This is a genomic window from Streptomyces sp. 4N509B, assembly GCF_052245655.1.
In the GTDB taxonomy this organism is placed as follows: Bacteria; Actinomycetota; Actinomycetes; order Streptomycetales; family Streptomycetaceae; genus Streptomyces.
The window spans coordinates 1-53,818 of the sequence record NZ_JBQQBZ010000003.1 but is presented as its reverse complement, the minus strand read 5'-3'; the positions used below and the strand labels follow the sequence as shown (position 1 = coordinate 53,818).

Genomic DNA, 53,818 nt, shown 5'->3' with positions numbered 1-53,818 from the left:
ATTCCTATTTTCTCGACCGAATGACCTGTTGCCCTGGGCGTACGTCCAGATACATTCAGCGGCGGTCGAGCGTTCCGGCGCACACCCCCCACGCCCGGGGGTGAGGTCTGCGAAGTGTGACCCGGGTCCGCGAGGTGCGGTCTCGTGAAAGGGCCAGCAATAGGGGAGTTAGGAATGGCTCAGGGCACCGTCAAGTGGTTCAACGCGGAGAAGGGCTACGGCTTCATCGCGGTAGACGGTGGTGCGGACGTCTTCGTCCACTACAGCGCGATCCAGATGGACGGATACCGCACCCTTGAGGAGGGACAGCGGGTCGAGTTCGAGATCTCGCAGGGACAGAAGGGTCCACAGGCCGACATGGTCCGGGTCACGGCCTGACCGCCGACCGCACCACAGCCTTCGTTACACCGAAACACCAACCGTCTCACTCTGATCAAGGGCCCCGCCCCCGGCCACCGGGAGCGGGGCCCTCACACGTCCGCGCCCGCCGCGCCCCCGACCGCCACCCCTCAACGACTGCCCTCCGGGCAGGCAGGCTTGCGCCCGCCGCGCCCCCGACCGCCACCCCTCAACGTCTGCCCTCCGGGCAGGCAGGCTTGCACTCAGGGGGGTCGAGTGCTAATCATGGGCGTTAGCACTCGACAGGTGAGAGTGACAGCTACAACCCAACCCAGGACCGGTTCGGTGAGGTCTGCGGGCCAGGTGGTGCAGGAAGCCGCTTCGGCCGTGGGCCGTCCGTCGCGGGCGCCATCGCGGTCCGGAGCAATCCACCCCCGTATCTGGGAGGACCACTTCACATGGCCAAGATCATCGCGTTCGACGAGGAGGCGCGGCGGGGCCTTGAGCGCGGTATGAACCAGCTCGCCGACGCCGTCAAGGTCACGCTGGGTCCCAAGGGCCGGAACGTCGTGCTGGAGAAGAAGTGGGGCGCCCCCACCATCACCAACGACGGTGTCTCCATCGCCAAGGAGATCGAGCTCGAGGACTCCTACGAGAAGATCGGCGCGGAGCTCGTCAAGGAGGTCGCGAAGAAGACCGACGACGTCGCGGGTGACGGCACCACCACCGCGACCGTGCTGGCCCAGGCCCTGGTTCGCGAGGGCCTGCGCAACGTCGCGGCCGGCGCCAACCCGATGGCCCTCAAGCGTGGCATCGAGGCCGCCGTCGAGAAGGTCTCCGAGGCCCTGCTCGGCCAGGCCAAGGAGGTCGAGACCAAGGAGCAGATCGCCTCCACCGCCTCCATCTCCGCCGGCGACACCCAGATCGGCGAGCTGATCGCCGAGGCGATGGACAAGGTCGGCAAGGAAGGCGTCATCACCGTCGAGGAGTCGCAGACCTTCGGGCTGGAGCTGGAGCTCACCGAGGGCATGCGCTTCGACAAGGGCTACATCTCCGCCTACTTCGCCACCGACATGGAGCGGATGGAGGCCGAGCTCGAGGACCCGTACATCCTCATCGTCAACTCCAAGATCAGCGCGGTGAAGGACCTGCTGCCGCTGCTGGAGAAGGTCATGCAGTCGGGCAAGCCGCTGCTGATCATCGCCGAGGACGTCGAGGGCGAGGCCCTGTCCACCCTGGTGGTCAACAAGATCCGCGGCACCTTCCGCTCCGTCGCCGTCAAGGCCCCCGGCTTCGGTGACCGGCGCAAGGCCATGCTCGGTGACATCGCCATCCTCACCGGCGGCCAGGTCATCTCCGAGGAGGTCGGCCTGAAGCTGGAGAACGCCACGCTCGACCTGCTGGGCCGCGCCCGCAAGGTCGTCATCACCAAGGACGAGACCACCATCGTCGACGGTGCCGGCGACAGCGACGGCGTCCAGGGCCGGGTCAACCAGATCCGCGCCGAGATCGAGTCCTCCGACTCGGACTACGACCGCGAGAAGCTCCAGGAGCGCCTCGCGAAGCTGGCCGGCGGCGTGGCCGTCATCAAGGCCGGTGCCGCCACCGAGGTGGAGCTGAAGGAGCGCAAGCACCGCATCGAGGACGCGGTGCGCAACGCCAAGGCCGCCGTCGAGGAGGGCATCGTCGCCGGTGGTGGCGTGGCCCTGCTCCAGGCCTCCAGCGTCTTCGAGAAGCTGGAGCTGGAGGGCGACGAGGCCACCGGTGCCGCCGCCGTGAAGCTGGCGCTGGAGGCCCCGCTGAAGCAGATCGCGGTCAACGCCGGCCTCGAGGGCGGCGTCGTGGCGGAGAAGGTCCGGAACCTGCCGACCGGTCAGGGTCTGAACGCCGCCACCGGCGAGTACGTGGACATGCTGGCCGAGGGCATCATCGACCCGGCCAAGGTGACCCGTTCCGCGCTGCAGAACGCCGCCTCCATCGCGGGTCTGTTCCTCACCACGGAGGCCGTGGTGGCGGACAAGCCGGAGAAGGAGAAGGCGGGCGCCGACGCCGCCGGCGGCATGGGTGGGGGCATGGACTTCTGAGTCCAGCCTCGTCCGGCCGCCCACGGCGGCCAGCCGAACCCAACGAGGGGCGGCATCCCGGAAGGGGTGCCGCCCCTCGCGGCTGTTCCGCTCCGTTCCGGATCGGCTCCGGATCGGCGCCGGATCGGCCCGGGCGGGCCCGGATCCCGGGCGGGCACGAGGTCTCAGGCGGGCTCCGCGTCTCCGTCGACCGTCGCCAGCGCCTCCCGCAGGTGGCCGTCGGACTCCGCGAGCAGCCGGGCCGCGGTGGGCGCGTCCACCCCGCCGAGGATCGCGAGGATCGCGTTCTTCACCTCGCCGTCCGTCGCCGTCAACGCCTCCTCGACGACCTGCTCGGTGGCGCCGGTGGCCAGCGCCACGATCCGGCGCGAGCGGGCGCGCAGCTTCTCGTTGGACGCGCGCACGTCGACCATGAGGTTCCCGTAGGTCTTGCCGAGCCGCACCATGCTGATCGTCGAGATCATGTTCAGCACCAGCTTCTGCGCGGTGCCGGCCTTCAGCCGCGTCGAGCCCGCGATGAGTTCGGGGCCCACGACGACCTCGATGCCGTGCTCGGCCGCGGCGGCCAGCGGCGAGCCCGCGTTGCACGACAGCCCGATCGTGAGCGCGCCCAGCGTCCGGGCATGGCGAACGGCGCCGACCGCGTACGGGGTGCGGCCCGAGGCGGAGATCCCCACGACCACGTCGCTGGCGCCGACGCGGCAGCGGTCGAGGTCGTCCGCCGCCATCTCCTCGCTGTCCTCGGCGCCCTCCACCGCCGTCACCATGGCGTCGGGTCCGCCCGCGACGATGCCGACGACGTCCTCGGGGCGGGTGTTGAACGTCGGCGGGCACTCGCTGGCGTCGAGCACACCGAGCCGGCCGGCCGTGCCCGCGCCGAGGTAGAGCAGGCGTCCGCCGCGGGCCATGCGTGCCGCGGTGGCGTCGATGGCGGCGGCGATCCGGGGCAGCTCCCGGGCCACGGCGGCGGGTACGAGGGCGTCCCCCTCGTTCATGAGGCGGGCGATGTCGAGGGTGGGGCGCCGGTCGATCTCGGCGAGCTCGGGACGGTACGCCTCGGTGGTGAGGGTGTCGAGCTCGGAGCGCAGCGCGTCGTAGGGGCTAGTGGGCATCGTGGAGCGGCTCTCTCGATACGAAAGGACGGAACGACGTGAGGTGCGGGTGGAGCGGGGCGGAGCGGCGAGCGGGGTGGTGCCGGGGGGCGGGGCGGTGGAACGGGCGGTGCGGCGGTGGCCGGGGCGGCCGGGCGGTGCTCGGACGGTGTCGGGCGGTGTGTCGCTACCGCTCGCGCGGCGCGTGGCGGTGGGCCAGCGCCTCGTAGCTGGCGCGGAGCGCGGGCGCCGCGGTCTCGTAGGTGCGCTGCGCGACGCCGATGAACAGGCAGTCCACCACCAGCAGCTGGCTGGTGCGGCTGGACATCGCCGCCGGGCGCAGCTCGCTCTCGCGGGCCGTGGAGGTGGTCAGCACGTGGTCGGCGTACTGCGTGACCTCGCCGTCCGGGCGGCCGGTGATCGCGACCGTGGTGGCGCCCTGGTCGAAGGCGACCTGCAACGGCTCTATGACGTCCACCGTCCGCCCCGAGTGGGTGACGGCGACGGCGACGTCGCCGCTCCGCATCTGCACGGCGTTGGTGACCGCGAGGTGCGGATCGGTGTGGGCGTGGGCGACCAGACCTATCCGCAGCAGCTTCTGCGCGAAGTCCTGGGCGACGAGCGAGGAGGCGCCGACGCCGTAGACGTCGATCCGCCGGGCGGAGGCGAGGGCCAGGACGGCGGCCTCCAGCTGGGCGAGGTCGAGGGCCGCCGCGGTGTCGGCCAGCGTCTGCCGCTCGTCCTGCGCGAGCTTGGCGACGACGTCCCGCAGCGGGTCGTCCACGGAGATGTCGGCCGTCACGGCCGGGGCCGCGCCCGACGCCTGCTGGGCGGCGAGGCCGGCGAGCGCCAGCCGCAGGTCCCGGTATCCGGGGTAGCCGAGCAGGCGGGCCGTGCGGACGACGGTGGCCTCGCTGGTGCCGGTGCGCTCCGCGAGGCCGGTGACGGTGAGCGCGGCGCAGCCGGCCGGGTCGCCGGCGACGGTCTCCGCCACGCGTTGCATGGAACGGGTCATCGAGGGGGCCATGGTGCGCACCTTGGCGGCGAGCGCGCCGGGCTCGGGGGGAGAGGGCCGTGGCGGAAGGGGCGCGGGCCGGGGCCGCGCGGCGCGTCGGGAGAAATTTTCCTTCATGACCTTCCTCACGGGTGAAAGGTATTTTCGGGCCCCTTGCCCGTCAACCCCACCGGCCGGTCTCTGGTGCAATGGTGACCATGGAGCGGCACATGTCGGAAGAGGCCATACATCGCGGGCGCGCCCTCGTGCTGGCCGACCTCGCGGCGGAGGGGGTCGCGGGCCCCGGGGAGGTCTCGCTGCTGGAGGAGGCCGTCGCCCACCGCCGCTGGTGGGTCGAGCAGTGGCCGGAGGGGGCCGTGTTCGTGCCGGGCCTGCTGGCGCAGGACATGCAGGACGCGCTGCTGGCACGCCACGGGCGCTGGCCCGTCTGCCGGCAGTGCGCGCCGGAGGAGCCGGACCCCGAGACGCACCGCCTGGAGGTCGAGCCCGAGCTCGGCGAGGACCCGCACTGGGTGTGTGGCGTCACGGGGCGGGTGGTCGCGCCGCTGGGGCGGCTCGGCGGGGCGGGGCGGCGCTCCGAGCCCGGTGAGCGGGACGAGCCCGGTGAGCGGGGCGACCCCGGTGAGTGGGACGACCCCGGCGCATGACCGTCCTGATCGATCCGCCCACCTGGCCGGGGCACGGCCGGATGTGGTCCCACCTCGTCAGCGACGCCTCGCTCGCGGAACTCCACGCCTTCGCCGCGCGCCTCGGCGCACCGCCCCGCGCCTTCGACCGCGACCACTACGACATCCCGGCCGAGCGCTACGGCGAGGCCGTGCGCCTGGGGGCGGTGGAGGTCGACAGCCGCGAACTCGTCCGCCGCCTGACCGCCGCCGGCCTGCGCCGCCGCCGTCGTCGCACCGGGGCGTGAGGAAGACGACGCGCCCCTCAGGAATGAGTGTGGGCGGGTGGGTGTTCACTCGTACCATGCCACGCTCCTCCCGCGCCGCCGCCCGCGCCTCCCGCGCCCCCGCCGGGGGGTCGCGCCCCCCGTCCCCTCGGGGTCGGCTGCCGGTCGCGGTCTACGTGCTGGGTGGGGCCACGTTCTCGCTGGGGACCAGCGAGTTCATGCTGGCCGGGCTGCTGCCCGAGGTCGCCGACGACATGGACGTCTCGATCCCCACGGCGGGCCTGCTGATATCGGCGTTCGCGATCGGGATGGTGGTCGGCGCGCCCGGCCTGGCCGTCGCCACGCAGCGGCTGCCGCGCCGCCTCACCCTCATCAGCCTCCTCGTCGTCTTCGGCGTCGGCCACGTGATGGGCGCCGTCGCGCCGAACTACGCCGTCCTGTTCGTCTCGCGCGTCGTCAGCGCCCTGGCCTGCGCCGGCTTCTGGGCCGTGGGTGCGGCCGTGGCCGTCTCGCTGGTGCCGCACGGCTCACGCGCGCGGGCGCTGTCGGTGATGATCGGCGGCCTCAGCATCGCGAACATCGCGGGCGTTCCCGGCGGCGCCCTCCTCGGGCAGCACCTGGGGTGGCGGGCCTCGTTCTGGGCGGTGGCGGCGTTGACCGCCGTCAGCCTCGCGGGCGTGGTGTTCCTCGTGCCGCGCGCCGAGCGGGGCGCGTCGGGGGAGTCGCGGGAGGAGACGGGCGACGGGCGGCCCGGCATCCGTTCGGAGCTGCGGATCTACCGCGACCGCTCCGTGTGGCTCGCCATGGCCACGATCGCGCTGTTCGCCGCCGGCACCATGTGCTTCTTCTCCTACCTCGCACCGCTGCTCACCGACGTCACCGGCCTCGGTGAGGGCTGGGTGCCGGTGGTGCTCGTGCTCTACGGGGCGGGGGCGCTGCTCGGCACGATGGTCGGCGGGCGCCTGGCCGACGCCCACATGTTCGGGACGCTCTACGTCTCCTTCGTCACCGCGACCGCGATGCTGGTGCTGATCGCGATCACCGTCGAGGTGCCCGTCGCCGTCGTCGCCCTCTCGGGTCTGCTGGGTCTCGGCGCCTTCCTCTCCGCCCCCGGCCTCAACGCCCGGATCTTCAACCTGGCCTCGGTCACCGCCCCCACCCTCGCGGGCGCCACGGTCACCGCCGCGTTCAACGCCGGCAACACGGCGGGGCCCTGGCTGGGCGGCCTGGTGATCGGAGGCGGCCTCGGCTACGTGTGGACGGCGTGGGCCGGGGCGCTGCTGGTGGGCGGCGCGCTGGTGACGACGTTCCTCCAGGCGCGGGAGGCGAGCCGTTCCCGCGTCGTGGCGAACGCGGCCGGCTCCGCGGGAGCCGGGGGAGCCTCGGGAGCCGCGGGCTCCCTGGCCGGGGAGGCCGCCCGGTCGGCTACGTCGTCAGGAGACGCAGCTCCCCGCTGAGGTTGTACCGCGCGGTCTCCTCCCAGTGCGCCGCGCCGTACGGGGTGCGGAAGAGGCGGGGCAGCGACAGCAGGTGGCGCAGCACGGCCGCGCGTCCCGTGCGGAACGCGTCGTCGGGCACGAAGCCGAACTCCTGCCGGATCTCGGCGGCGTAGGCCGCGTACTCCCTGGGAGAGGCCGCGAGCACCGCCAGGTCGGCGTCGCAGAGGGCGGCGGCGTTGGTGTCCCCCTCGTCCGGGTCGTGGCCGGCGGTCACGCGCACGAGCCGCGCCACCTCCGCTCGGCGGGCGGGCGGCAGGGGGCCCTCGGCGAGAAGCCGCTCGGCGAGGAGGGCGCTGGCCTCGACGTTCTCGGCGTCGGGCACGCGCGGGTCGTAGACCGCGTCGTGGAACCAGGCCGCGAGCTCCACGGCGGCCGGGTCCACCGCGTACGTGGCGGCGCCGAGCTCCGCGAGGTGGTCGAGGACGGCCCGCAGGTGGGCGACGGTGTGGTACCTCCGGTGGGGCTCCGACCACAGCGCCAGCAGCTCGCGGCCGAGGGCGGGCCCGGCGGTGGGCCCCAACGGGCCGGTCAGGCGGTCCACCAGCCCCTGCTCGGCGGTCGCCGGCTCCTTCACCCTTCCACCCCTTCCAACGGCTACGGCCCGGTTCACGGCCACGGTCACCGGTCACGCCCGCGGTTCACGGCCACGCCCCCCGGGCGCGGCCACGCCCCCGGGCGTCTCCAGCATGGCGGCCCGGCGCTCAGGCCGCCAGCCGCGCCGGCAGCGGCGCGGAGTGGACGACGGCCAGCCCCGAGACGGCACGGGTCAGCGCCACGTAGAGCCGGCGCAGCCCGGTGCGCTCGTCCGGCTCGGCGTCGACGACGGCCGCCGGCTCGTCGAGCACCACGTAGTCGTACTCCAGACCCTTCGCGAGCGTGGCGGGGACCAGCGTCAGCCGGATCTCGCGCGAGGTCTCCTGCCCTGGCGCGAGGTACGGCAGGCCCGCGGCGCGCAGCGCCACGGTGAGCGCGGCCAGCCGCGGCTCGGCGGCGATCAGGCCGACGGAGCCCTCGTTGCGCAACGCCTCACGGCAGGCCGCGACCGTGGCCGCGTCGAGCTCGGACGGCTCCTCGGGCGTGGCCGGCCCGGTCGGCACGTGGCGCACCGTGAGGGAGCCGGCCGAGGCGCGGATCGAGGTGGCCTCCGCGAGGCCCGGCGCGATCGCCGGCAGCAGCCGGGAGGCGTAGGCGATGACCTCGCGCGGCACGCGGAACCCCTGGGTCAGCTCCTCCACCACCGCGTCGGGCTTGCCCAGGTGCGCCAGGGCGGTGGCCCAGTCGGGCGTGGCCCACGGCGTCGTGCCCTGCGCGATGTCGCCGAGCACCGTCGCCGACCCCGTCGAGCAGCGGCGCCCGACGGCCCGGTACTGCATGGGCGAGAGGTCCTGCGCCTCGTCGACCACGACGTGGCCGAGCGACCCGGTGCGCGACACCAGGTCGGCCGCCTCGTCGACCAGCACCGCGTCAGCGGTCGTCCACCGGGCCGACTTCGGCCCGCGCGGCGGCCGCTCCAGCAGGATCGCCCGCTGTTCGTCGGGGGTGAGGACGCCCTCGGCCTGCTCGGCGAGGAAGTCCGCGTCCGACAGCAGCCGCAGCACCAGCCGGGCCGGGTCCACCGGCGGCCAGCACTCCTTCACGACCGCCTTGACGGCCGGGGTGCGGGCGACGGCGTTCTGCACCCGGTCGTCGGGGGCCTCGCCCGCCTGCTCCATGCGGACCAGGACGGCGTGGGCGATCCGTTGCGGCAACGCCTCGCGCGCGGCGCCGTAGCGCATGTCGCGGCCGAGCAGCTCCCGGACGATCTCCTCCAGCTCGTAGGCGGGCACGCGCCAGCGGCGGGAGCCGCGCACCACCACGACGGGCTCCGTCGGCGTCCGCACCCCCGCGCGGACCGCGCGGCGCAGCACCTCGGCCATCCGGACGTCGCCCTTCACCAGCGCGGCGGCCGTGGTGTCGGTGCCCCGCACCTCGACGCCCGCCGACTGCCGCACCAGCTCGTCGACCGTGGTCTGCCGCACCTCCAGCTCGCCGAGGGCGGGGAGCACCTGCTCGATGTAGCGCAGGAAGGAGTCGTTCGGCCCGATGACGAGGGTGCCGCTGCGCGCCAGCCGCTCGCGGTGGGCGTAGAGCAGGTAGGCCACACGGTGCAGGCCGACGGCGGTCTTTCCCGTGCCGGGCGCGCCCTGCACGCAGACCGTGCCGGAGAGCGCGGCGCGGACGATCTCGTCCTGCTCCGGCTGGATCGTGGCGACGATGTCGCGCATGGGGCCGACGCGGGGGCGTTCGATCTCCCGCTGGAGCAGCGCGGACGCCTGCGCGTCCAGGGCGGCCTCGGCGGGGTCGGACAGGTGCTCGTCCTCGTACGCCGTCAGCTCGCCGCCGTCGTAGCCGAAGCGGCGGCGGAGCGCGACGTCCTGCGGGTCGCGCTTGGAGGCGCGGTAGAACGGCTGCGAGACGGGGGCACGCCAGTCGATGACCATGGGGTCGCCGTCGGCGTCGTGGACGTGGCGGCGGCCGATGTAGAAGCGGTGGCCGGCGTCCTGGAGCGCGTGGGCGTAGTCGAGGCGGCCGAAGAAGAGCGGGGTGCTGGCGAGGTCGGCGAGGGCCTTGATGCGCAGCTGGATGTCGCCGGCCAGCACCTCGGCGTTGACCCAGTTGGAGGTGAGGCCGGCCAGGTCGAGGGTGCTCAGGGCCTCGGCGTCGGCGCGCATGGCGCGCAGCGCGGCGCGGGAGGCGGTGAGGTGGGCCCGTTCGGCCTCCAACGGGTTCTGCGTGGGGGGCGCGGGGCGGGCGTCGGGTGGTGCGGGCGCGGTGGTGGTCGTCTCCACGGCGTCGGGGGCGTCGGAGGACGCGGGCACGGCTCAGCCTCCTGCCGGTGGTCACCGGTCGGTACGGGTCGGGTGGGAGTGACGCCGACCGGTTGCCGTGCGGCCGGCTCCTCGTGGCCGCCCTTGTCCCTCACACGGGGGATGAAGGGGGGCGAGGAGGCAGAGCACGGAAGCTTAGGTGGGTCGCATGAGAGCACGCAAACCGGTTTTCCGTTGACCGCCCACAGGCGCCCTCGCTAGGGTCACATGGTCTTTTTTAGTGGGTTATGCGAAATCCGTTGGCCATGCATCGTGATTGGGGCGGTGTGTGCGTGATGTAGCGGTTTTCTCATGACACCCGGAAAGCGGGGGACGTACGTGAAGAAGACGTGCGTGAAACGACGGCTGTCATCCGACCACCATCCGTCCGACCACCATCCGTCCGACCACCGACCGTCCGCCACCCGTGGGACGCGCGTACGGGCGGTCGTGGCCACCCTCTGGCTGACCGCCACGCTCGTCGTCGGCGGTTTGCCCAGGCCGAGCCAGATACCCGGCCCCGTCGCGGCGCTGACGGCGGTGACGCTGCTCGCGATCCTGGCGCACCGCTGGCTGCGCCCCCTCCCCGACCTGCTCTCACTCCATCCGCTGCGGCCGTTGCGCCCGCTCCACCCACGTCACCGCGTGGCCATGGCGCGCGAGGCCGAACGCGGCAGGCTCCGCCTCGACCTCCACGACGACCTCCTGCCCGCGCTCGCCGGCATCAGGCTGCGGCTCGACGTCGCCGCGGCGCGCGTCAGCCACCCCTCGGCGCGGCGGCTGATACTGGAGGCGGCCAACGAGACCTCGCGCGCCATGGACGGCATGCGTCGCGTCCTCGACGACCTGCACCCGCCCGCCCTCGACGGCGTCGGCCTCGTCGACTCCCTCCGGGGCCTGCTCCACCGCTTCGACGTCGGCCCGACGCTCACGCTCCGCGCCGAACTGCCCGAGCGTCCCCTCGATCCGGAGCCGACCCGCCCGACGGCGGTCGCGGTCTACCGCATCGCCTCCGAGGGCCTGTCCAACGTCCTGCGCCACGCCCACGCCCGCACCGCGACGCTCCGTCTCCTCGACCAGGGGCGGTGGCTCGTGCTGGAGATCGTCGACGACGGCGTCGGCGTGCCCGCCGAGCCCCGCGACCAGAGCGGCGTCGGCGGCGGCGTCGGCCTGCGGTCGATGGCCCGCCGCGCGGAGGAGGCCGGCGGCCACTGCCGCGTCGCGCCCTGCCCGGGCGCCCGGGGGCGGGGGACCGTCGTCCGCGCCGTCGTCCCGAAGGACGGGAGGAGCTGGCGCGGCGGACCCGGCACGACGGGAACGCCGCCCGCAGCCGGCCGCCAACCGGAGGGCACGAGGGGTGTGCGGCACCTGGTGAGCCGGCAACGGCGCGGCCTGGCTGCGACCGTGCGGGAGCTACGGGAGCTGCGGGAGCTGCGGGAGCTGCGGGAGCTGCGGGAGCTGCGGGAGGGCGAGGCGGCGTGACCGACGAGACGAGGACCGAGACGATGACCGTGATCAGGCTCTTCCTCGTGGACGACCACTCCCTCTTCCGCGCCGGCGTACGGCTGGCCGTGGAGGACGAGGAGGACATCGAGATAGCCGGCGAGGCCGCCACCGAGGAGGAGGCGATACGCGCCCTGGTCCACGAACGCGTCCCCTCCGACGTCGTCCTGATGGACCTGCGGCTGGCCGCCGGCGGCTCCGGCACCGCCGTGCTGGCCGCCCTGAGCGAGGCCGCGCTGCGGGCCCCCGACCAGCCGGGGCGGGTGCCCCCGCGCGTGTTGATGATGTCCGTCAGCGAGGACGACGACTCCATCGTCGCGGCACTCCGCGCCGGTGCCCACGGGTACCTGCTCAAGGGCGCGCCCAAGGACGAGCTGGTGCGGGCCGTCCACACGGTCGCCCGGTGCGGCGCGGTCTTCAGCCCGGCGGTCGCGGCCCGCATGAGCCGGTACTTCTCCGCCGTCCACGAACTGCCGGGCCGGCTGGCGTTCCCTCAGCTCACCGAGCGGGAACGGGAGGTGCTCGACCTGATGGCCCGAGGCCACAGCAACCGTCGCATCGCCCGCCAGCTGGTCCTCTCGGAGAAGACCGTCCGCAACCACGTCTCCCACGTCTTCGCCAAGCTCCAGGTCACCACCCGGACCGCCGCCGTCGTCCGCGCCCGCGACGCGGGCCTGGGGCGTTGACGCGAGGGCTGAGCCGAGGGCGCCGAGCCGATCGCCCGTCCCATGCTGAGGGCGCGTCACGCGCCCTCAGCATGGGACCGGCCGCCCCGGTTCGTCGAGCCACACCCGCTCGCCCTCGGGCGTGACGGTCAGGCCGAAACGTTCGATGCCGGGTTCGCCGTTCGCGCGCCACCAGCGCCACGCGGCCTCGACCTCGTCCCACAGGCGGCGGTCACCGGCACGGCGCACCACGGTGTCCCCGCCGAGGCTGGAACGACGGACGGCGGCGGTCCAGGCGTCTCCCGCCAGGCTGTACAGCCACAGCGTGTGCCCGTCGTCGTGCCGCTGCACGGCGTGGACGGCGTCGCGGAGGAACAGGCCGGCGACGAAGGTGAAGGGGTGCCATCGGTCGTGTGGCGGGGGCGGGGTGGGGACGGTGGTGTCGTTCAGCGGCAGGTCGTGGGGGAAGGTGGGGCGGCTGGTGGAGCGCTGCGCACGGAGCTTCATGAACTCCAGCAGACGCAGGAGCCGTCCGCTGGCGGTGCCGTCGGAACGGACGGTCAGGCGGGCCAGGGCGTCGTGGGCGACGTAGCGGGTGCCCCACGGGACGAGGATCACCCCGCCAGGCCGGGTCTGCTCGATCCACGCCGCCGGGATGCGGCGCATCCCGCAGGTGACGATGACCCGGTCGTACGGCGCGCCGTCGGGCCACCCCTCGAACCCGTCGCCGGTCACCACGCGGGGCGCGGCCCGCACCCGTTTCGGGTTCGCGAGGTTCGCGAGGTTCGCGCGGGCCTGCTCGGCGACGTCGGGGTCCACCTCCACCGTCACCACGTTCTCCTCGCCGAGGCGGTGGGCCAGCAGGGCGGCGTTCCACCCGGTGCCGGTGCCGACCTCCAGCACGCGCATCCCGGGCTCCACGTCGAGATCGGCGAGCATGCCGGCGACCAGGGACGGCGCGGAGGCGGAGCTGGTCGCCAGCTCCCCCGGCGCGTCGCCTTCGTGATGGCCGTCGTCCCACTGGGTGACGATCGGGGCGTCGGAGGCGGCGGCCTCGCCCCAGGCGGCGGGGTCGGCGGCGCGGTGGACGGCCTCCGTCGCGGTGCCGGTGGCGGCGTCGAACGGCCAGATCAGGTCCGGCAGGAACCGCGAGCGTGGGACCTCGCGGAAGGCGGCCTCCCACGCGGGCGTCGCCTCGTCCGGGACCGGCCCTTCCCGGTGTTCCGCGCCTTCCTGGAGCGTCACTTCTCGTCGTCGTCCTTGCGGTGGGCGCCGTCCCCCTTCGGCGGAGGGCTGTCGGGGTTCGGCTCCTCCTTGGGCACGGGGAAAGGCTGCCCGGGAAGGTTGTCGGGTCCCATGCCGCCGCTGCCGTCGCCGTGCTGGCCTGCCATGTCGCGCTCCTCCTCGCCCGCTGGTGTGTCCCGCCGACCGTAGCGACGCGCCCACCGCTCGGGTAGGCGGCCACGGCGTGGTGTCGGAAGCACGGCGGACAGACGAGCGCGCGCCGTGGGCGCCACGGGCTCCACTGTCCAGACGTGAGCGCGTGCGCGTCGGTGGAGCGGGCCACCGAGTCCGCGCGGCGCGCGTTCCGGAGACGCGGGCTCCGCTTCGGTCCGCCCGTCCCGACCCTGGTCGTCCCGCCTCGTCGAGGGACCAGGTGGGGGCGTGGACCTCAGGAGACCGGGACGGTGGGAAACCTACGCTCGCCGAAGTCACCGACGGACGCGCGGACGGACGAAGGGGGGTGATCACATGGCTTCCATCGCTTCCTACGAGGCGCCCGAGCTCGTCGAGATCGGCGAGTTCAGCGAGCTCACCCTGGGCTGGGACCACCAGTGCACGGACTGGTTCGGCGGCGGCGCCTGGGTCTGCTGACCCACGGCTCGCCACACGGCTCGCCACACGGCACGACCCCACGCGACCTTCCCGCGCCGTCGCGTGGGGACCGCCGTGCGAGCGGCGACGACGCGGGCGAAGGGAGGTGACGGATGTTCGGATACGAGACCCCGCTGCTGGTCGAGGTCGGGAGCTTCGCGGAGCTGACCCTCGGCAACACGGTGGGGTTGACCACTGACTGGACGGGGTGGGGCACCGTGTACGTGCCCTGACCGATCCGTTTCCCGGGCGGGCCCGCTCGGGCCCGACGCGTGCTCACCACGCCCCGTGGCCGTGCGACGGCCGCGGGGCCGTGCCATGCCGGCTTCCGTCTCCGGCCCCGTCCCTCGCCTCGCCCGACGCGGGTGCGTGCCCGCTGCGCTGCCGCTGCCGGGCGTGCGTCCCCGCACGGCGGGGCGTCGCCGCGACGGACCGCCCGCCAGGAGCCGGATCGGCGGGGAGAACCGGCTCGAGACGGCGGACCGGCGGCCAGGGCGCCGCGCCCACCGGCGCGTGCACGGGATCCACCCGCCAGTACCGGTGCGTGGTGACGCGAAACTGGTTGTGGTGCGGCCCGCGCTCCTCGGTGCGGCCCAGCGCCACCCGGTACAACGCGTCCGGCGCCTCCGCCGCCTGCTCCGCGCACAGTCTCAACGCCGCGCCCCGCAGGATCACGTGAGCCGTTCCACCTCGCCAGCTCAGTCGTGGAGATCGAGGACGACACGCAGTGCGGAGGCCACGCGGGCGATGACGGTGTCGTTCACGGTGCCGAGGAAAGTGCCGGCGGTGATGCGTTTGGTGGTCAGAGCGGTGACATCAACCGCGACTGCCGCGCCCTGAACAGGTGAGGTGACGGGGACGGTCACGACGGTGTCGGGTGCGCCTCCCGTCTCGTCGATCATCATGCACAGGGCGGTGTCAGGAAAGGCGGACAAAGCGGCGTCGGACTCGACCACGAGCACCGCGCGAGTCGTGGTGGCGAGCCGAACCCGCCAGACCTGGCCCCGAGCAACGGTCACGCGACGTCCTCACCGAAGACATCCGCGACCTCTTCCATGTCGCTGCTCGTGTCGCCGCGCCAGCGGGTGACGGCCTCGGCTGCCTCATGCAACGCCTGCGTCCTGATGGCTCGCTCGACGTAGGCGGAGAGATTGCCTCCAGCAGCGGCCTTGGCGGTGGCGAGGAGGTCTGGAGGGAGGGTGACGGTGACCCGTTCTCTGGTCGGCATACGTGGAATCATACCAACCGTCACACGAACCATGAGGTGCACGCTGTCGCGATCGTCGCATCTGCGCTCACCCCCGGCTGCCTCTCGCCGCGCCCGGCCGTGGATGGGTGCCGTGCGCGGGTGCCGTGCGTGGGCTCCCGCGCCTCCGACGAGGCGCGCCCCCGACCAGGGGATGACATCCCCTGGCCCGATGTGGCGCCCACCTCGCCTGTACCACGGTGAGGTCATGATCGAGCTACACGACGTGACGAAGAGCTACGGCAGCGTCAGAGCCGTGGACCGGCTCTCCTTCCGGGTCGAGCCGGGCAGGGTCACCGGGTTCCTCGGGCCCAACGGTGCCGGGAAGACCACGACCGTGCGGGTCCTGCTCGGCCTGCACCGGCCCTCCACCGGCCACGCCCTGATCAACGGCCGCCGCTACCACCAGCTGAGCTCCCCGCTGCGCACCGTCGGCGCGCTGCTCGACCCCCGGCACGTCCACGGCGGTCGCACCGCCCACGGGCACCTGACCGCCCTCGCTCGCAGCAACCGCATCCCCGCCCGCCGCGTCGACGAGGTGCTGGACACCGTCGGCCTCACGGAGGCCGCGCACCGCCGCACCGTCGGGTTCTCGCTCGGCATGGCACAGCGCCTCGGCATCGCCGCCGCCCTCCTCGGCGACCCGCCCGTGCTGGTCCTCGACGAGCCCGTCAACGGCCTCGACCCGGAGGGCATCCTCTGGATCCGGGGCCTGATGAAGACCCTCGCGGCCGAGGGTCGCACCGTCTTCGTCTCCAGCCACCTCATGAGCGAGATGGCGCTGACCGCCGAACACCTCATCGTCATCGGGCGTGGCCGGCTGCTGGCCGACACCTCGGTGAAGGACTTCATCGCCCGCCACTCCCGCTCGTTCGTCCTGGTCCGCACCCCGCAGCCGCAGCGCATGCGCGAGGCCCTGCTCGGCGCCGGCATCGAGACCGGCGCCGGCGACGACGGCTCGCTGGAGGCCGTGGGCGTCGAGCCCGAGACCGTGGGGGAGCTCGCGGCCCGCCACGGCGTGACCGTGTACGAGATCAGCCCGCGCACCGCCTCCCTGGAGGAGGCGTTCCTGCGCCTGGCCAGCGTCGAGGAGAGCCGCTGACATGAGTGACGGAACGACACGGATCCAGGCGCCGACGCCCACCGCCCACGCCGCGTCACCGAGCGGCGGCCTGACGGACGCGGGCGCGGCCGTCGCCTTCGAGTGGACGAAGATCCGCACGCTGCGCTCCTCGTTCTGGAGCCTCGCCCTCTGCTTCCTCGTGAGCGTCGTCATCGCGCTGCTCTTCGGCTACGTGCTGCGCGGCTCGTACGACGACATGAGCGCGGAGAGCAAGGCCAGCTTCGACCCGGTCGGCTCCGGCTTCAACGGGCTGCGGCTGGGCATGGTCGCCCTCGTCGTCTTCGGCGTGACGACGGTGACCAGCGAGTTCGCGACGGGCACCATCAACGGCTCCCTCGCCGCCGTGCCGCGCCGGGGCCTGCTCTACGGCGCGAAGGTCGCCACGGGGACGGCGATCGCGTTCGCGGTGTCCGTCGTGGTCGTGCTGGTCACGTTCCTGACCGCCCAGGCGGCGATCGGCAGCGAGCACAACGCCTCCTTCACCGACCCCGGCGTCGCGCGGGCGGTGGTGGGGGCCGTGCTCTACATGACGCTGCTGTGCGCCTTCTCCATGGGCCTGGCGACGGTGCTGCGCAGCCCGGCCGTCACCCTCGGCGTCCTGGTGCCGCTCTTCTTCATCGTCTCCGAGATCCTGAGCAACCTGCCCGGCGTGCGGACCGTCGCCCAGTTCCTGCCCGACGTGGCGGGCGGCATCATCCTCGACGCCGAGCCGCCCGACGGCACCGTCCTGACGGCGTGGACCGGCATGGCCGTGCTGGCCGCGTGGACCGCGCTCGCCGTCGCCGCCGGGTACGTCGCGCTCCGGAACCGGGACGTGTAGCGCGGGCGGGCCGCGTCGGTGGGCGGTGGTGGGGACCAGGCCGGGACTCAGGGCCCGCGCACCCGGGACCGGGGGCCGCCTACGGTGTGCCTCATCCGCTGTCACACCGCGTAACGGAAGGGATGGTGCGCACCATGGCACCACGCGAGGAGTCGGCCGTCGAGGCCAGGGCCACCGAGGTCTACGAGCGTCCGATGCTGGTGGAGGCCGGCGGCTTCGCCGAGCTGACGCTCGGCCTCGGCCCCGCCAACTGCCAGGACTATCTGGGCGGCGACGCCTGGTTCTGCTGAACCCCGGGGGAGGGGCGGCTCGTGACGGTCCGCCGCCCTCCGCCCCTCCGTCGGATCCGCCGACCGCTCGCGACCGACCCCCAGGAGCCCGGCCATGGCGTCGTCCCCGCAGAACCGGCAGCACAGTCAGCAACGGCAGAGCCAGCAGGCCCCGCAGAGCCAGCAGCACCGGCAGGACCAGCGGAGTCCGTGGAGTCCGTGGAGTCCGGAGAACGCGTCGTCCGCGCGGGACGCGCAGGTGGCGTACCCCGCGTTCCTCGTGTTCCCCGACACGCCCGCGGCCGAGCCGGCCGCCCGGCTGGCAGCCTCCACCCCCGGCGCCCGGCGGACCGTGCTCCACGCCTCCGGCCGGCCCTGGCTCGTCGGCGCCTGGGCCGAGGAGGACGTCACGCTGATACGTCGCGGCACGCACCAGCTCGCCCTCGTCGGCGGGTCCGCCCGCCTCGACGAGCCCACCCGGCACACCCTCGGCCGCGCGCTGGAGCGGGTCACCACTCCGCACGGGCTCGACGCCGCCGCGTCCCGCCTCGCCGGCAGCTGCCACCTCGTCGCCTCGCTCGACGGCCACGTCCGCGTCCAGGGCTCCCTCTCCACCGCCCGCCAGGTCTTCCACGCGCGGGTCGCCGGCGTCACCCTGGCCGCCGACAGCCCCGTCACCCTCGCGCCCCTGCTGGCCGCCGCCCGCCTGCGGGAGGACCTCCTCGCCGCGCACCTCCTGCTCCCCCTGCCCTGGCCGCTCTTCCCCCAGCCCCTGTGGTCCCACGTCGCGGCGCTCGCCGTCGGGCACTGGCTGGAGCTTCGGCCCGACGGCGGGTCCTGCGAGGTCGGCTGGTGGACCCCGCCGGACCCCGACGTTCCGCTGGCCGAGGCCGCGGGGCCGCTGCGCGACGCGCTCGTCGAGGCCGTCGCCGCCCGCGCCGGAGGCGAGCGCGCCCTCAGCTGCGACCTCTCCGGCGGCCTCGACTCCACGAGCCTGTGCTTCCTCGCCGACGCCACCGGCACCCCGCTGGTCACCCACCACTGGCGGCCCCGCGACCCGGGCAACGGCGACCTCGCCTGGGCCCGTCGCGCCGCCGCCCACCTGCCGCGGGCGCGCCACCACGTCACCGACACCGCCGACGCGCCCCAGTGGTACGACGAGTGGGACGAGGAACGGTACGACGAACGGCATGACGAGGAGTCGTCCACGGCAGCGGGCGCCGTCCCCGCGCTGGAGGACGCCGAGGGCCCGCAGCACTGGGCCCGCAACCGCGCCCACCTGGCGTACGTCGCCCGCCTCGTCGCCGCCGACGGCTCCCGCCGGCACCTGCTGGGCGTCGGCGGCGACGAGCTCTTCGGCGTCGCCCCCCTCTTCCTGTGGTCGCTGGTGCGCAGCGACCCCGTCTACGGCGGGCGCATGACGCGGCGCTTCCGCGCCCTCAACCGCTGGCCGCGCGGCGCGACGCTCCGTTTCGTCGCCGACCGCAGGACGTTCGCCCGCACCCTCGCCGACCTCGCCACCACGATCGACGCGCCGCTCCCGCCCCGCTTCGCTCCCCCCACGGGCTGGGGGCAGGGCGACCCCCGCATGCCCGCGTGGGCGACGGGCGAGGCCGTCGCGGCCACGCGCCGCCTGCTCGGCACGGCCGCCGCCGAGGGCCCGCGGCCCCTGCACCCCGACCGTGCCCAGCACCAGACGATGGAGATGGTCGTCCACGCCGGACACGCCGCGCGCCTGCTCAACCGCGCCTTCGCGCCGCTCGGCGTGACGTTCGAGCTGCCCTTCCTCGACGACCGGGTCGTCGAGACCGCCCTGGCGGTCCGCGTCGCCGACCGGATGCGGCCCGGCCGCTACAAGCCGGTCCTCACCACCGCGCTGCGCGGCGTCGTGCCCGACGGGGTGCTCGACCGCCGCGACAAGGGCGCCTTCGACCGCGACGCCTACGACGGCCTGCGCCGAAACCGGGAACGCCTCGCCGGCCTCTGCGACGAGCTGCGCCTCGCCGAGCGCGGCCTCGTCGACGCGGGAGCGCTGCGCTCGGCGCTCCACGGCCTGCTGCCGGACACGCGCCACATCAGCCCGTTCGAGAACACCCTGGCCTGCGAGAGCTGGCTGCGCGCGTGCGGCGCCGCGCCCCCGTGGGCCACCGCCCGAGCCGCCTCGCCCGTGGGAGGACCGCGATGACGCTCGCCCTCGGACCGGACGTCGTCACCACCGACGTCGACGACGGCCTGGTCCTGCTCGACCAGCGCAGCGGCCGGTACTGGCAGCTCAACAGGACGGGGGCGGTCGCCCTGCGGCGGCTGCTGGACGGCGCCTCGCTCGACGAGGTCGCCGTCGCCCTCACCCAGGGCGCCGGGGGCGCCGCGGGCGCGGGTCACCGCCCCGGTGTCCCCGGCGCTCCTAGCGGTGACGGCGCTCCTGGCGTTCCTGGCGCTCCCGGTGTTCGTGGCGGTGACGGCGTCGCTCGGGACGAGCGCGTCGAGGACGTGAGGGACCGGGCCCGCGCGGACGTGCTCGACCTGGTCGCGGCCCTGCTCAAGGCCCGGCTGGTGGTGCACTCATGACGATGCCCGTGGTCTCCGAGGAGGGCGACGACCGCCTCGGCCGGCGTGAGCGGCTGGTCGCCCGCTGCGCGGTCGGCGCGGCGCGGCTGTTGACCCGGCTGCGGCCGAGCCGGCTGCGGCGGGCGCTGCGGTTCCTCTCGCGCGGGGCCAGGCCCGCGACGGCGACGGCCACGTTGCGGGCGCGGACGGCCGTCGTCACCGTCAGCGTCCACTGCGCCGGCCAGGGCTGCCTGGAGCGCTCCGTGGCCACCGCCCTGCTGGTGCGGCTCCACGGGGCCTGGCCCGACTGGTGCACCGGGGTGCGGATCCGGCCGTTCCGGGCGCACGCCTGGGTGGAGGCCGAGGGCCGGCCGATCGGCGAGCCGGGCGACACGTCCCTCTACCGCACGCTGCTGAGCGTCCGTCACCCGTTGAGCGGGGGGAGCGTGACGGGTCCGGCGAACGGGTCCGACCGAGCGGACGGAACGGAGGCGTCGGAGGTGCTCGCCGAGGCCGCCGCGCTCGCGGCCTCCGGACAGGCGGAGGACGGTGGCGAGCGCGTCGAGCGCGTCGAGCGCGTCGAGCGCGTCGAACGCGGCGAACGCGGCGAACGCGTCGAACGTGGCGAGGTCGGCGAGCCCTCCCAACCCCGCGATGCAAAGGAGTCCGCGCAGGGCACCGAGCCGCGCGGTTCCGGCGAGGCCCGGCCGTGAGCGCCCCCCACGCCGTCCTCACCGAGGGACTGCGCAAGGTCTACGGCCGCCACGAGGCCGTCGTCCTCCTCGACCTCGCGGTGGACTCCGGCCAGGTCTACGGCTTCCTCGGCCCCAACGGCGCCGGCAAGTCCACCACCATCGCCATGCTCGCCACCCTGCTGCGCCCCACCTCCGGCCACGCGGAGGTCGCCGGCCACGACGTCCGCCGCGCGCCCGACGCCGTGCGGCGGAACATCGGGGTCGTCTTCCAGGAGCCCACCCTCGACGGCGAGCTCACCGCCGTCGAGAACCTCACCTTCCAGGCGCGGCTCTTCGGCATCCCCCGGCCCCGGGCCCGCGCCGCCATCGCCGAACTCCTCGACATGGTCGAGCTCTCCCACCGCGCCGACGTCCCGGTCCGCACGTTCTCCGGCGGCATGCGGCGCCGGCTGGAGGTCGCGCGCGGCCTGCTGCACGCGCCGCGCGTCCTCTTCCTCGACGAGCCCACCACGGGCCTCGACCCGCAGACCAGGGCCGCCATCTGGGAACACCTCCACCGCCTGCGGCGGGAACGGGACGTCACCGTCTTCCTCACCACCCACCACCTTCAGGAGGCGGAGCACTGCGACCGCATGGCGATCGTGGACCACGGCGACCTGGTGGTCGAGGGCACGCCGACCGAGCTGAGGACGGTCGTCGGGGCCGACCGCGTCGTGGTGCGCACCGGCGACGACGAGGCGGCGGCCCGCGCCGTGCAAGAGGCGTTCGGCCACGGGCCGGAACCCGCCCCCGCCGCCACCCCCGGCCCCGACGGGCTGCGGCTGCGCGTCGCGGACGGCGCCGGCCTCGTGCCCCGGCTGGTCGCGGAGCTGGCCGCGCGCGACATCCCCGTGCACGCCGTGACCGTCACCCCGCCGAGCCTCGACGACGTGTTCCTGCACTACACCGGCCGCACGATCCGCGAGGCCGACCCCGCCCCCGGGAGGTGAGCGACCACCATGGCCAGTCCCAGCCGCACCACCAGGAGCGGCACCACCCACGCCACCGACGCCCCCACGAGTGGGGACACCGCCGACGCCGTCACCGTCCCGGCCACCCGCGGCGGTGTCCCGTTCGCCCACGAGCTGCGCACCGTCGCCGTGCTGTGGCGGCGCGAGACGATCCGCTTCGGCAGGAACCGCGTCCGCCTGGCCATGGGCCTGGTGACGCCGCTGATGTTCCTGCTGGTGCTCGGCACGGGCCTTGAGGCCGCGTTCTCCGACAGCTCCCACGACGCGCTGCGGGACTTCCGCGCCTTCCTCTTCCCCGGGGTGCTGCTGATGTCGGTGCAGGCGCCGGCCGTCGCCGTCGGCGCCTCCCTCGTGTGGGACCGCGCCTCCGGCTTCCTGCGCCAGATGCTGGTGGCGCCCGTGCGGCGCGGCGCGATCCTCCTCGGCGTCTGCCTCGGCGGGGCGACCTCCGGCGCGCTCTACGGGGCGCTCGTCCTCGTGCTCGCGCCCGCCGCCGACGTCCGCTACGACCCCGCGCTCCTGCTCGTCCTCCTCGAACTCGCGCTGGCCGCCTTCGCCTTCACCGCCCTCGGCGTCGTCGCCGCCGTCTGCATCCGGCGGCCCGAGACGTTCCAGGTGGTCGTCAACCTCTGCATGATGCCGCTGTTCTTCCTCTCCGGAGCGATGTTCCCCGCCAGCGGACTGCCGGGCTGGCTCGGCCTCGTCGTGCGGCTCAACCCCCTCACCTACGCCGTCGACGCGCTGCGCCGCACGCTGCCCGACTCCGGCTCCGGCACCGGCACCGCCGCCACGGCGGCGGGGGGCGAGCGGATGGCCAGCCCCGAGTGGTGGGGGTGGACCCCGCCCGTCCTCGTCGAGCTCGGCCTCGTCCTCGCCCTCGGCACGCTGGCGCTCACCGTGGCGGCGCGTCGTTTCGCGAAGGGGGCGTGAGGGCGGTGGCCGCGCTGCTCGTTCCCTGGTCCGGGGTACCCGGGACCGAGGCGGAGGGCCCCGTGGCCCTTCTAGGGTCGAACGATGAACCTCACAGCCGACCTGGCGCGGGTGCGCCCGTGGTCCGGCGGCCGGCTGACGGACGCCCAGCTCGTCGCGCTCGACTGCCTGCTCGCGCTGGCCTACGCGACGCTGCTGCTGGTGGTGCGCCACACCGACCCCGAGGCGGGCGGCCCGCGCGGCGAGGTGCCGGGAGCGGTGGCGGACCTGCTGATCCTGGCGGGGGGCCTGCCGCTGGCCGTGCGCCGTGTGTGGCCGCGGCCGGTGTTCGCCGTCGTGCTGGCGGCGGCCGTCGTCGGCGTGCTGCTGTGGACGGTGCGGGAGCCGTTCCTCGCCGTGGCGTTCGCCGCGTACCCGGTGGCGTTGGCGCGCCCCACCGGCCCGTGGCTGCCGGCGACGGGCGCGGGTCTGCTGGCCGCGGCGGGCTTGGTCGGGCCGCAGCCGGACGTGCTGCCCGAGGCCTGGTGGGCGCGGGGCCCGGGGGTGATCGTCATCGGCTGGGCGCTGCTGGCCGGCAGCTGGGCCCTGGGCACGGCCGTGCGGGAACGGCAGGCGTACGCGGCACGTGCCGCCGAACGGCTCGCGGAGCGGGCGGTCGCGGACGAGCGGCTGCGGATCGCGCGGGAGCTGCACGACGCGGTGGCCCACAGCATCGGCGTCATCGCCGTGAAGGCGGCGATCGCCAACCACGTGGTCGCCACCCGTCCCCAGGAGGCGAGCGAGGCGCTGCGGGTTATCGAGGACACGAGCAGGGGCGCGTTGCGCGAGATGCGGCACGTGCTCGGGCTGCTGCGGTCGGGGGACCTGCCGGGCGGCGAGGAGACGGCGCCGCGTGGGCCCACGACGGGACGGGACGGGCTGCTCGCCCTCGCGCGCGACGCGACCGCGTCCGGCCTGCGGGTGTCGATGGACGTGCGGGGCGCGGAGGGGCTGCCGGAGTCGGTCGGCCTGACCGTGTACCGGGTCGTGCAGGAGGCGTTGACCAACGCGGCCCGGCACGCCGCGCCGACGGACTGCCGGGTCACGGTGCGGCGGACGGGGCGAGAGGTGGAGATCGAGGTGACCGACGACGGCAGGGACCACGGCCGGGACCGGGATCGGGACCGGGACCGGGACCGGGGGCGGGAGGGTCGGCTCCGGGCGGAGGCGCCGCCTCGGGAGCCGGGCTGCGGCCTCGGGCTCGTCGGCATGCGGGAGCGGATCGCGGTCTTCGGCGGGGAGTTCGCCGCGGGACCACGCCCCGGCGGCGGCTTCGGTGTCCTGGCCCGCATCCCGCACGAGGCGCCCGCCTCCCCCGTCGTCCCCCGGGCGACGCCGCCGGAGCCGCCCGCCATGCCCGACCCGCCGGGCGGGCACGCCACGGCGCGGACCGGGGCCGCACCCGTCAGCGACACCCGGGAGCCCCGCCCATGACCACGCACCAGACGCGTGCCGACGCCGCCACGCCACCCGACACCGCCCCCGGCACCACGCCGGGCACCGCCGCGGGCCCCGGCCCTGGCCCCGGCGTCGGCCCTGGCTCCGGCATCCGTGTGCTCGTCGTCGACGACCAGGCGCTGCTGCGCGGCAGCTTCCGCGTCCTGATCGAGGCCGAGCCCGGCTTCAGCGTCGTCGGCGAGGCCGCCACCGGACGCGAGGCCGCCGAGGCCGCCCTCCGGCTCGCGCCCGACGTCGTGCTGATGGACGTCCGGATGCCCGACATGGACGGCATCGAGGCCACCCGCCTCATCCACGCCTCGCCCGCGTCGGCCGGCGTCCGGGTCCTGATGCTGACCATGTTCGACCTCGACGAGTACGTGTACGCGGCGCTGCGCGCGGGCGCCAGCGGCTTCCTGCTGAAGGACACGCCGCCGGGGGAGCTGCTCGCCGCGATCCGCGTGGTCGCCGCCGGCGAGGCGCTGCTGGCGCCGTCGGTGACGCGACGGCTCATCGAGGAGTTCGCCAACCGCCCCGAGCCGCCGCACCCGCCCCTCACCCTCGACCTGGGCGGGGTGACGGCGCGCGAGCGGGAGGTGCTGACCCTCGTGGCGCGCGGCCTGTCCAACGCCGAGATCGGGCGCCGCCTCTACCTGAGCATGCCCACCGTGAAGAGCCACGTCAGCCGCCTGCTGACCAAGCTCGACTGCCGCGACCGCGCCCAGCTGGTCGTCGTCGCCTACGAGTCGGGCCTGGTCACGGCGGGTTCGGGACCGCGACGCCGCGACGGCCGCCAGCCGGGCCGTCGCGAGGGTCACCGTGAGGGGTCACCGTGAGGGACGAGGGAGGGAGTGAGGCCACCGTGCCCACCAGGGAGGACGCGACGGCCGTCGGACCCGGCCCCCGGGTCGCGATCGTCGGCGCGGGGATCGGGGGCCTGGCCGCCGCCGTGGCGCTGCGCCGCGCGGGCGTGGAGGTGAGCGTCTACGAGCAGGCGCCCCGCCTGCGCGAGGCCGGCGTCGGCATGCACCTGGGGCCCAACGGCACGCGCGTGCTGCGCGGCTGGGGCCTTGAGGAGCCGCTGCGCCGCACGGCCGTGCGCGCCGAGGCGCTGGAGCTGCGCGACGGGCACGCGGGCCGCCTGATCGCGCGGGCGCCCATGGGTGACGCCTGGGAGGAGGAGTACGGCGCGCCGCACCTGACCGTCGCCCGGCCGGCGCTGCACGCGTTGCTCGCCGCGCGGCTCCCCGACGGGGTGGTGCGGCTGGGCGCCCGCCTCGTCGCGTTCCACGACACCCCCGGCGGCGCCGGCGACGCCCCGGTGCGGCTGTGCTTCGCCGACGGCACGACGGCCGAGGCCGAGCTGCTCGTCGGCGCCGACGGCGTCCACTCGGTCGTGCGGCGCTCCGTCGCGCCCGGCGAGCGGCCGGTCTTCGCCGGCTCGTGCGCGCTGCGCGGCACCGTGCCGTCCGACGCGCTGCCCCACCTGGCCCCCGACACCCTCCACGTGTGGGCCGGCCGCGACGCCCGCCTGCTGTGCTGCCCCATCGACGCCGGCCGCTCGTTCACCTTCGTCGCGGTGGTCCCCGAGTCACGGCCCGAACGCGAGTCCTGGGACGCGGCCGGGGACCTCGCGACGCTGCGACGGGTCTTCGCCGACTGGTCCGGCGAGGCCCGGGCCGTCGTGACGGCCGCCGCCGCCACGGGGGCGCCCGTCGGGCGCTGGTCGCTCAACGACCGCGAGCCGCTCGCCCGCTGGGGGCGCGGCCGGTTCACGCTCCTGGGCGACGCGGCCCACCCGATGCTGCCGCACCACGGCCAGGGCGTGGGCCAGGCGCTGGAGGACGCCGTGGCGCTGGCCCACTGCGTCGCCGGGTCGGCGCCGGGCGAGGGCCCGGCGGCACTGCGGCGCTACGAGCGGGTGCGCCGCCCGCACACCGCCCGCGTCCAGCGCGGCGCGCGCGGCGGCGGCTCGCAGCGGATGGGCGGGACCGGTGGTGGCGGCGGAGGCGTCTCGCGCGTCATGGCCGACGTCTCCTGGATCCACCGCTACGACGTGACGGCGGCGCTCCGGGAGCCCGAGCGCCACGACCTCCCCGAGACCGTCTGACGCGCGGCCCGAGCAGCCGCGACGCCCGGAGAACGGCTTCCGAGAACGACGCGAGAACCACCCCTCCGACACGGCAAGGAGCGACGCCCCGTGCGATCACGCACCGCATCCCTCACGCGACGACAGCTCGTCAGGCTCTCCTCCGCGACCGCCGCCACCACCGCGCTGGCCCTCGCCGGCACCGGACCCGTGGCCGCCGCGCCCCGGCCGCCCGAGCTCCCCGAGGTGCCGGGCATGAGCGGCGACCGCGTGGCCAACGAGTTCTGGTACCAGCTCGACCTCGCCACCCTCTACGAGCCGAGCCACCAGACCCAGGCCGCCTACGACATGATCACCGACCACATCGGCCACATCGAGAGCGGCATGCGCCTGAAGTGGCTCGCCCTCGCCGCGGAGCCGGACTACCCGCGCGGCTTCGTGGAGCTGATGCGGCCCGTCCGCGCGGGCCTGGTGACCCTCTCCCGCCTCCAACTCGGCGTCCTCGACCGCTACTACGCCCCCTGGCGGCACCACGACGTCGCCCGCGCCTTCGGCTGGTTCGGCGAGGGTGTGCTCTACGACCCGCGCGGCCACGCGCCGTTCCTCGTCCACACCATGAACACCGTGCGGGACGAGCCGCCGCCCGGGTACCACACGTGGTTCGCCTACATGCGGGCCATGATCCTGCTGGACGTCGACGCCGACCGCTGGGCGCGCCTCGCCCCGGCCCTGGCCTTCGCCTGGGCCCTCCAGACGGCCGCCCGGCCGGCGCAGGACCGGCCCAACCCCGGGCTGCCGCGCCGGACCGTGCGCGAGCTGGCCAGGATCTGGCTGCCGAAGGACGTCACCCGCCTCGATGAGGACTTCCGGTCCTTCCCGTTCCCGGAGGGTATGAGCTGATGGCCCGCCCCACCCCGCCCGCCTCGTCCACCCCGCCCGCCTCCTCCACCCCGCGTCGCGCCGTGCTGGGCGCGGCGGCGGCCCTGGCCGCGACCGGCCTGCTCACGGCGGCGGGCCGCACGGCCCGCGCCGCCTCCCCCGCCCCGTCCCCCACGGACCAGCCCGTGCTCCCGCCGCTGCCCGGCATGCACGGCGACCGGCGCGCCAACGAGCTGTGGTACCTGCTCGACGAGGCGACCCTCCACCACCCCTCGCAGGAGTTCACCGACGCCTACCACGCGATGATCGACCACTACGGCGTCGGCTGGGACCTGACCGTCCTCGACACCTGGCGTCGACTCGCGGTCACCCCGGGCTACGAGCGCGAGTTCGCCCGGTACACGGCGCCCGTCCGGGAGCCCCTCGCGGTGATGTCCCGCGTCCAGCTCGACGTCTTCGACGCCGTCTACCCGCCCCACGCCACGCCCGCCGTGCCGCGCCTCGACACCCGGCTCGTCCGCGCCTTCTCGTGGTTCGCGCAGGGCGTCCTCTACGACCCCCGCACCGAGGCGCTGCACGTCATGACCGGCCGCCCGCCCGTGGGCTACGCGATCTGGCACGCCGTCATCCGCGCCATGACGTGCCACGGCATCGACGCCGCCCGCTGGGCGCGCCTGGCGCCGGTCAACGCGTTCGCCTGCGCGGTCCAGCTCCACGCCGACCCCGACCTGGAGCGGCTCAACCCGCCCCTGCCCACCGACCAGGTCCGGGCCCTCGCCGCCCGCTGGCTGCCGCGTGACCCGCGCGGGCTCGACGACGGCTTCCTGGACTTCCCCTACCCGACCCTGCCCCCGGACGGTCCTGTCCCGTAAGGGAGGAATCGGCCGATCGACCGATGCCGGAACGCGCAGGTGAGGCGCACGCTTGACCACATGAGTGCGGTAAGTGTCAACCCGATGTCGGGCGCGACGGCCTCGGCGGCCGCCGCCGGAGAACCGAACCCTCACGCGCGGCACCTGTGGGGTAACGCGCTGCGCGCCGCCCGCGTCATGGCGGGCGTGGTGTTCGAGGTCGTCGTGCTCGGCCGCGTCGAGGAGGAGCGCGTCCACGACCGCCGCCCCGTCAGGAGCCCGTCCGACCGTCACCCCGCGTGACAGGAGGTGGCGGCGGGCGCGGGCGTCACACGCCGTCCAGCTCGCCCTCGTCGGCGGCGTCGGTGACGGGGCCGACGGGGCCGGCGCCGGTGTCCGCGAGCTCGCTGGCGTCCATGATCCGGTACGCGTAGCCCTGCTCGGCGAGGAAACGCTGCCGGTGCGCGGCGAAGTCCTGGTCGATGGTGTCGCGGGCGACGACCGAGTAGAACCGCGCCTCGTGCCCGTCGGCCTTCGGCCGCAGCACGCGGCCGAGCCGCTGCGCCTCCTCCTGCCGGGACCCGAAGGTCCCCGAGACCTGGATGGCGACGGTGGCCTCCGGCAGGTCCACCGAGAAGTTCGCCACCTTGGAGACCACCAGCACGCTGATCTCCCCCGAGCGGAACGCGTTGAAGAGCTTCTCGCGCCGCGCGTTGCTCGTCTCGCCCTTGATGACGGGGGCGCCGAGGTGCTCGCCGAGCTCGTCGAGCTGGTCGATGTACTGGCCGATCACGAGGGTCTGCTCCCCGGCGTGCCGCCTGACCAGGGTCTCCGCCACGCGCCGCTTCGCGTCCGTCGTGGCGCAGAAGCGGTACCGCTCCTCCGGCTCGGACGTGGCGTACGCCAGCCGCTCCGACTCGGTGAGGTCCACCCGCACCTCGACGCAGTCGGCGGGCGCGATGTACCCCTGCGCCTCGATCTCCTTCCACGGCGCGTCGTACCGCTTCGGCCCGATGAGGGAGAACACGTCGGACTCCCGGCCGTCCTCCCGCACCAGCGTGGCGGTCAGGCCGAGCCGGCGGCGGGCCTGGAGGTCGGCCGTGAACTTGAACACCGGCGCGGGCAGCAGGTGCACCTCGTCGTAGATGATCAGGCCCCAGTCGCGGGAGTCGAACAGCTCCAGGTGCGGGTAGACGCCCTTCCTGCGGGTGGTCAGCACCTGGTACGTGGCGATCGTCACCGGCCGGATCTCCTTGCGGGACCCGCTGTACTCCCCGATCTCGTCCTCCGTGAGCGAGGTGCGGCGCACCAGCTCGGACTTCCACTGCCGGGCGGAGACGGTGTTGGTGACGAGGATCAGCGTCGTGGACTTCGCCGTGGCCATCGCGCCGGCGCCGACGAGCGTCTTGCCGGCGCCGCAGGGCAGCACGACGACGCCCGAGCCGCCGTGCCAGAAGCCGTCCACGGCCTGTGTCTGGTACGGCCGCATGGACCAGCCGTCCTGGGCCAGCTCGATCGGGTGCGCCTCGCCGTCCACGTATCCGGCCAGGTCCTCGGCGGGCCAGCCGAGGCGCAGCAGGGTCTGCTTGATCTGGCCGCGCTCGGAGGGGTGGACGGCCACGGTGTCGGCGTCGATGCGGGCGCCGACCAGCGGCTTGATCCGCTTGGAGCGCAGCACCTCCTCCAGCACGGGCCGGTCGGTGGTGGAGAGCACCAGGCCGTGCGCGGGGTGCTTGGTGAGGGTGAGCCGCCCGTAGCGCGCCATGGTCTCCGCCACGTCGACGAGCAGGGCCTGCGGCACCGGGTACCGGGAGTACGTGACGAGGGCGTCCACGACCTGCTCGGCGTCGTGCCCGGCGGCCCGCGCGTTCCACAGGCCGAGCGGGGTGACGCGGTAGGTGTGGATGTGCTCGGGGGCCCGCTCCAGCTCGGCGAACGGAGCGATCGCCCGCCGACACTCGTCGGCCCCCTCGTGGTCCACCTCCAGCAGGAGCGTCTTGTCGCTCTGCACGATGAGTGGTCCTGGCACGTGCGCCCCTCCTCACAGGACTGGCGGATCGGTCGTGGCCGCTCACGTGGGCCAAGCCTCCAGTGTGGCACCTCGCGGGCGGCTTGGTCCGTCCCGCCCGCGCACCCGTCGGGTTGTGCTGTAGTGCGGTTCGGGAGGCCCGGCAGATTCGGACGGTGGCGAGCATCACCGCGTTCCACGGCGACACCGAGCCCTCGCCGCCGGTGACCGACGCGCTGGTGACGGCGGCCGACCAGGTGGAGTGGTGAGGCCGCCCAGCGGCCTGCCGCCGTTGCGAGGCCCGGTGTGGGCCTGGGCGTTTCCCCTTGAGCAGGGCCGGTGCGCCGTTCGCGGCGTTCATCCGGCCAGACGGTGGTCGCGCAGGGTCGCGGCGATGACGCGTTGGTCGGGGGCGAGGGCGTCGGCGCCGCCCTCGAGGGACCAGACGGAGTTCTGGAGGGCGCGGGCCATGGTCCAGCGGGCTGCGCGGGCGCGGTCGAGGGCGAGGACGTCCGTCATCAGGTCGAAGCGGCGCAGCACGTCGGCGGGGTCGTCGACGAAGCGGTTGTGGAGGGCGGGCATCAGCTCGAACGCGGGGTCGCCGACCAGCGGCTTGGGGTCGATCGCGAGCCACGGCTCGCGGCCGTCGGCCAGGGCGGCGGGGGACGGGGCGAGCACGTTCTGGTAGTGCAGGTCCCAGTGGAGCAGCGACGCGCCCGGCTCGGGGGCGACCTCGCGCAGCACCGCCGCGCAGTCGGCGAGCAGGCGGCGTTCGTCGGGGTCGAGGAGGCGGTCCAGCGCGGCGGGGGTGCGGGCCAGCAGGCCGGCGGCGATGTCGCGCAGGTGGCGCAGGCCGGGCGGCGGCGGGACGGCGGTGAGGCGGGCCAGCAGCGAGGCGATGACCGTGACGGCCTCGTCGAGGTCGGACACGTGGTCGAGGCCGCGGCCCGGGTCGAGCGTCTCCAGCAGCAGGGTGCCGGAGTCCTGGTCGTGGGCGAGGAGCCGGACGGCGCCGTCGCCGTTCCAGGCGTGGAGCGCGGCGGGCTCGCCGGCCGTCTCCGCGTCGATGGGCTGGAGCTTGAGCACGGCGGGGGTGCCGTCGGTCCTGGTGACGGGGAGGACGAGCGCGACGGCGCCGTGGCGGGTGGGGCCGGCCGGGGTGAGGGACCAGCGCTCCAGCATGGTCGCGGCCAGCGCGGGGAGGGCGTCGACCCAGGCCAGGCCCGCGTCGCCGTTCCACTGCCGGTGCAGCCTGACGAGGGCCGGGGGAACGCTGATCACGATGCTCGGGTCACCGCCTAGGCGTGGAGGGGGTGGGTGCCGGTGATGCGGTGGAGGGGGTAGGTGCGGATCTCCTCCGCCGTGTGGTCGAAGGCGGTGACGAAGCCGCCCTCGACGCGGACGGGCGCGAGGACGCGCTGGCCCGCGATGCCGTCGGCGCCGACGTACCCGATCCACACCAGGGAGCCGTCGCGGGCGGCCGACTGGAGGGTGGTGAGGGTCTCGGCGGCCGTGGTGCGCGGCGGCGGCCCGCTGGGGGGCTCCGCGGTGCGGTGGCCGGCCGGGGCGGGCGGCGCGGCGGTGGCGGCGTGGTCGCCGGCGCGGATGGCGCGGACGGCGGCGGCCAGCAGCGTCGGTTCGAGGTCGGTGCCCGAGGCGTCGGGTGCCGGCTGCGGTGGGGTGCGGTGCGGGGTGCGGCGCGTGGTGGCGTCGAGGGTGAGGACCGCGCCGTCGGCGGCCTCGGCGGCGGGGGCCAGGCCCAGGTCCCTGAGCCGGTCGAGGAGGGTGTCGGGGGCGGCGTCGCAGACGAGCACGGTCGGCGCGATGCGGCGCAGCCGCAGCGACTCGGCGCGCCGGTCGGCGAGGACCTGGGTGAGGGTGGCCTCGTCGTCGCAGCGCACGTACGAGCCGGCGGCGCCGACGCGGAGCTGGCCGTGGCGGCGGGCCACGTCGTCGACGAGGTAGGTCAGGGGCTGCGGCACGGGGGTGCGGGAGCGTTCCGCGAGGAGGGTGTGGAGCTCGGCGGCGCTCCAGCCGGCGTCGAGGGCGCGGCGGACGGAGCCGGGGGTGAAGCGGTAGACGGTGGCGCCGCCGGTGGACTCGACGTCGGCGGCGAGCGTCATGACCTGGGCCAGCTCGCGCTCCAGGGGGCCGGGGGCGACGGCGGTCAGGTCGGCCTGGAGGAGGAAGTGGTCGAGGGGGGTGGGCAGGAGGGGCGCGAGGAGTTCGGCGGCGCGTGCCTCGCGGGCGTGGCGTGCCGCCTGCGCGTCGTGCGGGTCCTGGCCGCCCTCCCCGGTCTGTGCGTCCTGGCCGTCGGGGACGGCCGCCCCGGCGCCCGGTTCGCGCCCACGGCGGGTGTCGGGGCCCTTGTGGGCGCCCGTGCCGGCGTCGGTACCAGTGTCGGCATCGGCGTCGGAGGCCGGCGGGGGCAGGAGGGCGCGGGCGAAGGAGGCCAGCGCACCGCGCCCGGTGAGGCCCAGGTGCTCGGCCTCCACGAGCGTCGCGCCGGTGAGCAGGGTGCGCAGCTCCTCCGGCATGCGCCGTGGCAGCTCCCACCGGATGCTCCGCTGCACGGCCGCCGGCTCGGGCGCGGTGCCCGGCGGCAGCTCGGCGAGCAGCGTCAGCACCCGGCGCCGCACCTCGGTGGTCGGTCCCCGGTCCAGTCCCGGGCCGAGGGCGGCCTGGAGGCGGCCCTTGGCGTCGCGCCCGCCGACGAGGCCGGGCACGCGGGTGGTGGCGAGCCAGGCGCTGGCCAGCGCCAGCCACTGGCGGTGCGGCGGCTCGGCGAGCCACGCGTCGTAGGCCGGGGTGGGGGCGTAGCGCTCGTCGACCTGGCCGTCGGAGGCGAGGAGGCCGGCCGCGTAGGCCAGTTCGACCCAGAAGGCGGCCTCCGGCTCCGGGACGTCGAGGGTCACGGCGGTGCGCTTGAGGTCCCGAACGCCGAGACCGCCCGCGCGCAGCACGGGCGGTCCGTCGGTCTGCCAGGCCGTGAGCAGCTTGTCGACGACGCCGAGCGCGGCGAGCGCGGCGGTGCCGGCCGCGGCGTCGGCCGACGCGGGGGTGTGCTCGGCGCGGACGGTGAGCTCCGGCGGGAACGGCCGCGGCTCGCGGTGGGCGCCGCCGTCGGGGCCGCGCAGGTGGAGCGCGACCTCGCGCGGGAGCACGACGGTGCCGGCCGTGTGCGGCACGAGCAGCCCGCGGTCGAGGAGCCAGCGCAGCTCGGCCCCCGGCTGGGCGGGCACGGAGCCGTAGGGCGGGCCCCAGGTGAGGCGTTCGAGGACGGCGCGGGAGCGCGGCGGCGCCTCGTCGAGCAGGGCCGCCATCCGCTCGCGGTCGGTGAACAGGGCGGCGAGCGCGCTCGCCGCGCTGACCGAGTCGTGCGTGGCGGGCAGCCCCACGGCGGTGAGCAGCTGCTGCACGCGGCTGGGGGAGAGGCGGCCGGCGACCTCGGCGAGGGTGGGCCCGAGGCCCGTCGAGCTGGGCCGGTCGGGGGCGGGGGCCAACAGCTCGCGGGCGGTGCGGACGAGGCGCGGCGCCTCGGGCGGGCCCCACAGCAGGGCGCGGCGGCGCAGGGTGCGCAGCGCGTGCGGCAGCCGCTCGGCGCAGTCGGCGCCCGGCAGGAGGGCGGCGAGCTCCTCGTACGGGCAGGGCTGCGGCCCGACGGCGAGGGCCTCGGCGGTCTGGAGGGTGAAGGTGTCCAGGCGTTCGAGGGCGCGGAGCACGGAGGCGCGGGTGCCGGCGCGGGTGGCGAGCTGGGAGAGGTCCGCGGGCAGCGGCGAGAGGAGGTCGGGCCGGTGGCGGAGGAGGCCGGCCAGCTCGTCGTCGGCGCGGGCGCGCAGCTCGTCGGCGAGGGTGCGGGGGGCCGTCCGTGTGGTGGTGGCGCTCCCGCCGCCGCTGCCGCTGCGGCCGCTGGTCCCAGGGGTCATCCGCTCCACGGTACCGGGCGGCGCCTTCCGTGCGGAGATGTGTGTAAGGAGACGTCGCGCACAGCGGAGTCCCGGACGGAGCGCGACGACAGGCTCACCGTGAGGGATAACGTTGCTACGGAGGGTCGCGGCGCTGGTGAGGGGGTGTCCGGGGGCCCTCCGCTGCCCCGCGGGCGTTCCACGGGGCCCCCGCCCGACGCCTCTCGGATGCCTTCCGTCCGCCCGCCCGACGCCCGCCGCACGCCCACCGGACGCCTACCTGGCGTCTTCCCGCCGTCGCCCGGCGCGGCGGGTGTCACGCGGGTATCGCGCTGGATTGTCCGTACCTCACGGCATATGTACGGCCATCAGGTCGAGTGGACGCGGGGGGTGATGGAGCGGCAGACTCTGGAGCCGGTCGACGGAAGGACAAGAGACAGGATGCCGCCGAGGGAGCACCCCACCGTCCGACAGGCGCGCCTGGGCGCGGAGCTGCGCAAGCTGCGGGAACGCGCGGGCAGGACCGCGCGTGAGGCCGCGGAGATGCTCGGCACCGACCAGGGGAAGATCAGCCACATAGAGTCGGGTCGGATCGGCGTCAGCGAGGAGCGCGTGCGGAGGCTCGCGGCGTTCTACGCGTGCGCCGACGAGGCGCTGTTGAGCGCCCTGTGCGCCATCGCGCGGGAGCGGCGGGGTCAGCACTGGTGGGACGAGTACCGTAGCATCCTTGCCCCTCGATTTCTGGACATCGCCGAGATGGAGCACCACGCCGTCTCGCTGCGCACGGTCCAGACGGTGACGATGCCCGGCCTGCTCCAGACGGAGGCGTACGCGCGGGCGCTGTTCAGCAGCGCCGACGACCTCTCCTCGGCGGAGGTCGACGCCCGCACCGAGCACCGGATGCGCCGGCAGGGCATCCTCGACCGGGAGGAGCCTCCCCTGCTGGAGGCCACCATCCACGAGGCCGCGCTCCGCATGCGCTTCGGGGGGCGCCAGGTCGCGCGCAAGCAGCTGGAACACCTGATGACGGCGAGCGAGCGCGCGCACATCACCGTGCGGGTCGTGCCGTTCACGAACGAGCAGTTCTACGAGATGACGCAGGCCGTCATCTACGCGGATGGCGTGGTGCCGCAGCTCGACACCGTCCAGGTTGACGGCCCCATCGGCGGCCGGTACATCGACAACGACGAACAGATTGCTGGATACAGGGACTTCCTGGCGAAGACGGGGAGCGTTTCGCTGGACGAGAACGAGTCCCGACAACTGATTCACCACATCGCACGAGAGATGTGACGACTGAGAGGGGGGAGCATGACACGAACGGGTGGGATCTGGCGGTCATGGCAGCGGTCCACGTTCTCCGGCACCACGGGTGAGGGGTGCCTGGAGGTCGCGCGCCACGGCGAGTCGCTGCTGTTCCGGGAGAGCGACGCGCCGTTCGCGGCCGTGCTGCGCACCAGCGCCGCGCGGCTCGCGGCGCTGATGGACGCGGTCCGCGCCGGGCACTTCGACGTGGTCGTGGTGGCGCCGGCGCTGAACGAGGCGGGCTGGACGCCACTGAGCGGGACGTCGCCGACCCGGCGGACCTGACCGACCGGCGAACGCCGACGCGGCGTCGTGGCCCCGGTGCCACGGCGCCGCCGGCGCCGCCGGCACCGCGCGCTACGTAACCGCGCGTCACGGCACCGCGTTCTACGGCGTCGCGTTGACGCGGGCGATCTCGTCCCGGACGCGCGCCGTCAGCTCCGGCCCCATCGGCGCGTAGCCGAGGTCGGTGGCGACGGTCGTGGCCTGCGCGTCGGTGAGCGCCCAGTCCCAGAAGTCCCGCAGGGACGCGGCGACCTCCTCGTCGTACCCGCACTCGTAGGCGAGGATCCAGTTCGCGCCCGCGATCGGGTACCCCTCGCCGCCGATGTCGTCGAGGTTGAACTGGAAGTCGCCCGGGATCTCCGCCTCGTCCGAGGCGGCGGTCGTCGCCGCCAGGTCGGGCTCGATCGCGACGCCGTCCTCGTTCACGACGCGCGCCGTGGCCAGCCCGTTCTGGAGCGCGTAGGACTGGTTGACGTACCCGAGGCCGCCCTCGGTGCCGTGCACGGTGGCGGTGACCCCGTCGTTGCCGTCGCCGGCCAGGGTGTCCTCGTGCCAGCCGATGTCGGTGCCCTCCGCGTACCGCTCGGCCCAGAACGGGACCTCGGTCGCCAGGTAGTGGCTGAGGACGTAGGTGGTGCCGGAGCCGTCGGAGCGGTGGACGGGGCGGATCTCCTGGTGCGGCAGGTCCATGTCCGGGTTGAGCGCGACGAGCGCCGGGTCGTCGTAGTAGAGGATGTCCCGGTCGTAGATGCGGGCGATCGTCTCGGCCGTCAGCACCATGCCGTCCAGCGCCTCGTCGTGGAAGGCGATCACCACCGAGCCGAAGATCACGGGGAACTGCACCGCGGGGCAGCCCCGCACCTCCTCGGCCACCGCCAGCTCGCTGGCCTCCAGGTACCGCTCGGAGGACCCGAAGTCCACGGCCTGTTCGAGGAACTGCTCGATGCCGCCGCCCGAGCCGATCGCCTCGTAGTCGATCCTGACGCCCGTCTCGACGGCGGAGGTGTAGTACCGCACCCACTCCTGGAAGACGGGCTCGGGGAAGGTCGCGCCCGCCCCGGTGACGTCGCCCGAGAGGGTGCCCCGGGTGAGGGTGAGGCCGTCGTCCTGGCCGATCTGGCAGCCCGCCGTCGCCGTCGCCGTGGCCACCGCCACCACGGCCAGGGTCGCCACCCTGGCCGGGACGACGGGCCGGCGGCGCTGTCCGTGCCGTGGCCCGCGCTGTCGCCCGCGCCGCTGTCCGCCCCGCTGCCCGCGCCGTTGCCCTGTCCGCATGTGCTTCGTCCCGTCCGCCGGCGAGGTCGCCGCCCGCCCGACCGCCCGGTCCTCAAACCCCCCGGTCCGAGGACCGTCCGGTCGCCGAGCAGCCGCGTCGCCGAGCCGTACGGCCGTCCGGCGTCAGCCGAACCGGCCCGAGATGTAGTCCTCCGTCGCCTGGTTGCTGGGCTTGGAGAAGATCTTCGTGGTCTCGTCGACCTCGACCAGCACGCCCGGCTCGCCGATCGCGCGGAGGTTGAAGAAGCCCGTGGTGTCGCTGACCCGCGCCGCCTGCTGCATGTTGTGGGTGACGATCACGATCGTGTAGTCGGACTTCAGCTCCAGGATCAGGTCCTCGATCGCCTGCGTGGAGATCGGGTCCAGCGCGGAGCACGGCTCGTCCATCAGCAGCACGTCCGGCGCCACGGCGATGGCGCGGGCGATGCACAGCCGCTGCTGCTGCCCGCCCGAGAGGCCGGAACCCGGCTTGGCCAGCCGGTCCTTGACCTCCTCCCACAGGTTGGCCGAGCGCAGCGAACGCTCCACCAGCTCGTCGAGGTCGGCCTTCTTCATGCGCCGCGCGTTCAGCTTCACGCCCGCCGCCACGTTGTCGTAGATCGACATCGTGGGGAACGGGTTCGGCCGCTGGAAGACCATGCCGATGTGGCGGCGGACGTTCACGGGGTCGACGTTCGTCCCGTACAGGTCCTGGCCGTCCATCATGACCTTGCCCTCGACGCGGGCGTTCGGCACCAGCTCGTGCATCCGGTTCAGGGTGCGCAGGAACGTGGACTTGCCGCAGCCGGACGGGCCGATCAACGCGGTCACCGCCCGCGGCTCGATCGTCATCGACACGCCCTGCACGGCGAGGAACTTGTCGTAGTAGATGTCGAGGCCCTTGACCTCGATGCGCTTGGCCACAGTGTTTCCTTCTTCAGGCTCGGGTCGTCGGCGCGGCGCCGTCAGCCGCGGGTCTTGGGGGAGAAGAGCCGGGAGATGAGGCGCGCGACGAGGTTGAGCGCCATCACGATGAGGATCAGCAGCAGCGCCGCCGTCCACGCCCGGTCCTGGTACGCCTGCACGTCCAGGCTCGGGTGCGCGTAGCTGTTGTAGGAGAAGACCGAGAGCGTCATCATCGGTCCCTCGAACGGGTTGAAGTTGTCCGCCGTCGTCACGCCGGCGGCGATCAGCAGCGGCGCCGTCTCACCGATGACGCGGGCGACCGCCAGCGTCACGCCCGTGGCGATCCCGGCCAGCGCCGTCGGCATGACGACCTTCACGATCGTGCGCCACTTCGGCACGGCCAGCGCGTAGGACGCCTCGCGCAGCTCGTTCGGCACCAGCTTCAGCATCTCCTCGGCCGAGCGGATCACCACCGGGGTCATCAGCACGCTCAGCGCGACGGCACCGGCGGCGCCCGTCTTCTCGCCCGGGTCGAGGAAGAGCTGGAAGAGGGCGTACGCGAAGAGGCCGGCGACGATCGACGGAATGCCCGTCATCACGTCCACGAGGAAGGTGATGGCGCGGGCGAGCCTGCCGCGGCCGTACTCCACGAGGTAGATCGCGGTCATCAGGCCGAGGGGGACGGAGATCGCCGCGGCCAGGGCCGTGATGATCAGCGTGCCGAAGAGCGCGTGGTGGGCGCCGCCGCCGGCGCCCGAGATGCCGAGCATCGAGTTGTTGAAGAAGTCGGAGTCGAAGCGGGCCAGGCCCCGGTCGACCATCGTGAGGACGACGGAGACCAGCGGCAGCATCGCCAGCAGGAACGCCGTGGTGACGATCGCCGTGACCAGGCGGTCGAACGACTTGCGGCGGCCCTCGACCGAGCGGGACCAGACGTAGATCGTCACGGTGTAGCCGACGGCGGCCAGGATCGCGCACAGGGCCGTGTTCAGGCCCACGAAGTACAGCAGCAGCCCCAGCAGCACGGAGCCGACGAGCGTCACGGGGGCGCCGGCACGCGGCAGGGAGCCGTGGGTCAGCGGAACGGCCGCCAGCGCCGGCGCGGGCCGCCGGTCCTGGGGCTTCTCGTCGAGGGAGGAGGGGGAGGTGGTGGACATCAGTTGGCTCCCGAGAACTCACGGCGCCGGTTGATCACCGCGCGGGCGGCCATGTTGACCAGGAAGGTGACGAGGAAGAGGACGAGACCCGAGGCGATCAGCGTGTTGATGTCGAGGCCCGAGGACTCGGGGAAGTCGAGCGCGATGTTGGCGGCGATCGTCGAGGGGTTGCCGTTGCTGATCAGGTCGAACGAGACCAGGTGCGCGGGCGACAGCACGATCGCCACGGCCATCGTCTCGCCGAGCGCGCGGCCGAGTCCCAGCATCGACCCGCCGACGATGGCGGAGCGGCCGAACGGCAGCACCGACATGCGGATCATCTCCCAGCGGGTGGCGCCCAGCGCCAGCGACGCCTCCTCGTGGAGGCGCGGCGTCTGGAGGAACGCCTCCCGGATGACGGCCGTCGCGATCGGCAGGATCATGATCCCCAGCACGATCGCCGTGACCAGCATCGTGCGGCCCGTCGCCGAGGCGGGGCCGTCGAAGAGCGGCACGAACCCGAGGTTCTCCTCCAGCCAGCGGGTCATGTCCACCGTCCGGGGCGCCAGCACCGCGATGCCCCACAGGCCGTAGATGATGCTCGGCACGGCGGCGAGGAGGTCGATCAGGTACCCGAGGACGGCGGCCACGCGGCGCGGCGCGTAGTGCGTGATGAACAACGCGATGGCCACCGCCATCGGCGCGGCGATCAGCAGCGCGAGCGCGGCGGACCACAGGGTGCCGAAGAGCAGTGGCCAGACGTACAGCAGGAGGCCGTCGCCGTCGTCCCCGATCTCGGAGGGGTCGGCCCACAGGGCCGGCCACGCCTCGGTGATCAGGAAGAGCGTGACGCCGGCCAGGATGACGAGGATGAACACGCCCGCCCCGGTCGCGGCACCGGAGAAGACGCGGTCCCCCGGCCGCTGTGGCGCTCCCCGGCTGCGCGCCTTCTTCGGGGCGCGCACCGCTTCCTTCGTGGGAGGCACTCTCTCTCGTCCTTTCTTGTGGGGTGTCGTGGCTGTCGGCTGCCCCCTCACGGGCCCGTGGCCCCGTTCGGTGCCGGGCGCGCGGGAGGTGCGGGACGCGCGGGAGGTGCGTGCCGGCCGGGAGGTGCGGGACGCGCGGACGGCCAGGGCCCGGGTGGTGACCCGAGGGGGCCGGCCACCCGGACCGTTCGCTGTCCCGGCACCTCAGCGCTCCGGTGCCGTTCGCGTCAGAGCCGTTCCGTCAGCTGGCGGCGCCGATCGCGTCGATCGCCGGCTGGACCTGCTCGCGGAGCGAGTCGGAGATCGGGGCGGCGCCCGCCTTCTCCGCGGCCTCCTGCTGGCCCTCCGGGCTGATCACGTAGTCCAGGTAGGTGCGCACCAGCTCGGCGGTGTTCGCGTCGTCGTAGGTGGTGCAGGCCAGGAGGTAGGAGACGAGGACGATCGGGTACACGCCCGCCTCGGTGGTGTCGCGGGCGATGTCGTAGGCGAAGTCGTACTGGCCCCGACCCTCGACCGGGGAGGACGCCTCGACCACGGCGGCGGCGGCCTCCGGCGAGTACTCGACGAACGTGTCGCCGACGCCGACGGCCACGGTGCCCAGCTCACCGGCGCGGCTGGCGTCGGCGTAGCCGATGGTGCCCTCGCCGCCCTCGACCGCGCCGACGACGCCGGAGGTGCCCTGGGCGGCCTCACCGCCCGGAACGGGCCAGTCGCCGCTGACCTCGTGCGGCCAGTCGTCGGGGGCGACGGTGGCGAGGTACTCGACGAAGTTCTCGGTGGTGCCGGACTCGTCGGAGCGGTTGACCGGGGTGATCGCCAGGTCGGGGAGGTCCGCGTCGGGGTTGTCCTCGGCGATGGCCGGGTCGTTCCAGTTGGTGATCTCCTGGTTGAAGATCTGGGCGATCGTGGCGGGCTGGAGGTTCAGGGTGTCGATGCCCGGCAGGTTGAAGATCACCGCGACCGGCGAGACGTAGGCCGGGATCTCCACGAACTCGCCGTCGCCGCAGCGGTCGATGGCGCCCTGGAGCTCGCCCTCCTCGTCGGTCAGGTACGCGTCGGAGCCGCTGAAGTCGCTGCCGCCGGCCACGAACTGCTCTCGGCCGGCGCCCGAGCCGTCGGGGCTGTAGTTGACGGTGACACCCGGGTGGAGGGTGTTGAACGCCGCCTGCCACGCCTCCTGCGCCGCCTGCTGCGAGCTGGCGCCGATGCCGGTCAGGGTGCCGGACAGGTCGGAGCCGCCGCCGTTGCCGCCGCCCCCACCGTTGCCGTTGCTCTCCTCGTTGTCGCTGCTGCATGCCGTGACCAGGGCCAGGGCGGACACCACGGCTACCGCGGCGGTCTTGGCGCGCCAGTTGCGCATGGCCAATGCTCCTTGTCGAACGCCAGCCAGGCGGCTGGTAAGTAGAGATGACTTGAAAGCGTCGAGGAGAACGTAGGCGCGGCCAGCGACGTCGCGAGGGCGGGAAGGTGAACAGAAAGATAGGTTCGGCGGAACCGACCGTTTCACAAAAAGAGTCGTAATCGTTAAGGGACGGGTCTCGTCCCGTACACATCGAGGGCAGATCCGAAAGCGGCGCCTGCGGCCGCCTTGTGGCGGCCCCCAGGCCCGGCTGATCAGCCTCCCTCGGCCTTCCTCAGCTTCCCGGCGGCACCAGCCGGTACCCGACGCCGCGCACCGTCTGGATGATCTCCGGGTGGTGCGGGTCGTCGCCCAGCCGCTCCCTGAGGCGCCGAATGTGAACGGTGATGGTGTTGGACCGCCGCGCGCCGTCCCCCCACAGCTCCGCACGGATCCGGTCACGCGTGATCACCTTCTCCGCGTGCACCATCAGCAGGTGAAGCAGCTGGAACTCCCGCAGCGGCAGCCGCGCCGTGGCCACGCCGTGCATCCGCACCTCGTAGGTGCTCGGGTCCAACGACAGCGGCCCGCAGACCAGCGGCTGGTCCCACCCGCGCTGGCCCCGGTCGGCCAGGCTCAGCAGCTGCGCCACCTCGCGCGGCCGGTACGGCCTGGCCACGCAGGCGCTGGCGCCGGCCGCGAGCGCCGGCCCGACGGAGTCGGTGTCGTCGGGCCCGACGCCGAGCACCACCGGGATCGACAGGCGCCGCCGCACCAGGCGCAGCACCGTCGCCCCGTCGATCACCGGGAGTTCGGCCGAGACCAGCAGGACGTCGGGCTTGCGCAGCCCCGCCTCCAGCAGCGCGGTCGCCCCGTCGGCGCAGTGCACGACGGACACCTGGTACTTGGCGAGCTGCGCGGTCAGGCCCTGCCGGATCCGCTCGTCGGCGTCGGCCAGCAGCACGACGGGGTTCGAGCTCAGCGGGATGAGCGCGGGGGAGGGGGCGGGGCCTGCGGTCGGGCCCGCGGCGTCGACGCCTCCGGCGACCCGGGCGCCCGGGAGCAGGCCGTCACCCGCGTCGGCATCCGCGGCGAATGTCGCGAGGGATGTCGATGGGCTCGTTGCCATGGTCCGGCTCCCTGGGGGCATGAGTGGGGTGTCCGGCAGGGACGTTCACCATGAAACGAGCCGTGGGTAGCGCGTTGTTCGGCGTTCGGTGAACCCGTGATGAACAACGGCGTTCCCTCAGGTGTTCCGCGAACGGCGCGCGACCCTCCCCCCACGTGGATAGCATCGGGAGGGCTCTCCCGGCGTGCGTTCCGGGGGCCAGGGGCGCGTCGAAGGGCTGCCATGGGCATCGAGGGCGAGAAGCTGGTTTTCGACTATCTCAGCCGGGTGGGCGACCTGGCCCACGGCACCGACATGTCGGCCGTCGAACGCCGCCAGCTCGTCAACAGGCTGCGGGACGAGATCAGCCAACGGCGGGCGGCGGCGGGTGGCGCGGAGAGCAGGTCCGAGGTCAGGCGCATCCTCGGCAGGATCGGCAGCCCCGAGGACGTCGTCGCCGCCGCGACGGACGCCCCCTCGGAACCGGCCGCCCGCCCGTCGCCCTCGGCGGACCCGCCGTCAGATCCCACCGCCGGCCCGTCCGCCCCCTCACCGCTGCCGGTCCCGGGCCCCCGCGCCCCGGGCGACGAGGGCGAACCCCCGTCGACCCTGCCGCCGCCCGCGCCGCGGCGCGGGGAGGACCCGGAGCGCTACCGCGAGTGGCCCGACGGCGACATCGGCCGCTTCGTCGGCGGCCTGCTGCCCGAGGCGTTCGTCCGCCGCGATCCCAGGAAGCCCGACACGCTCGACAAGGGTGAGGAGGGTGGTGAGGCGGCAGACGGGACCGGCGAGGGCGTCGAGGCGGCCGACGGACCGTCACCTGACGGGTCCGACGCGCCCGGTGGGCCCGACGGGCCCGCCGCCCCGACGGCCCCCGCCGCCCCCCTCCCCCTCCGCGCCAGGAAACGCGTCGCCCCCGCCGTGACGCGCGCGTTGACGACCCGCCGCGTCGGGGGCGTCTTCGAGTTCCTCGCCGTGGCCCTCCTCGCCGTCGGCGCGGTCATCGGCTCCCTCGTCCCGATGATCTTCGGCTGGGTGCTGTCGTACTGGTCCCCCCGCCTCAGCCGCGCCCAGGCCCAGTGGGCCACGTTCGGCATGCCGGCCCTGGTCGCCGGCGCCTACGGCCTCTGGCTGCTGTCCCGCATCAGCGACGAGAGCGGCGACGCCGCGACCAACAGCCCCGTCCAGGACGCCCTGTCCGACGACTGGCCCTGGCTCCTGCGCACCGCCGCCCTCGCCACCGCCGCCTTCCTCTTCTGGCGCGCCCGCCGCCCCCGCCCCCAGTCGTAGAGCCCCCAGTCGTAGAGCCCGCGGGGCGGACGCGGGGGCGTCGCACGTCAACCGCTGACCAACCAGCGAAGTCAGTAGATCCGAGCCGGCTGGTCAGGGTGGCAGACTCCGACGTGATGGACGTCGAGCGCCTCTCGGTACGCCAGCATGTCCTCCAGGTCTGTGGTGACAACTAGGGAGCGTTCGTGATGGAGAGCGATGATCATGACCAGCGCGTCAACCGCGTCGAAGGCTTTCTTGGCCGGGAGCTTGACACGTGCGGCGAGAGCGCCGATGCGCTTGGCATCCTGCTCCGTGTGACCCGCCAGGCACGGCAGGCATGAGGCGGCGGTGTCGTCCCATCCACGCGAGTCGGCATACGGTGGCCGTGAGTCACGGGCAGCGTAGACAGTGCACCCAGCCAGATACGGTTTGAGCTTGGTGTAGCTGCCCCGTCCGGGACGCCACGCCTGGCCGAGAACTGGCGCCGACACGATGGGTCGGTGCCCGCCTCGTTCGAGGATTCTCCGGTGCAGCTCGCGGGCACGAGAACGTCCCTGGTCCAAGTGGATGAGCATGCCCGTGTCGTAGATGACCGCCATCAGGCAGCGTCCCGCCCCCTGTGTTGTCCGGCGAAGAAGTCATCCAGAGCACGGGCGATGGACGCGCTCTCCTCGGCAGGGGCGCCCGGCGCAGGCGGCGAGGAGTCGCCCTTCACGGAGTCCTCGCTCCCACTGTCGGCCTCCGCTTCCTCGATCATGGCGTCGAGCACCGCGAAGGAACGCGCCACCTCCTCATCGCGCCGCATGGCCTCGTGGATCGCGACGGACACGTAGGTGCTCAGATCCACACCGGCTGCGCGGGCGTGGTGGCGGATCCGTTCCTTGGTCTCAGGATCGGTCGCAATGGTGATCATGCTGCGTTGAGAGGACACGGGTCTAGCGTACAACGATGTTGTACGCACCCCGGGGGCTGCTGGAAGGGCCTCACCACGTGCCAACGGGTGAGGTCACTGCTCCGACTCTCCAGCGTCGGCCCCTCGAGTGATCGCCGATGTCGACGAGCCCACTGGGCTCGACAGGTCGCCATTCCAGTCCACCTGCTCGCTTCTTCCCCATGCCTCACACGTCCCCGCGAGGTGTTCCAGACTGGCGGTGGTGTGGCACACCAGCGCCAGGATCTCCGTCAGCGTCTCGTCGGAGAGCCGCGTCAACGCACGCTGGTACCCCTCGAAGCCGCCGCCGTGGGTGAGCGTCACGCCCTCCCGGGCCGCGAGCTCCGCCGCCTGCCGCAGCGCCTCCGAGACGATCCACACCTGGTCCCACGCCGCTGCCTCCGCGTCCTCGTCACTCCCCACCGGACTCCCGCCCCTTCCCGTCCCGAGCCTCGAAGTGCTCGTCCACCCGTTGGCTCCACTCGTCGAGTACCGCGTACAACTCCTCGTTCGTCAGCCGCCGCAGATCCCGCTCCCCACCGTTCCCTTCCTGCGGCGGCGGCCACGTCATCATGGCGCCCCTCCTTCATGGATTCCGTGCGTTTGGTGAATTGCCCTCACCCTGACGCGGCGCCAGCTACGGTGGCTAGTTCGGGAAATGCCCAGGGGGCCAGCACGGAAAGGGCGTGAAGCTATGGCCAACAAAAGGGACCTCAGCCCGGAAGAGTCACCGATCAAATTCTGCGGCGCGTGCATGCGCAACGCGCGGGAGGAAGCCGGCCTGACCTTGGCGGATCTCAGTCTGCGGGTCTTCCAGGGCGAGTCGTACCTCGCGATGATCGAACGCGGCGAGCGCCGCCTCCAGCCGGCGTTGGGGGAGCAGCTCGACCGCCTGTACGGAAAGAAGGACAAGTTCTTCGAGAACTTCGCGAAGGCCATCCTGAACAGCACAGGCCATGCTGAGTACTTCGCGGACGCCGCGGATCAGGAGCGGCACGCGGAGACGATCACGGAGTACCAGCCAGCGCTCATCCCCGGAATGCTCCAGACCGAGGCGTACGCACGAGTCCTCATCGACGGTGACAACCCGTACCGTCCGGAAGAGGAACGGCACAGGCTGCTGGCAGCACGGCTTGAGCGCGCCAAGCTGCTCGACCGGGCTGAAGTGAACCGGCCGTGCTACTGGGCTGTGGTGCCGGAGTGGGTGATCCGCGCGAACTTCGGTGGCCCGGCCGTCATGGAGGAACAACTGCACCACCTCATCGCGCAGGTTCGGGCGAGGCGTACGGTGTTTCAGATCTTTCCGCAGAGTGCGACGGTGCCGCCCGCCGTGGGCCACACGATGGAGCTCATGACGTTCCCGGACACGCCCTCTCTCGCGTACTTCGAAGGTGGGTTTACGGGGCAGCTGATCGACGAGCCGTCGATCGTTGCCCGATGCCTCAGGGCCTACGATGTGATCAAGGGGGCTGCTCTTTCGCCCGAGGCATCCTTGGAGCTGATCGAGTCGGCAGTGAAAGGACTCAAGAAATGATCACGCGCGATCTGACTCGCGCCGACTGGCGCACCTCCAGTCACAGTGACGGCCACGGCGGCAACTGCGTCGAGGTCGCGGACGGCATCGCGGGGGCCGTTCCGGTTCGCGACACCAAGCACAACACACACGGTCCTGTGCTGTTGATCCGGACCTCCGCCTGGTCCCCGTTCATCGACGCGTTGAAGCAGCAGCACCTCCCGACCGCCTGACGCGGCTTTCCCCGGCCGGCCCCGGCCCACGGCGCCGAAGCCCCACCGTGTCCCTGACGACAGGGATCGGTGGGGCTTCCGGCTAGCGTGGGTCCGTCCGTACCGAGCTGACACGAGCCAGGAGAGGCCCATCCCATGGCCAGGACGACCCAGCTGCGCACCTACACCGTTCGGCACGGCATGCTCGACGAGTGGGTGGACCGGTGGCGGGCGGAGATCGTTCCGCTCCGTCTGGAGCTGGGCTTCACGATCGGCGGTGCGTGGGTGGACCGTGAGCGGGACCAGTTCATCTGGCTCATCTCCTACGAGGGACCCGGCACGTTCGAGGAGGCCAACGCCGCGTACTGGTCGTCGCCGGCCCGCGACGCGCTCGGGATCGACCCGGCGGACTACCTCGTCCACACCGACTACCGCATGGTCGAGGAGGCCTACTGACCGCGCCTACGCGTGCCCGCGTCTCCGCGTCTCAGGCGGGCGCGGCGGCGGTGGTGCAGCACGCCGCCGGTGCGGCGTTCCCCGCGCTCTCGGCGAGGGTGTCGGCGTCGGCCTTGACCACGTAGACCTCCCACCGCTCCGTGCCGGGTGCGGTGACCCACACCTTGTCCTGGAGGGCGTAGCAGCAGGAGGTGTCGTTCTCCTCGAACGTCGCGAGGCCCGCCTCCTTCAGGCGCTCGGTGGCCTCGCTGACCTCCGCCGTGGAGGAGACCTCGACGCCGAGGTGGTCCAGGCGGGTGTCCTCGCCGGCCTCGCCCTCGACGAGGACCAGCTTCAGCGGGGGTTCGGCGATGGCGAAGTTGGCGTAGCCGGGGCGGCGCTTGGCGGGCTCGGTGCCGAACAGGCGGGAGTAGAAGGCGATCGAGCCTTCGAGGTCGGCGACGCGCAGGGCGAGCTGAACACGGGACATGGCGGTCTCCCATCCGGAACGTGACGCGTGAGGCGCGATCCCGTTCCTGTTTCGACGTTTGCCGATGTCGTGGTGACGATCCTGGCACTTGAATAGATGGATGTCAACATAGAGATCTGTCGAAACAAGCTGGTCTGCCGGTCCTCGCTCAGGACTCCGTCGCGTGGAGGCCGTGCGCGAGGTCGGCGTCGACATCTCCGCCGAGACCCCGAAGGCGCTGACCGTGGAGGTGGCGCGGGCCTCCGACGTCGTGATCACGACGGGCTGCGCGGACGCCTGCCCCGTCCTCCCGGTAGGCGGTACCTGGACCGCACCCTCGACGACCCGCCGGGCGGCAGGGCGTGGCGGCCGTGCGGCCCATCGGGCCACGTCAGCGCATGCCGAACGCGTCGGCGATGTCGTGAAGCCGATGGCTGGAGCATCGTACGGTGCTTGGTCTGACCCCTCCTTCCCGTCGCCGGCCCCTTCGCAGAGAGATCCCGTCGTGCTCGTCGCCCGTTCCGTCGCCCTGTTCGTCGTCGCCGCGCTGTTCGAGATCGGGGGTGCCTGGCTCGTGTGGCAGGGCGTCCGCGAGCACAGGGGGTGGATCTGGATCGGCGCGGGCGTCGTCGCGCTGGGCCTCTACGGGATGGTGGCGACCCTCCAGTCCGACGACAACTTCGGGCGCGTCCTGGCCGCGTACGGCGGGATCTTCGTCGCCGGGTCGATCGCCTGGGGCATGGTCGCCGACGGCTACCGGCCCGACCGCTTCGACGTCGTCGGCGCGTTGGTCTGTCTCGCCGGGATGGCCGTGATCATGTATGCCCCGCGTGGCGGCTGACCCACGCGGAAAGGGCTGGTTTGCGTAGCCCGGTGTGATGCGCGACACTCACCCAACGTGTTCGACTCCTTACCGTTAGCCAAGGGAGACGGAAGTGCGACGCCGCGTTCGATGGGTGTGGGTGGTGGGTGTGGTGGCCCTGATGGGGCTGGCGGTGGGCTGCGTTCGCCTGCCCGGTGGTTCGACTCCCGCCGAGCCGGCGGCCGGTGAGGGGCACCCCGCGTACGAGACGGGTGCGTCGGGGACCGGCGTCGAGGACGACAAGCCACGGGCAGCGTCGAACGGGGGCCCGGGGACCACCGGTTCCCCGGGCGCGGACGACGACGAGCGGGCCACCGCCGAGGCCGGCGACCCGGGCGCCGGGGCGTCCGGCGAGCCCGGTTCCGCCGCGTCGGCCGGTTCCGCCGGCTCCCCGGAGGAACCCGGCGCGCCCGACGGCCGTCCCGGGGCCCACGGGCACTCCGCCGCCTCGGACGCGGCCTCCTCCCCGACGGGCGAGGAGGGCGGCCCGGGGTCGCCGCCCCACGCGGGCTCACTCCCGCCCACCACGACACCCGAGCGTCCCAGCGAGTACCTGAGCTGGCCCGGCTTCGACCTGGCCACGGCCTCCGACGCGGACGGCCCACCCGCGTGGTTCCTCGACCTCGCGGCCATGGACTGCGGGAACATCCGCGGCGACGGCCTGTCGGGCGCCGACCTCGCCCTCGTGGAGGGCGCCAGGGCCGTCTGTCCCACCGTGCAGGCGGGCGGCGAGACCGACTGGGAGCTCGCCGAGCGGTCCTACGCGGAGCTGAGCGCGACGGGCGGCGTGCCGGAGGCGGACCGGTGGGAGTGCGAGGCGTACATCCTCCTGGAGACGATCGTGACGGCCCACCAGGCCGAGCCCGACACCGTCTTCCACGTGGACGACGACGCCGCGCGCGCCGAGGCCGTGTACGCCCCGTGCTCCTGACCCTGACCCTGAGGGCGGAGGCGCGCTCGCTCATCCCATCGGGTGAGACTGCGGTCGTATCCGGGACGTGACGCGTCGCCCCGTCCACACCGACGTCCATGGGAGCACTGATGGCGGAACCGCGGCCGACGAGGGCCACCGCGGAGAACTGGATGTTCCCGCCGGCAGACGGCTGGACCTACGACCGGGTCAGAGACCTGGACGTGCCGTTCGAGTGGGAGTTGGTGGCGGGCAGGATCGTGCCTCGTGGGCAGACCAAGCTGTGGCACGACCAGGTGCGGAACGAGGTCTACTTCCGGCTGCGGAGCGCGCGGCGTCCGCCGTACTCCGTCGCGGCCGAACGGTGCGTGATGATCAGCCCCGACACGGTTCTCAAGCCGGACGTCGTGGTCTACGACAAGACGGGTGAGGACGTCTTCACCCAGGACTGCACCCCGGCCACCAAGGTGAGACTCGTGGTGGAGGTGGTGTCGCCGGGGACGCGCATGGAGGACCGCTTCGTCAAGCCCGCGCTCTTCGCCGAGGCCAGGATTCCGCACTACTGGCGGGTCGAGCGCGACAGCGACGACCTGCCCAGGGTGCACGAGTTCTGGTGGCACCACGAGGCAGGGACGTTCGCTCCCGCGCCCGACCGCGCGGCGCACGTCGGCAAGCTGAGGACGGACGTGCCGTTCCCCGTCGAGATCGACCTGCGCGGCCTCGTCGAGCTCTGACGAACGCGCCGCCGGTCGCCCCTCGGCCGCTCCTCGGTCGCGCCGCCCTCAGCGGGCGGCGTCGGGCGTCGTCGGTGTGGGGGCGGTGGGTCGGTCCCGACGGTCCGGGGGCGGCGGCCGTCGTCTCGGGCGGGCCGGCTGGATGATCGGCCGGGTCAGCAGGCGCACCGGTGGGGAGGCCAGGGCGGCGGCCAGCAGTGCGGCGAGGGCGAGCAGCGCCGCCTGCTCCGGCCAGGGGCCGACCCAGGCGTAGTCGATTCCGGCGTGGGTCAGCAGCCGCAGCGCCAGCGGGTGCAGCAGGTAGATGTACATGCCGCCCGCGCCCAGGTAGGTGACGAACGGCAGGCGGCGTCGCGGCACCAGCCGGACGAAGCTGAGCGTCACGGCCGCGCCCACCAGCAGCACACAGACGCGGATCAGCACCTCCGAGGGCGTCTCGTAGGGCAGGCGCATCTGGAGCCAGGCCGGGCGCACCTCGTCGCGCAGCGGCCAGGCGGCGACGAAGACGGTGCCCAGCACGGCGAGGGCGGCGAAGCGGCTCCACTCGGCCCGCATCGGGCGGGCCAGCAGCCCCTCGCGCAGCCGCCACCCCAGCAGGAAGAACGGCAGGAAGCAGAGGGTCCGGGAGAGTTGGAGGGTGCCGCCGACGTCGGCGGGGAGGAAGCCGGCGCACAGCGCCGCGCCCACCGCGAGGGCCAGCGGGTGACGCAGTCGCGCCAGGTACGGCAGGGCGAGCCGCCAGCACAGCAGCGACAGCAGGAACCACATGGCCCACGCCGGCTCGTCGAGGAAGAGGCGCCACTCGCCGGTCGCCCAGCGGCGTTCGAGGGTGTGCAGCAGGCCGACGGCGAGGTAGGGCACGACGATCGGGAGCATCAACGCCCGCAGGCCGCGCGGGGTCAGCGGGCCCGCGTCGCTGAAGTAGCCGGCGAGCAGCGCGAACGCCGGGACGCGCAGGGCCCACGTCGCGACGTAGAGCCAGCGCACGCCGTCGAGCGTGGTGAGCGGGCCGGCGACGTGCACGAAGAGCACCAGCGTGCCGGCCACGTACCGGGTGGTGTCCCAGTGCGCCTCGCGCGCCGTGCGGCCTGACCGGACCCGCCGTCGGGTCCGTTCCCCCGTCCAGCACCGTGGTCGACTTCGGGCATCCCGCGGCCTCATGTCGTCTCCCTCCCTCTGTCCCCCGGTCACAGCGGCGTCGAGCCGGGGCGCGCGGGCCGGCCCGGGAGCCGAGGTGACCCGGCGCCCTCCCCGGGCTGGCAGTGGGACGTGGCCGACACCCTCCCGGATCCCGCTGTGGCGTGGGCGCGTGCCGTGCGGGCGGCGTCGGGTGACGGTCGGCGCGTGGTGAGGGGGCGGTGTCAGACCCTGCTGGTATCCCTGGGGAGGACGGGGTGCGAGGTGGTCGCACGCCGTGTCAGCGAGGGATGGAGAGCAGCATGGCGATCGGCTTTCAGGTCAGCTTCGACGCGCACGACCCGGCCGCCCTCGGCGCGTTCTGGGCGGTGGCGCTGAAGTACGTGGAGCAGCCCCCGCCCCCGGGCTTCGACACCTGGCCGGACGCGCTGCGCGCCTTCGGGTTCAGCGAGGAGGAGATCGAGGGGGGCGCGGCGTACGCGCTGGTGGATCCGGAGGGGAAGGGGCCCCGGCTGTTCTTCCAGAAGGTGCCGGAGGGGAAGACCGCGAAGAACAGAGTGCACCTGGACGTGAACGTCACGGCGCCGCTGCGCGGCGAGGGGGGCGACCCGGAGGCGGCGCGGGCGGCGGTCGACGAGCACGCGGCGCGGCTCGTCGAGGCCGGGGCCACGAAGGTGCGGGCGTACAGCAAGCACGGCGAGTACTGGGTGACGCTCCAGGACCCCGAGGGGAACGAGCTCTGCGTGCAGTAGAGGAGGGCGCGGCGCGGCCTCCCGGCGGGGCGCCGTCCTCCACAACCGGGGTGGGTGGTCGGGAGTCTCCTGTGTGAGGAGTCAGCCGGCAAGTGAAGGGGAGAGCCGTGGGGTTGGGTCTGAGGTTAACGAGCCGGAGCAGAGGGACGAGGCGGGTGCGCGCCGCCCTGGTCGCCGTGGTGGCGACGGTGACCGTGGCGCTGGGGGCGGCCCCCGCGGCGACGGGCGCGGCGGCGGCGGAGAGCGACCGCGGGCACGGACGGTCGTGGGAGGTCGTGACGGCCGGGGAGGTGGGCACCTCCGCGTATCTCGGCTCGGTGTCCGCCACCGGTCCGAGGGCGGCGTGGGCCGCCGGGTACGAGCTCGTGGACGCGGCGCCGCAGGGGCTGATGATGCGGTGGAACGGGTGGCGCTGGCAGCCGGACGGCGCGCCGGGCCTGCCGCGCGTCATCTACTGGCTGTCGGTCAGCGCGCAGTCCCCGTCCAACGTCTGGGCCTACGGGCGGGTCAGGGGCGAGGAGTACGTCGTCGCGCACTTCGACGGGCGGCGGTGGCGCACCGTCGAGGCGCCGTCGAAGCCGGACGCGGGGGCCTACGGGATCACCGACGTCGTCGCCGTGCCGGGCCGCACCTGGCTGTCGGGATACGACGCGATCAGCGCTTACCGCCACGGCCGCTGGGAGACCCTGGACCTCGGCCGCGGCACGAACATACGGGACCTGCACGCCAGGAACGCCCGCGACGCCTGGGCCGTGGGCCGGCACTGGGACTACGACACGGCCACGGCGAGCCCGGTGGTGCTGCACTGGGACGGCCGGGAGTGGGGCGAGGTGGAGCTGGACAGGCCCGACCTCACCCCGAGCATGGTCTACGCGGAGTCCCGCGGGAGCGTGTACGTGCTGGCGAGCTCCCGGGAGAACGCCACGGTGCTCCTGCACTGGGACGGTCAGGGCTGGGAGGAGATCCCGGTGCCCGAGGCCGAGGCCGGGTTGAACGTCACCTCGATGAGCGGCGACGGGCACGGGACGCTGTGGCTGAGCGGCATACCCGACGGGTACGAGGACGCGCCGGTCTTCCTCGGCCACGACGGGCGGCGGTGGCGTGTGGAGACCGGTGGGAAGGCGCCCGGCTTCGGCGACCTCGCGCGGGGGCACTACATCCACGACCTGGCGCCGGCCCGCGACGGGGCGGGCGGCATGTGGGCCGTCGGCATATTTCACCACCACCACGAGCCGGGGTTCTTCCGCGAGAGGGAGCTGATAGAGCGGTACGGCTGGTAGCGGGTCCGGGTCCGGGTCCGGGTCCGGGTCCGGGTCCGGGTCCGGGTCCTTGTCCGGGTCCGGGTCCTTGTCCGGGTCCGGGTCCTTGTCCGGGTCCGGGATCGGGAGTGGGACCGGACCCGGCACCGACCGGGGCGGGTCCCCGTCGCCCCCTCAGCGACGGGGACCCGCCGGCCGGCCCGCCCAGCCTGGTCAGGCGGCCGTGGCGAGCGCGGCCGTCGGCGGCATGCGGGCCGCGCGTGCCGCCGGATACGCCCCGGCCAGGGCGCCGACCAGCACCGTCGCGCCCGCCGCGCCGACCAGCACCCAGACGGGCAGCGCGAACGGCCAGTCGCGGCTGGCGGCGAAGGCCGCCGTGACCGCGCCGCCGAGCACGGCGCCGCCCGCCCCACCGAGGCCGGCCAGCAGCACCGACTCGCCGAGGAACTGCCGCCGCACGTGGGCCCGGGTCGCCCCGAGCGCCCGGCGCAGGCCGATCTCGGAGCGGCGTTCCAGCACCGCGATGACCATGGTGTTGGCCACCCCGATGCCGCCGACCAGCAGCGCCACCCCACCGAGCGCCAGCAGCAGCGTGGTCAGCGTCTCGTCGGCCGCCTCCTGCGCGGCGAGGGCGTCCGAGGGGCGGCTGACGGACACCTCGGCCGGGTTGGCCGGGTTGACCGTGGCCGGCAGCAGCTCCGCCACCGCCTCGACGGCCGCCTCGTCGGAGCGCTCGTAGAGGGTGGACGGCGGCACGGCGTCTCCGGCCAGCTCCTCGGCCGCCTGCCAGCCGACGAGGGCGGAGGAGTCCAGCTCGGGCGCGAGCGGCACCGGGTCGAGGACCCCGACGACGGTGAACCACTCGCCGCCCAGCCACACGCTGACCGCGCCGTCGGCCTGCGCCTCGGAGATGCCGAGGAGTTCGGCGGCGGTCGCCCCCAGCACGACCGCCGGATAGGCGCCGACCGCGCCGTCGAGCCACCGCCCGGCGGCGACGGTGCCGCCGACCGTGTCGAGGAGATCCGTCCTGGCGGCGCTGACGGCCAGGGCGTTGGTCTCGGCCTCGTCGATCGCGTCGTTGCGGTAGACGTACGTGTCCGGCAGCGCGCCCACGGCGCTGACCGCCGTGACCTGGTCGAGCCGGTCCACCATCGGCACGGCGTCGGCGGGCAGCTCCGCCTGCCCGCCGCTGAAGGAGCTGCCGGGGGTGACGGTGAGCAGGTTCGTGCCGAGCTGCCGCAGCCGGTCGTTGACCTCCTCCCGGCTGCTGGCGGAGATGCCGACGACGGCCACCATCGCGGCGATCCCCACGGCGATGCCCAGGGCGGAGAGGACCGCCCGCAGTGGGCGGGCCTC

58 protein-coding genes are annotated in these 53,818 nt (G+C 74.0%); 34 read left to right on the top strand and 24 right to left on the bottom strand.

Annotated features, from left to right (window positions below; translation table 11 throughout):
- Positions 1-174: 174 nt before the first annotated feature.
- On the top strand, positions 175-378 hold the full coding sequence (locus ACTWP5_RS04570) for a cold-shock protein (RefSeq protein ID WP_004986573.1): 204 nt from the start codon (positions 175-177) through the stop codon (positions 376-378).
- Positions 379-797: 419 nt separating this feature from the next.
- Complete coding sequence (gene groL, locus ACTWP5_RS04565; protein ID WP_443219406.1) at positions 798-2,423, top strand: chaperonin GroEL; 1,626 nt, start codon at positions 798-800, stop codon at positions 2,421-2,423.
- Positions 2,424-2,587: 164 nt separating this feature from the next.
- Here the strand turns inward: groL and murQ are convergent, their stop codons facing one another.
- The gene (gene murQ / locus ACTWP5_RS04560) at positions 2,588-3,535 is read right to left on the bottom strand and encodes an N-acetylmuramic acid 6-phosphate etherase (RefSeq protein WP_443219405.1); all 948 of its coding nucleotides are present in this window, start codon (positions 3,533-3,535) and stop codon (positions 2,588-2,590) included.
- Between the two features lie 166 nt (positions 3,536-3,701).
- Positions 3,702-4,646, bottom strand: coding sequence for a MurR/RpiR family transcriptional regulator (locus ACTWP5_RS04555; RefSeq protein WP_443219404.1), 945 nt, complete (start codon positions 4,644-4,646; stop codon positions 3,702-3,704).
- A gap of 80 nt (positions 4,647-4,726) precedes the next feature.
- Between ACTWP5_RS04555 and ACTWP5_RS04550 the strand changes: the two genes are divergently transcribed.
- The 3 genes from ACTWP5_RS04550 to ACTWP5_RS04540 all read left to right on the top strand — a co-directional run bounded on the left by ACTWP5_RS04550 (position 4,727) and on the right by ACTWP5_RS04540 (position 6,878).
- Complete coding sequence (locus tag ACTWP5_RS04550; RefSeq protein WP_443219403.1) at positions 4,727-5,176, top strand: hypothetical protein; 450 nt, start codon at positions 4,727-4,729, stop codon at positions 5,174-5,176.
- Positions 5,173-5,442: a DUF4031 domain-containing protein gene (locus ACTWP5_RS04545; RefSeq protein WP_443219402.1), complete on the top strand. Its 270-nt coding sequence runs from the start codon at positions 5,173-5,175 to the stop codon at positions 5,440-5,442. Before ACTWP5_RS04550 ends, ACTWP5_RS04545 begins: the two co-directional genes overlap by 4 nt.
- 137 nt (positions 5,443-5,579) lie before the next feature.
- The gene (locus tag ACTWP5_RS04540) at positions 5,580-6,878 is read left to right on the top strand and encodes a Cmx/CmrA family chloramphenicol efflux MFS transporter (protein WP_443219678.1); all 1,299 of its coding nucleotides are present in this window, start codon (positions 5,580-5,582) and stop codon (positions 6,876-6,878) included.
- On the opposite strand, the gene ACTWP5_RS04535 is transcribed toward ACTWP5_RS04540, so the two are convergent.
- Both ACTWP5_RS04535 and ACTWP5_RS04530 read right to left on the bottom strand, forming a co-directional pair.
- Positions 6,847-7,494 carry an HD domain-containing protein gene (locus ACTWP5_RS04535; protein ID WP_443219401.1) on the bottom strand — a complete coding sequence of 216 codons (648 nt, stop codon included), beginning with the start codon at positions 7,492-7,494 and terminating at the stop codon, positions 6,847-6,849. The genes ACTWP5_RS04540 and ACTWP5_RS04535 overlap by 32 nt on opposite strands.
- A gap of 127 nt (positions 7,495-7,621) precedes the next feature.
- Positions 7,622-9,778, bottom strand: coding sequence for a HelD family protein (locus ACTWP5_RS04530; RefSeq protein ID WP_443219400.1), 2,157 nt, complete (start codon positions 9,776-9,778; stop codon positions 7,622-7,624).
- Between the two features lie 438 nt (positions 9,779-10,216).
- On the opposite strand from ACTWP5_RS04530, the gene ACTWP5_RS04525 reads away from it, so the two are divergent.
- Together ACTWP5_RS04525 and ACTWP5_RS04520 are read left to right on the top strand one after the other, a co-directional pair.
- Positions 10,217-11,248: a sensor histidine kinase gene (locus tag ACTWP5_RS04525; protein WP_443219399.1), complete on the top strand. Its 1,032-nt coding sequence runs from the start codon at positions 10,217-10,219 to the stop codon at positions 11,246-11,248.
- Positions 11,245-11,955, top strand: coding sequence for a LuxR C-terminal-related transcriptional regulator (locus ACTWP5_RS04520; protein WP_443219398.1), 711 nt, complete (start codon positions 11,245-11,247; stop codon positions 11,953-11,955). Before ACTWP5_RS04525 ends, ACTWP5_RS04520 begins: the two co-directional genes overlap by 4 nt.
- Positions 11,956-12,021: 66 nt before the next feature.
- On the opposite strand, the gene ACTWP5_RS04515 is transcribed toward ACTWP5_RS04520, so the two are convergent.
- Both ACTWP5_RS04515 and ACTWP5_RS04510 read right to left on the bottom strand, forming a co-directional pair.
- A complete protein-coding gene (locus ACTWP5_RS04515) occupies positions 12,022-13,179 on the bottom strand; it encodes a methyltransferase domain-containing protein (RefSeq protein WP_443219397.1) in 1,158 nt (385 codons plus the stop codon).
- Complete coding sequence (locus ACTWP5_RS04510) at positions 13,176-13,325, bottom strand: hypothetical protein (RefSeq protein WP_443219396.1); 150 nt, start codon at positions 13,323-13,325, stop codon at positions 13,176-13,178. The genes ACTWP5_RS04515 and ACTWP5_RS04510 overlap by 4 nt, the downstream gene beginning before the upstream one ends.
- Positions 13,326-13,686: 361 nt before the next feature.
- Between ACTWP5_RS04510 and ACTWP5_RS04505 the strand changes: the two genes are divergently transcribed.
- On the top strand, positions 13,687-13,809 hold the full coding sequence (locus tag ACTWP5_RS04505; RefSeq protein WP_443219395.1) for a lasso RiPP family leader peptide-containing protein: 123 nt from the start codon (positions 13,687-13,689) through the stop codon (positions 13,807-13,809).
- Positions 13,810-13,922: 113 nt separating this feature from the next.
- Positions 13,923-14,042, top strand: a complete 120-nt coding sequence (locus ACTWP5_RS04500) for a lasso RiPP family leader peptide-containing protein (RefSeq protein ID WP_443219394.1) — start codon at positions 13,923-13,925, stop codon at positions 14,040-14,042.
- A 465-nt stretch (positions 14,043-14,507) separates the two neighbouring features.
- Here ACTWP5_RS04500 and ACTWP5_RS04495 read toward each other — a convergent pair whose 3' ends face one another.
- Together ACTWP5_RS04495 and ACTWP5_RS04490 are read right to left on the bottom strand one after the other, a co-directional pair.
- Positions 14,508-14,828: a type II toxin-antitoxin system PemK/MazF family toxin gene (locus tag ACTWP5_RS04495; RefSeq protein WP_443219393.1), complete on the bottom strand. Its 321-nt coding sequence runs from the start codon at positions 14,826-14,828 to the stop codon at positions 14,508-14,510.
- Positions 14,825-15,037: a type II toxin-antitoxin system CcdA family antitoxin gene (locus ACTWP5_RS04490; RefSeq protein WP_443219392.1), complete on the bottom strand. Its 213-nt coding sequence runs from the start codon at positions 15,035-15,037 to the stop codon at positions 14,825-14,827. The genes ACTWP5_RS04495 and ACTWP5_RS04490 overlap by 4 nt, the downstream gene beginning before the upstream one ends.
- Before the next feature lie 226 nt (positions 15,038-15,263).
- Between ACTWP5_RS04490 and ACTWP5_RS04485 the strand changes: the two genes are divergently transcribed.
- From ACTWP5_RS04485 to ACTWP5_RS04420, 14 genes are all read left to right on the top strand, one after another.
- Positions 15,264-16,157 (top strand): ATP-binding cassette domain-containing protein, encoded by an 894-nt coding sequence (locus ACTWP5_RS04485; RefSeq protein ID WP_443219391.1) that lies wholly within the window; start codon positions 15,264-15,266, stop codon positions 16,155-16,157.
- 1 nt (position 16,158) lies between these two features.
- Positions 16,159-16,998: an ABC transporter permease subunit gene (locus tag ACTWP5_RS04480; RefSeq protein WP_443219390.1), complete on the top strand. Its 840-nt coding sequence runs from the start codon at positions 16,159-16,161 to the stop codon at positions 16,996-16,998.
- Positions 16,999-17,132: 134 nt separating this feature from the next.
- Positions 17,133-17,288, top strand: a complete 156-nt coding sequence (locus ACTWP5_RS04475; RefSeq protein ID WP_443219389.1) for a lasso RiPP family leader peptide-containing protein — start codon at positions 17,133-17,135, stop codon at positions 17,286-17,288.
- A gap of 94 nt (positions 17,289-17,382) precedes the next feature.
- A complete protein-coding gene (locus ACTWP5_RS04470) occupies positions 17,383-19,452 on the top strand; it encodes an asparagine synthase-related protein (protein ID WP_443219388.1) in 2,070 nt (689 codons plus the stop codon).
- Complete coding sequence (locus ACTWP5_RS04465; RefSeq protein ID WP_443219387.1) at positions 19,449-19,835, top strand: lasso peptide biosynthesis PqqD family chaperone; 387 nt, start codon at positions 19,449-19,451, stop codon at positions 19,833-19,835. Before ACTWP5_RS04470 ends, ACTWP5_RS04465 begins: the two co-directional genes overlap by 4 nt.
- On the top strand, positions 19,832-20,527 hold the full coding sequence (locus tag ACTWP5_RS04460) for a lasso peptide biosynthesis B2 protein (RefSeq protein WP_443219386.1): 696 nt from the start codon (positions 19,832-19,834) through the stop codon (positions 20,525-20,527). Before ACTWP5_RS04465 ends, ACTWP5_RS04460 begins: the two co-directional genes overlap by 4 nt.
- Positions 20,524-21,498, top strand: a complete 975-nt coding sequence (locus ACTWP5_RS04455; protein WP_443219385.1) for an ATP-binding cassette domain-containing protein — start codon at positions 20,524-20,526, stop codon at positions 21,496-21,498. The genes ACTWP5_RS04460 and ACTWP5_RS04455 overlap by 4 nt, the downstream gene beginning before the upstream one ends.
- A gap of 9 nt (positions 21,499-21,507) precedes the next feature.
- Entirely contained in the window at positions 21,508-22,449 is a 942-nt protein-coding gene (locus ACTWP5_RS04450; protein WP_443219384.1) for an ABC transporter permease, read from the top strand.
- An 84-nt stretch (positions 22,450-22,533) separates the two neighbouring features.
- The gene (locus ACTWP5_RS04445) at positions 22,534-23,922 is read left to right on the top strand and encodes a sensor histidine kinase (RefSeq protein ID WP_443219383.1); all 1,389 of its coding nucleotides are present in this window, start codon (positions 22,534-22,536) and stop codon (positions 23,920-23,922) included.
- Positions 23,919-24,761 (top strand): response regulator, encoded by an 843-nt coding sequence (locus ACTWP5_RS04440; RefSeq protein ID WP_443219382.1) that lies wholly within the window; start codon positions 23,919-23,921, stop codon positions 24,759-24,761. Before ACTWP5_RS04445 ends, ACTWP5_RS04440 begins: the two co-directional genes overlap by 4 nt.
- Before the next feature lie 26 nt (positions 24,762-24,787).
- Positions 24,788-26,035, top strand: a complete 1,248-nt coding sequence (locus tag ACTWP5_RS04435; protein ID WP_443219381.1) for an FAD-dependent monooxygenase — start codon at positions 24,788-24,790, stop codon at positions 26,033-26,035.
- A 90-nt stretch (positions 26,036-26,125) separates the two neighbouring features.
- Entirely contained in the window at positions 26,126-26,914 is a 789-nt protein-coding gene (locus ACTWP5_RS04430; RefSeq protein ID WP_443219380.1) for a hypothetical protein, read from the top strand.
- Positions 26,914-27,765: a hypothetical protein gene (locus tag ACTWP5_RS04425; RefSeq protein WP_443219379.1), complete on the top strand. Its 852-nt coding sequence runs from the start codon at positions 26,914-26,916 to the stop codon at positions 27,763-27,765. The genes ACTWP5_RS04430 and ACTWP5_RS04425 overlap by 1 nt, the downstream gene beginning before the upstream one ends.
- Before the next feature lie 60 nt (positions 27,766-27,825).
- Positions 27,826-28,047, top strand: a complete 222-nt coding sequence (locus tag ACTWP5_RS04420; RefSeq protein ID WP_443219378.1) for a hypothetical protein — start codon at positions 27,826-27,828, stop codon at positions 28,045-28,047.
- A 25-nt stretch (positions 28,048-28,072) separates the two neighbouring features.
- Here ACTWP5_RS04420 and ACTWP5_RS04415 read toward each other — a convergent pair whose 3' ends face one another.
- From ACTWP5_RS04415 to ACTWP5_RS04405, 3 genes are all read right to left on the bottom strand, one after another.
- Positions 28,073-29,773, bottom strand: coding sequence for a DNA repair helicase XPB (locus ACTWP5_RS04415; RefSeq protein ID WP_443219377.1), 1,701 nt, complete (start codon positions 29,771-29,773; stop codon positions 28,073-28,075).
- A gap of 336 nt (positions 29,774-30,109) precedes the next feature.
- Positions 30,110-31,033: an aminoglycoside phosphotransferase family protein gene (locus tag ACTWP5_RS04410; RefSeq protein WP_443219376.1), complete on the bottom strand. Its 924-nt coding sequence runs from the start codon at positions 31,031-31,033 to the stop codon at positions 30,110-30,112.
- A 17-nt stretch (positions 31,034-31,050) separates the two neighbouring features.
- Positions 31,051-33,678 (bottom strand): helicase-associated domain-containing protein, encoded by a 2,628-nt coding sequence (locus ACTWP5_RS04405; protein ID WP_443219375.1) that lies wholly within the window; start codon positions 33,676-33,678, stop codon positions 31,051-31,053.
- Positions 33,679-34,098: 420 nt separating this feature from the next.
- Between ACTWP5_RS04405 and ACTWP5_RS04400 the strand changes: the two genes are divergently transcribed.
- Together ACTWP5_RS04400 and ACTWP5_RS04395 are read left to right on the top strand one after the other, a co-directional pair.
- On the top strand, positions 34,099-34,950 hold the full coding sequence (locus tag ACTWP5_RS04400) for a helix-turn-helix domain-containing protein (protein ID WP_443219374.1): 852 nt from the start codon (positions 34,099-34,101) through the stop codon (positions 34,948-34,950).
- An 18-nt stretch (positions 34,951-34,968) separates the two neighbouring features.
- Positions 34,969-35,247, top strand: coding sequence for a DUF397 domain-containing protein (locus ACTWP5_RS04395; protein WP_443219373.1), 279 nt, complete (start codon positions 34,969-34,971; stop codon positions 35,245-35,247).
- 102 nt (positions 35,248-35,349) lie between these two features.
- On the opposite strand, the gene pstS (ACTWP5_RS04390) is transcribed toward ACTWP5_RS04395, so the two are convergent.
- The 6 genes from pstS (ACTWP5_RS04390) to ACTWP5_RS04365 form a co-directional block, all read right to left on the bottom strand.
- On the bottom strand, positions 35,350-36,402 hold the full coding sequence (gene pstS / locus ACTWP5_RS04390) for a phosphate ABC transporter substrate-binding protein PstS (RefSeq protein ID WP_443219372.1): 1,053 nt from the start codon (positions 36,400-36,402) through the stop codon (positions 35,350-35,352).
- 243 nt (positions 36,403-36,645) lie between these two features.
- Complete coding sequence (pstB, locus tag ACTWP5_RS04385; RefSeq protein ID WP_443219371.1) at positions 36,646-37,425, bottom strand: phosphate ABC transporter ATP-binding protein PstB; 780 nt, start codon at positions 37,423-37,425, stop codon at positions 36,646-36,648.
- Positions 37,426-37,466: 41 nt separating this feature from the next.
- Positions 37,467-38,564, bottom strand: coding sequence for a phosphate ABC transporter permease PstA (pstA, locus tag ACTWP5_RS04380; protein WP_443219370.1), 1,098 nt, complete (start codon positions 38,562-38,564; stop codon positions 37,467-37,469).
- A complete protein-coding gene (gene pstC / locus ACTWP5_RS04375; RefSeq protein ID WP_443219369.1) occupies positions 38,564-39,529 on the bottom strand; it encodes a phosphate ABC transporter permease subunit PstC in 966 nt (321 codons plus the stop codon). Before pstC ends, pstA begins: the two co-directional genes overlap by 1 nt.
- 241 nt (positions 39,530-39,770) lie before the next feature.
- On the bottom strand, positions 39,771-40,889 hold the full coding sequence (gene pstS / locus ACTWP5_RS04370; protein ID WP_443219368.1) for a phosphate ABC transporter substrate-binding protein PstS: 1,119 nt from the start codon (positions 40,887-40,889) through the stop codon (positions 39,771-39,773).
- A gap of 274 nt (positions 40,890-41,163) precedes the next feature.
- Positions 41,164-41,997 carry a response regulator transcription factor gene (locus tag ACTWP5_RS04365; protein WP_443219367.1) on the bottom strand — a complete coding sequence of 278 codons (834 nt, stop codon included), beginning with the start codon at positions 41,995-41,997 and terminating at the stop codon, positions 41,164-41,166.
- Between the two features lie 222 nt (positions 41,998-42,219).
- Between ACTWP5_RS04365 and ACTWP5_RS04360 the strand changes: the two genes are divergently transcribed.
- On the top strand, positions 42,220-43,266 hold the full coding sequence (locus ACTWP5_RS04360; RefSeq protein WP_443219366.1) for a hypothetical protein: 1,047 nt from the start codon (positions 42,220-42,222) through the stop codon (positions 43,264-43,266).
- Between the two features lie 71 nt (positions 43,267-43,337).
- Here ACTWP5_RS04360 and ACTWP5_RS04355 read toward each other — a convergent pair whose 3' ends face one another.
- The 4 genes from ACTWP5_RS04355 to ACTWP5_RS04340 all read right to left on the bottom strand — a co-directional run bounded on the left by ACTWP5_RS04355 (position 43,338) and on the right by ACTWP5_RS04340 (position 44,753).
- Positions 43,338-43,847, bottom strand: a complete 510-nt coding sequence (locus ACTWP5_RS04355; protein WP_443219365.1) for a hypothetical protein — start codon at positions 43,845-43,847, stop codon at positions 43,338-43,340.
- A complete protein-coding gene (locus ACTWP5_RS04350; protein WP_443219364.1) occupies positions 43,847-44,179 on the bottom strand; it encodes a hypothetical protein in 333 nt (110 codons plus the stop codon). The genes ACTWP5_RS04355 and ACTWP5_RS04350 overlap by 1 nt, the downstream gene beginning before the upstream one ends.
- A gap of 75 nt (positions 44,180-44,254) precedes the next feature.
- Positions 44,255-44,602 carry a hypothetical protein gene (locus ACTWP5_RS04345; RefSeq protein ID WP_443219363.1) on the bottom strand — a complete coding sequence of 116 codons (348 nt, stop codon included), beginning with the start codon at positions 44,600-44,602 and terminating at the stop codon, positions 44,255-44,257.
- Positions 44,592-44,753 (bottom strand): hypothetical protein, encoded by a 162-nt coding sequence (locus ACTWP5_RS04340; RefSeq protein WP_443219362.1) that lies wholly within the window; start codon positions 44,751-44,753, stop codon positions 44,592-44,594. Before ACTWP5_RS04340 ends, ACTWP5_RS04345 begins: the two co-directional genes overlap by 11 nt.
- A gap of 120 nt (positions 44,754-44,873) precedes the next feature.
- Between ACTWP5_RS04340 and ACTWP5_RS04335 the strand changes: the two genes are divergently transcribed.
- The 3 genes from ACTWP5_RS04335 to ACTWP5_RS04325 all read left to right on the top strand — a co-directional run bounded on the left by ACTWP5_RS04335 (position 44,874) and on the right by ACTWP5_RS04325 (position 46,360).
- A complete protein-coding gene (locus ACTWP5_RS04335; RefSeq protein WP_443219361.1) occupies positions 44,874-45,713 on the top strand; it encodes a helix-turn-helix domain-containing protein in 840 nt (279 codons plus the stop codon).
- Positions 45,710-45,925, top strand: coding sequence for a DUF397 domain-containing protein (locus ACTWP5_RS04330; RefSeq protein WP_443219360.1), 216 nt, complete (start codon positions 45,710-45,712; stop codon positions 45,923-45,925). Before ACTWP5_RS04335 ends, ACTWP5_RS04330 begins: the two co-directional genes overlap by 4 nt.
- A 135-nt stretch (positions 45,926-46,060) precedes the next feature.
- Positions 46,061-46,360: an NIPSNAP family protein gene (locus tag ACTWP5_RS04325; RefSeq protein WP_443219359.1), complete on the top strand. Its 300-nt coding sequence runs from the start codon at positions 46,061-46,063 to the stop codon at positions 46,358-46,360.
- 31 nt (positions 46,361-46,391) lie between these two features.
- Here the strand turns inward: ACTWP5_RS04325 and ACTWP5_RS04320 are convergent, their stop codons facing one another.
- On the bottom strand, positions 46,392-46,829 hold the full coding sequence (locus ACTWP5_RS04320; protein WP_443219358.1) for an ArsI/CadI family heavy metal resistance metalloenzyme: 438 nt from the start codon (positions 46,827-46,829) through the stop codon (positions 46,392-46,394).
- Between the two features lie 484 nt (positions 46,830-47,313).
- On the opposite strand from ACTWP5_RS04320, the gene ACTWP5_RS04315 reads away from it, so the two are divergent.
- From ACTWP5_RS04315 to ACTWP5_RS04305, 3 genes are all read left to right on the top strand, one after another.
- Positions 47,314-47,649, top strand: coding sequence for a YnfA family protein (locus ACTWP5_RS04315; protein ID WP_443219357.1), 336 nt, complete (start codon positions 47,314-47,316; stop codon positions 47,647-47,649).
- A 94-nt stretch (positions 47,650-47,743) separates the two neighbouring features.
- Complete coding sequence (locus ACTWP5_RS04310; protein ID WP_443219356.1) at positions 47,744-48,601, top strand: hypothetical protein; 858 nt, start codon at positions 47,744-47,746, stop codon at positions 48,599-48,601.
- 110 nt (positions 48,602-48,711) lie between these two features.
- The gene (locus tag ACTWP5_RS04305) at positions 48,712-49,314 is read left to right on the top strand and encodes a Uma2 family endonuclease (RefSeq protein WP_443219355.1); all 603 of its coding nucleotides are present in this window, start codon (positions 48,712-48,714) and stop codon (positions 49,312-49,314) included.
- A gap of 48 nt (positions 49,315-49,362) precedes the next feature.
- Here the strand turns inward: ACTWP5_RS04305 and ACTWP5_RS04300 are convergent, their stop codons facing one another.
- The gene (locus ACTWP5_RS04300) at positions 49,363-50,475 is read right to left on the bottom strand and encodes an acyltransferase family protein (RefSeq protein WP_443219354.1); all 1,113 of its coding nucleotides are present in this window, start codon (positions 50,473-50,475) and stop codon (positions 49,363-49,365) included.
- A 278-nt stretch (positions 50,476-50,753) separates the two neighbouring features.
- Here ACTWP5_RS04300 and ACTWP5_RS04295 point away from each other — a divergent pair, with 278 nt between their 5' ends.
- Together ACTWP5_RS04295 and ACTWP5_RS04290 are read left to right on the top strand one after the other, a co-directional pair.
- Complete coding sequence (locus ACTWP5_RS04295) at positions 50,754-51,203, top strand: VOC family protein (RefSeq protein WP_443219353.1); 450 nt, start codon at positions 50,754-50,756, stop codon at positions 51,201-51,203.
- Positions 51,204-51,358: 155 nt separating this feature from the next.
- Entirely contained in the window at positions 51,359-52,483 is a 1,125-nt protein-coding gene (locus tag ACTWP5_RS04290) for a hypothetical protein (RefSeq protein ID WP_443219352.1), read from the top strand.
- 192 nt (positions 52,484-52,675) lie between these two features.
- Here the strand turns inward: ACTWP5_RS04290 and ACTWP5_RS04285 are convergent.
- The coding region (locus ACTWP5_RS04285) for an ABC transporter permease (protein ID WP_443219351.1) at positions 52,676-53,818 on the bottom strand (1,143 nt) is incomplete at its 5' end.

Excerpts from the sequence above, each read along its gene's own strand:
- ACTWP5_RS04570 (WP_004986573.1), top strand. The coding sequence starts at position 175 with ATGGCTCAGGGCACCGTCAAGTGGTTCAACGCGGAGAAGGGCTACGGC.
- groL (WP_443219406.1), top strand. The coding sequence starts at position 798 with ATGGCCAAGATCATCGCGTTCGACGAGGAGGCGCGGCGGGGCCTTGAG.
- murQ (WP_443219405.1), bottom strand. The coding sequence starts at position 3,535 with ATGCCCACTAGCCCCTACGACGCGCTGCGCTCCGAGCTCGACACCCTC.
- ACTWP5_RS04555 (WP_443219404.1), bottom strand. The coding sequence starts at position 4,646 with ATGAAGGAAAATTTCTCCCGACGCGCCGCGCGGCCCCGGCCCGCGCCC.
- ACTWP5_RS04550 (WP_443219403.1), top strand. The coding sequence starts at position 4,727 with ATGGAGCGGCACATGTCGGAAGAGGCCATACATCGCGGGCGCGCCCTC.
- ACTWP5_RS04545 (WP_443219402.1), top strand. The coding sequence starts at position 5,173 with ATGACCGTCCTGATCGATCCGCCCACCTGGCCGGGGCACGGCCGGATG.
- ACTWP5_RS04510 (WP_443219396.1), bottom strand. The coding sequence starts at position 13,325 with ATGGCAGGCCAGCACGGCGACGGCAGCGGCGGCATGGGACCCGACAAC.
- ACTWP5_RS04505 (WP_443219395.1), top strand. The coding sequence starts at position 13,687 with ATGGCTTCCATCGCTTCCTACGAGGCGCCCGAGCTCGTCGAGATCGGC.
- ACTWP5_RS04500 (WP_443219394.1), top strand. The coding sequence starts at position 13,923 with ATGTTCGGATACGAGACCCCGCTGCTGGTCGAGGTCGGGAGCTTCGCG.
- ACTWP5_RS04490 (WP_443219392.1), bottom strand. The coding sequence starts at position 15,037 with ATGCCGACCAGAGAACGGGTCACCGTCACCCTCCCTCCAGACCTCCTC.
- ACTWP5_RS04485 (WP_443219391.1), top strand. The coding sequence starts at position 15,264 with ATGATCGAGCTACACGACGTGACGAAGAGCTACGGCAGCGTCAGAGCC.
- ACTWP5_RS04480 (WP_443219390.1), top strand. The coding sequence starts at position 16,159 with ATGAGTGACGGAACGACACGGATCCAGGCGCCGACGCCCACCGCCCAC.
- ACTWP5_RS04475 (WP_443219389.1), top strand. The coding sequence starts at position 17,133 with ATGGCACCACGCGAGGAGTCGGCCGTCGAGGCCAGGGCCACCGAGGTC.
- ACTWP5_RS04470 (WP_443219388.1), top strand. The coding sequence starts at position 17,383 with ATGGCGTCGTCCCCGCAGAACCGGCAGCACAGTCAGCAACGGCAGAGC.
- ACTWP5_RS04465 (WP_443219387.1), top strand. The coding sequence starts at position 19,449 with ATGACGCTCGCCCTCGGACCGGACGTCGTCACCACCGACGTCGACGAC.
- ACTWP5_RS04460 (WP_443219386.1), top strand. The coding sequence starts at position 19,832 with ATGACGATGCCCGTGGTCTCCGAGGAGGGCGACGACCGCCTCGGCCGG.
- ACTWP5_RS04450 (WP_443219384.1), top strand. The coding sequence starts at position 21,508 with ATGGCCAGTCCCAGCCGCACCACCAGGAGCGGCACCACCCACGCCACC.
- ACTWP5_RS04445 (WP_443219383.1), top strand. The coding sequence starts at position 22,534 with ATGAACCTCACAGCCGACCTGGCGCGGGTGCGCCCGTGGTCCGGCGGC.
- ACTWP5_RS04440 (WP_443219382.1), top strand. The coding sequence starts at position 23,919 with ATGACCACGCACCAGACGCGTGCCGACGCCGCCACGCCACCCGACACC.
- ACTWP5_RS04425 (WP_443219379.1), top strand. The coding sequence starts at position 26,914 with ATGGCCCGCCCCACCCCGCCCGCCTCGTCCACCCCGCCCGCCTCCTCC.
- ACTWP5_RS04420 (WP_443219378.1), top strand. The coding sequence starts at position 27,826 with ATGAGTGCGGTAAGTGTCAACCCGATGTCGGGCGCGACGGCCTCGGCG.
- ACTWP5_RS04405 (WP_443219375.1), bottom strand. The coding sequence starts at position 33,678 with ATGACCCCTGGGACCAGCGGCCGCAGCGGCAGCGGCGGCGGGAGCGCC.
- ACTWP5_RS04400 (WP_443219374.1), top strand. The coding sequence starts at position 34,099 with ATGCCGCCGAGGGAGCACCCCACCGTCCGACAGGCGCGCCTGGGCGCG.
- ACTWP5_RS04395 (WP_443219373.1), top strand. The coding sequence starts at position 34,969 with ATGACACGAACGGGTGGGATCTGGCGGTCATGGCAGCGGTCCACGTTC.
- pstA (WP_443219370.1), bottom strand. The coding sequence starts at position 38,564 with ATGTCCACCACCTCCCCCTCCTCCCTCGACGAGAAGCCCCAGGACCGG.
- pstS (WP_443219368.1), bottom strand. The coding sequence starts at position 40,889 with ATGCGCAACTGGCGCGCCAAGACCGCCGCGGTAGCCGTGGTGTCCGCC.
- ACTWP5_RS04365 (WP_443219367.1), bottom strand. The coding sequence starts at position 41,997 with ATGGCAACGAGCCCATCGACATCCCTCGCGACATTCGCCGCGGATGCC.
- ACTWP5_RS04360 (WP_443219366.1), top strand. The coding sequence starts at position 42,220 with ATGGGCATCGAGGGCGAGAAGCTGGTTTTCGACTATCTCAGCCGGGTG.
- ACTWP5_RS04355 (WP_443219365.1), bottom strand. The coding sequence starts at position 43,847 with ATGGCGGTCATCTACGACACGGGCATGCTCATCCACTTGGACCAGGGA.
- ACTWP5_RS04340 (WP_443219362.1), bottom strand. The coding sequence starts at position 44,753 with ATGATGACGTGGCCGCCGCCGCAGGAAGGGAACGGTGGGGAGCGGGAT.
- ACTWP5_RS04335 (WP_443219361.1), top strand. The coding sequence starts at position 44,874 with ATGGCCAACAAAAGGGACCTCAGCCCGGAAGAGTCACCGATCAAATTC.
- ACTWP5_RS04330 (WP_443219360.1), top strand. The coding sequence starts at position 45,710 with ATGATCACGCGCGATCTGACTCGCGCCGACTGGCGCACCTCCAGTCAC.
- ACTWP5_RS04325 (WP_443219359.1), top strand. The coding sequence starts at position 46,061 with ATGGCCAGGACGACCCAGCTGCGCACCTACACCGTTCGGCACGGCATG.
- ACTWP5_RS04320 (WP_443219358.1), bottom strand. The coding sequence starts at position 46,829 with ATGTCCCGTGTTCAGCTCGCCCTGCGCGTCGCCGACCTCGAAGGCTCG.
- ACTWP5_RS04305 (WP_443219355.1), top strand. The coding sequence starts at position 48,712 with ATGGCGGAACCGCGGCCGACGAGGGCCACCGCGGAGAACTGGATGTTC.
- ACTWP5_RS04300 (WP_443219354.1), bottom strand. The coding sequence starts at position 50,475 with ATGAGGCCGCGGGATGCCCGAAGTCGACCACGGTGCTGGACGGGGGAA.
- ACTWP5_RS04295 (WP_443219353.1), top strand. The coding sequence starts at position 50,754 with ATGGCGATCGGCTTTCAGGTCAGCTTCGACGCGCACGACCCGGCCGCC.